The 57,671-nt window shown below is 33.3% G+C and carries 54 protein-coding genes (1 of these 54 running past the window's edge); 30 read left to right on the forward strand and 24 right to left on the reverse strand.

The features are described from left to right. The 16 genes from ACUSJC_RS09145 to ACUSJC_RS09220 form a co-directional block, all read left to right on the forward strand. Positions 1-1,183: hypothetical protein (locus ACUSJC_RS09145; protein WP_449269268.1), on the forward strand; the 1,183-nt coding region annotated here is incomplete at its 5' end. Between the two features lies 1 nt (position 1,184). Further along, a complete protein-coding gene (locus tag ACUSJC_RS09150; protein WP_449269269.1) occupies positions 1,185-1,760 on the forward strand; it encodes a DUF6705 family protein in 576 nt (191 codons plus the stop codon). A gap of 290 nt (positions 1,761-2,050) precedes the next feature. Continuing rightward, positions 2,051-2,851, forward strand: a complete 801-nt coding sequence (locus ACUSJC_RS09155) for an SDR family oxidoreductase (RefSeq protein WP_449269270.1) — start codon at positions 2,051-2,053, stop codon at positions 2,849-2,851. A 62-nt stretch (positions 2,852-2,913) separates the two neighbouring features. Continuing rightward, positions 2,914-3,825, forward strand: a complete 912-nt coding sequence (locus tag ACUSJC_RS09160; RefSeq protein ID WP_449269271.1) for a helix-turn-helix domain-containing protein — start codon at positions 2,914-2,916, stop codon at positions 3,823-3,825. Between the two features lie 16 nt (positions 3,826-3,841). Beyond that, a complete protein-coding gene (locus ACUSJC_RS09165; RefSeq protein ID WP_449269272.1) occupies positions 3,842-4,945 on the forward strand; it encodes an MBL fold metallo-hydrolase in 1,104 nt (367 codons plus the stop codon). A gap of 101 nt (positions 4,946-5,046) precedes the next feature. Further along, positions 5,047-5,892 carry a helix-turn-helix domain-containing protein gene (locus ACUSJC_RS09170; protein ID WP_449269273.1) on the forward strand — a complete coding sequence of 282 codons (846 nt, stop codon included), beginning with the start codon at positions 5,047-5,049 and terminating at the stop codon, positions 5,890-5,892. A 60-nt stretch (positions 5,893-5,952) separates the two neighbouring features. Then, on the forward strand, positions 5,953-6,927 hold the full coding sequence (locus tag ACUSJC_RS09175) for a DMT family transporter (RefSeq protein ID WP_449269274.1): 975 nt from the start codon (positions 5,953-5,955) through the stop codon (positions 6,925-6,927). 105 nt (positions 6,928-7,032) lie between these two features. After that, a complete protein-coding gene (locus tag ACUSJC_RS09180; RefSeq protein WP_449269275.1) occupies positions 7,033-7,647 on the forward strand; it encodes a TetR/AcrR family transcriptional regulator in 615 nt (204 codons plus the stop codon). Between the two features lie 36 nt (positions 7,648-7,683). After that, entirely contained in the window at positions 7,684-9,006 is a 1,323-nt protein-coding gene (locus ACUSJC_RS09185) for a TolC family protein (protein WP_449269276.1), read from the forward strand. A 15-nt stretch (positions 9,007-9,021) separates the two neighbouring features. Further along, positions 9,022-10,101 carry an HlyD family secretion protein gene (locus ACUSJC_RS09190; RefSeq protein WP_449269277.1) on the forward strand — a complete coding sequence of 360 codons (1,080 nt, stop codon included), beginning with the start codon at positions 9,022-9,024 and terminating at the stop codon, positions 10,099-10,101. Between the two features lie 3 nt (positions 10,102-10,104). Beyond that, positions 10,105-11,697 (forward strand): DHA2 family efflux MFS transporter permease subunit, encoded by a 1,593-nt coding sequence (locus ACUSJC_RS09195; protein ID WP_449269278.1) that lies wholly within the window; start codon positions 10,105-10,107, stop codon positions 11,695-11,697. A gap of 115 nt (positions 11,698-11,812) precedes the next feature. Beyond that, entirely contained in the window at positions 11,813-12,577 is a 765-nt protein-coding gene (locus tag ACUSJC_RS09200; RefSeq protein WP_449269279.1) for a prolipoprotein diacylglyceryl transferase, read from the forward strand. Next, positions 12,549-13,934, forward strand: a complete 1,386-nt coding sequence (locus tag ACUSJC_RS09205; protein ID WP_449269280.1) for a radical SAM protein — start codon at positions 12,549-12,551, stop codon at positions 13,932-13,934. The genes ACUSJC_RS09200 and ACUSJC_RS09205 overlap by 29 nt, the downstream gene beginning before the upstream one ends. A gap of 6 nt (positions 13,935-13,940) precedes the next feature. Beyond that, positions 13,941-14,123 carry a hypothetical protein gene (locus tag ACUSJC_RS09210; RefSeq protein WP_449269281.1) on the forward strand — a complete coding sequence of 61 codons (183 nt, stop codon included), beginning with the start codon at positions 13,941-13,943 and terminating at the stop codon, positions 14,121-14,123. 57 nt (positions 14,124-14,180) lie between these two features. Then, positions 14,181-16,475 (forward strand): multicopper oxidase domain-containing protein, encoded by a 2,295-nt coding sequence (locus ACUSJC_RS09215; protein ID WP_449269282.1) that lies wholly within the window; start codon positions 14,181-14,183, stop codon positions 16,473-16,475. Positions 16,476-16,478: 3 nt separating this feature from the next. Further along, entirely contained in the window at positions 16,479-17,249 is a 771-nt protein-coding gene (locus tag ACUSJC_RS09220; protein WP_449269283.1) for an alpha/beta fold hydrolase, read from the forward strand. Here the strand turns inward: ACUSJC_RS09220 and yaaA are convergent. The 3 genes from yaaA to ACUSJC_RS09235 form a co-directional block, all read right to left on the reverse strand. Further along, positions 17,232-17,990, reverse strand: coding sequence for a peroxide stress protein YaaA (gene yaaA, locus ACUSJC_RS09225; protein WP_449269284.1), 759 nt, complete (start codon positions 17,988-17,990; stop codon positions 17,232-17,234). The genes ACUSJC_RS09220 and yaaA overlap by 18 nt on opposite strands. A gap of 119 nt (positions 17,991-18,109) precedes the next feature. Further along, entirely contained in the window at positions 18,110-18,604 is a 495-nt protein-coding gene (locus tag ACUSJC_RS09230) for a hydrolase (protein WP_449269285.1), read from the reverse strand. A gap of 32 nt (positions 18,605-18,636) precedes the next feature. Further along, positions 18,637-19,413, reverse strand: coding sequence for an MBL fold metallo-hydrolase (locus ACUSJC_RS09235; RefSeq protein WP_449269286.1), 777 nt, complete (start codon positions 19,411-19,413; stop codon positions 18,637-18,639). Between the two features lie 108 nt (positions 19,414-19,521). Between ACUSJC_RS09235 and ACUSJC_RS09240 the strand changes: the two genes are divergently transcribed. After that, positions 19,522-20,979, forward strand: coding sequence for a TonB-dependent receptor (locus ACUSJC_RS09240; protein WP_449269368.1), 1,458 nt, complete (start codon positions 19,522-19,524; stop codon positions 20,977-20,979). Positions 20,980-21,047: 68 nt separating this feature from the next. Here ACUSJC_RS09240 and ACUSJC_RS09245 read toward each other — a convergent pair whose 3' ends face one another. Further along, on the reverse strand, positions 21,048-22,190 hold the full coding sequence (locus ACUSJC_RS09245; RefSeq protein ID WP_449269287.1) for an ABC transporter ATP-binding protein: 1,143 nt from the start codon (positions 22,188-22,190) through the stop codon (positions 21,048-21,050). A gap of 3 nt (positions 22,191-22,193) precedes the next feature. Continuing rightward, positions 22,194-22,754, reverse strand: a complete 561-nt coding sequence (locus ACUSJC_RS09250) for a GNAT family N-acetyltransferase (protein WP_449269288.1) — start codon at positions 22,752-22,754, stop codon at positions 22,194-22,196. A gap of 139 nt (positions 22,755-22,893) precedes the next feature. Between ACUSJC_RS09250 and ACUSJC_RS09255 the strand changes: the two genes are divergently transcribed. After that, complete coding sequence (locus ACUSJC_RS09255; protein ID WP_449269289.1) at positions 22,894-23,271, forward strand: glycine zipper family protein; 378 nt, start codon at positions 22,894-22,896, stop codon at positions 23,269-23,271. A 60-nt stretch (positions 23,272-23,331) separates the two neighbouring features. On the opposite strand, the gene ACUSJC_RS09260 is transcribed toward ACUSJC_RS09255, so the two are convergent. The 4 genes from ACUSJC_RS09260 to clpB form a co-directional block, all read right to left on the reverse strand. Continuing rightward, the gene (locus ACUSJC_RS09260) at positions 23,332-23,847 is read right to left on the reverse strand and encodes a DUF4199 domain-containing protein (RefSeq protein ID WP_449269290.1); all 516 of its coding nucleotides are present in this window, start codon (positions 23,845-23,847) and stop codon (positions 23,332-23,334) included. A 90-nt stretch (positions 23,848-23,937) separates the two neighbouring features. Beyond that, complete coding sequence (locus ACUSJC_RS09265; protein WP_449269291.1) at positions 23,938-25,293, reverse strand: hypothetical protein; 1,356 nt, start codon at positions 25,291-25,293, stop codon at positions 23,938-23,940. A gap of 11 nt (positions 25,294-25,304) precedes the next feature. Beyond that, positions 25,305-25,793, reverse strand: a complete 489-nt coding sequence (locus ACUSJC_RS09270; RefSeq protein ID WP_449269292.1) for a T9SS type A sorting domain-containing protein — start codon at positions 25,791-25,793, stop codon at positions 25,305-25,307. Between the two features lie 259 nt (positions 25,794-26,052). Continuing rightward, the gene (clpB, locus tag ACUSJC_RS09275) at positions 26,053-28,662 is read right to left on the reverse strand and encodes an ATP-dependent chaperone ClpB (protein ID WP_449269293.1); all 2,610 of its coding nucleotides are present in this window, start codon (positions 28,660-28,662) and stop codon (positions 26,053-26,055) included. A gap of 157 nt (positions 28,663-28,819) precedes the next feature. Between clpB and ytxJ the strand changes: the two genes are divergently transcribed. Next, positions 28,820-29,206 carry a bacillithiol system redox-active protein YtxJ gene (gene ytxJ / locus ACUSJC_RS09280; RefSeq protein WP_449269294.1) on the forward strand — a complete coding sequence of 129 codons (387 nt, stop codon included), beginning with the start codon at positions 28,820-28,822 and terminating at the stop codon, positions 29,204-29,206. A 48-nt stretch (positions 29,207-29,254) separates the two neighbouring features. Here the strand turns inward: ytxJ and ACUSJC_RS09285 are convergent, their stop codons facing one another. The 7 genes from ACUSJC_RS09285 to glyA form a co-directional block, all read right to left on the reverse strand. Beyond that, positions 29,255-30,979 carry an N-acetylmuramoyl-L-alanine amidase gene (locus ACUSJC_RS09285; protein ID WP_449269295.1) on the reverse strand — a complete coding sequence of 575 codons (1,725 nt, stop codon included), beginning with the start codon at positions 30,977-30,979 and terminating at the stop codon, positions 29,255-29,257. A 6-nt stretch (positions 30,980-30,985) separates the two neighbouring features. Continuing rightward, positions 30,986-31,774, reverse strand: coding sequence for a hypothetical protein (locus tag ACUSJC_RS09290; RefSeq protein WP_449269296.1), 789 nt, complete (start codon positions 31,772-31,774; stop codon positions 30,986-30,988). Between the two features lie 213 nt (positions 31,775-31,987). After that, entirely contained in the window at positions 31,988-33,055 is a 1,068-nt protein-coding gene (locus ACUSJC_RS09295; RefSeq protein WP_449269297.1) for an agmatine deiminase family protein, read from the reverse strand. An 84-nt stretch (positions 33,056-33,139) separates the two neighbouring features. Continuing rightward, positions 33,140-34,018 (reverse strand): carbon-nitrogen hydrolase, encoded by an 879-nt coding sequence (locus ACUSJC_RS09300; RefSeq protein ID WP_449269298.1) that lies wholly within the window; start codon positions 34,016-34,018, stop codon positions 33,140-33,142. A 63-nt stretch (positions 34,019-34,081) separates the two neighbouring features. Further along, on the reverse strand, positions 34,082-35,269 hold the full coding sequence (locus tag ACUSJC_RS09305; protein WP_449269299.1) for a hypothetical protein: 1,188 nt from the start codon (positions 35,267-35,269) through the stop codon (positions 34,082-34,084). A 289-nt stretch (positions 35,270-35,558) separates the two neighbouring features. Next, entirely contained in the window at positions 35,559-38,702 is a 3,144-nt protein-coding gene (locus ACUSJC_RS09310; RefSeq protein ID WP_449269300.1) for a T9SS type A sorting domain-containing protein, read from the reverse strand. 392 nt (positions 38,703-39,094) lie between these two features. Next, positions 39,095-40,369 (reverse strand): serine hydroxymethyltransferase, encoded by a 1,275-nt coding sequence (gene glyA / locus ACUSJC_RS09315; RefSeq protein ID WP_449269301.1) that lies wholly within the window; start codon positions 40,367-40,369, stop codon positions 39,095-39,097. A 111-nt stretch (positions 40,370-40,480) separates the two neighbouring features. Between glyA and fahA the strand changes: the two genes are divergently transcribed. The 3 genes from fahA (at position 40,481) to ACUSJC_RS09330 (ending at position 45,764) form a co-directional block, all read left to right on the forward strand. Next, positions 40,481-41,767, forward strand: a complete 1,287-nt coding sequence (fahA, locus tag ACUSJC_RS09320) for a fumarylacetoacetase (RefSeq protein ID WP_449269302.1) — start codon at positions 40,481-40,483, stop codon at positions 41,765-41,767. A gap of 210 nt (positions 41,768-41,977) precedes the next feature. Further along, a complete protein-coding gene (uvrA, locus tag ACUSJC_RS09325) occupies positions 41,978-44,812 on the forward strand; it encodes an excinuclease ABC subunit UvrA (RefSeq protein WP_449269303.1) in 2,835 nt (944 codons plus the stop codon). 226 nt (positions 44,813-45,038) lie between these two features. Further along, positions 45,039-45,764, forward strand: coding sequence for an LOG family protein (locus ACUSJC_RS09330; RefSeq protein WP_449269304.1), 726 nt, complete (start codon positions 45,039-45,041; stop codon positions 45,762-45,764). A gap of 49 nt (positions 45,765-45,813) precedes the next feature. Here ACUSJC_RS09330 and ACUSJC_RS09335 read toward each other — a convergent pair whose 3' ends face one another. From ACUSJC_RS09335 to ACUSJC_RS09350, 4 genes are all read right to left on the reverse strand, one after another. After that, positions 45,814-46,227, reverse strand: a complete 414-nt coding sequence (locus ACUSJC_RS09335) for a lipocalin family protein (RefSeq protein WP_449269305.1) — start codon at positions 46,225-46,227, stop codon at positions 45,814-45,816. Between the two features lie 94 nt (positions 46,228-46,321). Beyond that, positions 46,322-46,588 carry a heavy-metal-associated domain-containing protein gene (locus ACUSJC_RS09340; RefSeq protein ID WP_449269306.1) on the reverse strand — a complete coding sequence of 89 codons (267 nt, stop codon included), beginning with the start codon at positions 46,586-46,588 and terminating at the stop codon, positions 46,322-46,324. Positions 46,589-46,650: 62 nt separating this feature from the next. After that, a complete protein-coding gene (locus tag ACUSJC_RS09345) occupies positions 46,651-47,064 on the reverse strand; it encodes a DUF6691 family protein (RefSeq protein ID WP_449269307.1) in 414 nt (137 codons plus the stop codon). A gap of 2 nt (positions 47,065-47,066) precedes the next feature. Then, on the reverse strand, positions 47,067-47,627 hold the full coding sequence (locus tag ACUSJC_RS09350) for a YeeE/YedE family protein (RefSeq protein ID WP_449269308.1): 561 nt from the start codon (positions 47,625-47,627) through the stop codon (positions 47,067-47,069). 116 nt (positions 47,628-47,743) lie between these two features. Between ACUSJC_RS09350 and ACUSJC_RS09355 the strand changes: the two genes are divergently transcribed. From ACUSJC_RS09355 to ACUSJC_RS09370, 4 genes are all read left to right on the forward strand, one after another. Continuing rightward, positions 47,744-48,208, forward strand: coding sequence for a DUF4199 domain-containing protein (locus ACUSJC_RS09355; RefSeq protein ID WP_449269309.1), 465 nt, complete (start codon positions 47,744-47,746; stop codon positions 48,206-48,208). 5 nt (positions 48,209-48,213) lie between these two features. Beyond that, entirely contained in the window at positions 48,214-48,672 is a 459-nt protein-coding gene (locus ACUSJC_RS09360) for a 2-dehydro-3-deoxyphosphooctonate aldolase (protein ID WP_449269310.1), read from the forward strand. Positions 48,673-48,761: 89 nt separating this feature from the next. Further along, entirely contained in the window at positions 48,762-49,580 is an 819-nt protein-coding gene (gene kdsA / locus ACUSJC_RS09365; protein ID WP_449269311.1) for a 3-deoxy-8-phosphooctulonate synthase, read from the forward strand. Positions 49,581-49,605: 25 nt separating this feature from the next. After that, entirely contained in the window at positions 49,606-50,454 is an 849-nt protein-coding gene (locus tag ACUSJC_RS09370; RefSeq protein WP_449269312.1) for a hypothetical protein, read from the forward strand. 55 nt (positions 50,455-50,509) lie between these two features. Here the strand turns inward: ACUSJC_RS09370 and ACUSJC_RS09375 are convergent, their stop codons facing one another. Then, complete coding sequence (locus tag ACUSJC_RS09375) at positions 50,510-50,866, reverse strand: DUF1801 domain-containing protein (RefSeq protein WP_449269313.1); 357 nt, start codon at positions 50,864-50,866, stop codon at positions 50,510-50,512. A 72-nt stretch (positions 50,867-50,938) separates the two neighbouring features. Here ACUSJC_RS09375 and ACUSJC_RS09380 point away from each other — a divergent pair, with 72 nt between their 5' ends. From ACUSJC_RS09380 to creD, 4 genes are read left to right on the forward strand one after another with little or no spacing between them, the layout of a single operon-like run. Continuing rightward, positions 50,939-51,562 (forward strand): hypothetical protein, encoded by a 624-nt coding sequence (locus ACUSJC_RS09380; RefSeq protein ID WP_449269314.1) that lies wholly within the window; start codon positions 50,939-50,941, stop codon positions 51,560-51,562. Between the two features lie 28 nt (positions 51,563-51,590). After that, a complete protein-coding gene (locus ACUSJC_RS09385) occupies positions 51,591-51,890 on the forward strand; it encodes a winged helix-turn-helix domain-containing protein (RefSeq protein ID WP_449269315.1) in 300 nt (99 codons plus the stop codon). A 38-nt stretch (positions 51,891-51,928) separates the two neighbouring features. Beyond that, positions 51,929-52,384 (forward strand): hypothetical protein, encoded by a 456-nt coding sequence (locus ACUSJC_RS09390; protein ID WP_449269316.1) that lies wholly within the window; start codon positions 51,929-51,931, stop codon positions 52,382-52,384. Between the two features lie 13 nt (positions 52,385-52,397). Continuing rightward, the gene (creD, locus tag ACUSJC_RS09395; protein WP_449269317.1) at positions 52,398-53,756 is read left to right on the forward strand and encodes a cell envelope integrity protein CreD; all 1,359 of its coding nucleotides are present in this window, start codon (positions 52,398-52,400) and stop codon (positions 53,754-53,756) included. 355 nt (positions 53,757-54,111) lie between these two features. On the opposite strand, the gene ACUSJC_RS09400 is transcribed toward creD, so the two are convergent. From ACUSJC_RS09400 to ACUSJC_RS09410, 3 genes are all read right to left on the reverse strand, one after another. Next, positions 54,112-56,283, reverse strand: coding sequence for a peptidase domain-containing ABC transporter (locus ACUSJC_RS09400; RefSeq protein ID WP_449269318.1), 2,172 nt, complete (start codon positions 56,281-56,283; stop codon positions 54,112-54,114). Continuing rightward, complete coding sequence (locus tag ACUSJC_RS09405; protein WP_449269319.1) at positions 56,276-57,526, reverse strand: radical SAM protein; 1,251 nt, start codon at positions 57,524-57,526, stop codon at positions 56,276-56,278. Before ACUSJC_RS09405 ends, ACUSJC_RS09400 begins: the two co-directional genes overlap by 8 nt. A gap of 73 nt (positions 57,527-57,599) precedes the next feature. Then, positions 57,600-57,671, reverse strand: partial view of a hypothetical protein gene (locus tag ACUSJC_RS09410; RefSeq protein WP_449269320.1) — the final stretch only. The gene runs 129 nt beyond the window's last position; the window shows 72 of its 201 coding nt (coding positions 130-201); its start codon lies off the right edge, out of view — the gene reads right to left on this strand; it ends in the stop codon at positions 57,600-57,602.

A 57,671-nucleotide genomic window follows, 5' to 3' on the forward strand; every position in this document is an offset into this window, starting at 1 on the left:
TCCGGCTATTGATTTTTTTGAAAATCTGGTGATTCAAACCGACACTTTGGGTACAACTAAGGCTTATGTCGTAAAATATTCGTTACACGGAGTTACGGATTATTTTGCCGAACACGATTCCTATATTGTTGATGGAGGAAAAGAGTTGACGCCTATCATGTACAATGCTAATGATGCCCAAGCCAAGATACAGTATATGGGAGACGACGACTGTACCATTTATATACTGATGTGTCCCTACGGACATCCGCATCCCGCATCGTTAATCTGTATCGGAGAGGGACAAGATGTGTATTGGACCTATGACAGCAGCAATTGCGGCAGCGGTAGTGGTAATACCGGAGATAGCGGCAGCGGTGGTGACAGCGGAACCGGCAATTCAGGATCAGATAGCGGCGGAAACACCGGCGGAACACCGGGCGATGAGGATTATGATGACGGCTTGGTAGACCCGAAAACCTGTAAAGGTTGTGGTGGCGTGGTGACGGTACCTGTTCCGGAGTTGGAAGAACTAGACAAGGATTGTGCCTTAATTTTAAAATTACAAAAAGATACCAATTTTAAATCAAGAATGTCTAGTCTTATAGAACCTGCAAGAGCTTGGAGTAGGGAAAAAGTTAATGTTGTAAATGAGAATACCAATCCAACAAGCACGAACAACTATACCTATGTTAATTCTGAAGGTACACCTCAAAGTCCAACAGCAGAATTTACACTTTTAACGAACTCTGCGGGTTATATCCATTCTCATTATCGTAAATTAGGCTCAGTTTTTAGTGCTGGAGATTTACAATATCTTTACCAGCTTTTAAAAAATAATCCTACTTATTTTGATGATATTTTTTTAGGTTTGGTTACGGCTTCAAATACGGCATATTTATTGCGAATAGAGAACAGAGCTGATTTTATTGCTTTCGGAGATAAGTATCTTGCTGATGATAAGAAAATTAATAATTTTCAAAAAAATAAAATGTATGAAAAATATCATATCCATCAGGAAGCATCCAGGGAAACCAATGAGGATGGTTTTTTAAAAATGATGAGCGATTTAAATATCGGAATCTCATTAGCCAGTTCTAATTTTGATGCGGCTGATACACCGTCTCCCGACTTGTTCAACAACTGGACTAAGTTAAAATGGGATAAAAATTCAAACCAAAAAACAACCTCTAAATGTAATTAACATGAAAAATATAATTTTAACTTTTTGTTTTGTGATGTGTTTTAATACCACTTTTTGTCAAACCAACATAGTTGATGTATCCAATGGCTATACTGTAATGGATGCTCCTAGAGGAACATATATTAAAGACATATTTGATACCTTTACTCCTTTTTTAGGAACTTGGAAATATCAAAACGGGAATGAAATTTTAATTATAAAACTTGAGAAAGTTACGAAATACTTCGATGCCGAATATGGTAGTTATGAAGATTACATAAAAGGGAACTATAGTTATTCTACCGATGGCGGTGCCACTTATGTGACCAATACCATTGTTGCAAATGCTACAGAAACCAATCCCAATATTAATTCGTTTTATACATCCAGTCCCATGACTCCACAAATGCTTTACATGAGTTTTAAAGACAATTTATATCAAAAATCAGGTGATGCGACCTTTACATTATTAAATAGTTTTCCTTCACCACAGCTAACAATGGAATTAGAGGGCAGAACCAGAGGGTATTTACCGGGTGAAACTATTCCGCCTCCGGGTTTTTCCATTCCTAATCATGTTACTTTAACAAAACAATAAAAACTACCTGTAATACTGTATCAATAGCGGCTTTTGTTTCAACATAAAAGCCATTTTGTTTTTACAATCAGTATTGATTAAAAAGTAAAGTTGAGTTGTTTTTATTCAATTACTGAACTTCATATAAAAACCTTTTAAAAATAAAAGGAGTTTACGCAATAGTGTACAACACTAAACCAATACAAAATATAACTTCCCCACATTTTGGATACAACAAACTACTATTTGGAAACATCCCTCTTTTCTTTTATACCCAATTTTGTCTGGTCTAATTTTAATAGTAAAGAACAATGGCAAAAACAATTTTTATTACAGGTGCTTCCAGCGGATTGGGAAAAGCTACGGCTAAACTATTTCAAAGCAAAGGTTGGCATGTAATGGCTACAATGCGAAATCCTGAAAAAGAAACCGAACTTACTACATTAGAAAACGTTACCGTTTTACCACTTGATGTAAATGATCCGGAGCAAATACAAGCTACAGTTAAACAAGCAATCGAAAAATCAAATATTGATGTGGTCTTTAATAATGCCGGTTATGGTTTAATGGGTGCTTTAGAAGGACTAAGCGACGAAAAAATTATTCGTCAGATCAATACCAATTTGCTAGGAGTTTTACGTGTAACGCAAGCTTTTATTCCTTATTTCAGAGAAAAAAGAAACGGTTTATTTATCAGTACTACTTCTATAGGCGGGTTTATGGGCTTTCCTTTACATTCCATCTATCATGCTACCAAATTTGCTTTAGAAGGTTGGTCTGAAAGTATGTCTTTTGAATTGAGTCCATTGGGTATTCGAATTAAAACTGTGGCTCCGGGAGGAATTTCAACTGATTTTGCAGGCAGATCAATGGATTTTAATGCACAATCTGAATACTCCGACATTGAACATAAATTGTTCGGAGCTGTTGAAAGTATGATGAAAAACGCCTCAACTGCCGAACAAATTGCAGAAGTAGTTTACGAAGCTGCAACAGATGACAAAGATCAAATACGCTATTTGGCTGGTGCCGATGCTCATTTTCTTTATGAAAGACGATTAGAAATCGGCAAAGAAGCATTCATCCAAGAAATTAAACAGCAATTCGGGTAACAATGAATCCAGCGACTATCTTTCTATAGTTGCTTTTTGTAAATTTGTAAAGAGAGAACATCATGTATATCATCAATTCCATATCTGAATTTCATAAGCTTTTAGCTCTGCCTGATCCGTTGCATCCTTTGGTCAGCGTAATTTCCGTTTCAGATTTAAAGCCGGCGGAAAGTGAAATCTGGGAACAATTTTTTGCTAATTTTTACTGCATTTCGCTCAAAAAGAATGTAGCTGCAAAAATGAAATACGGACAAGAATATTATGATTTTGAAAAAGGTACGATGAATTTTATTGCGCCTAAGCAAGTACAATCGCTTAGTATTGCTGATATTCAACAAATAAATGTGGAATGCGGAGAAGGTTATATGCTGATGTTTCATCCTGATTTTTTGCATAAACACCCTTTGCAGGTTTCAATTAAAAACTATGGTTTCTTTTCCTATTCCGTCAATGAGGCTTTACATCTTTCAGATCCGGAGGAAAAAAATATCATTGAGATCTTTCAAAAAATAGAACGGGAATATCAACATATCGACCGACATACTCAGGATATTATTCTTTCGCAAATTGATTTGTTACTCAATTACAGCAATCGCTTTTATGAAAGACAGTTCATTACCCGAAAAGCAGTAAACCATAATCTGATCACTAAAATGGAGAAACTGTTGAATGATTATTTTAGTAATGAAGAAACTTTGCATAACGGATTGCCTACAGTCGAATATTTTGCAGGGCAACTGAACTTGTCAGCGCATTATTTAAGTGATGTGTTGCGCAACTTAACCGGACAAAGTGCTCAGGCTCATATTCACAACAAAGTTATTGAAAAGAGTAAAGAATTGCTCACGACTTCTCAGCTTTCCGTTAGTGAAATTGCGTACCAATTGGGATTTGAATACCCACAATCATTCAACAAACTATTCAAGAAAAAAACTGAAATGTCACCTTTAGAATTCCGTGCAACATTTAATTAAAACTATCAAGCGAATAATGACAATTTTGATCTCTGTAATTTTGCTTTTGACAATTGCTGTATTTCTTTTTATGAATCACCCGCAATTTGGAAAGGCTCCCACTGGAAAACGGCTGGAACTTTTACAACAGTCTCCTAACTATAAAGACGGTAAATTCCAAAACATTCATCATACACCAACAGTAACTGAAGGTTATTCAATGACAGGTGTTTTATATGATTTCATTTTTAAATCATTTCCAAGAACTAAACCTGTAGATGTCATTCCTTCTGTAAAAACAGATTTAAAAAATTTACCGATTACTGAAAATGTGTTGGTTTGGTTTGGACATTCCTCTTATTTTATACAACTTAACGGAAAACGATTCCTGATCGATCCGGTTTTTAGTGGTAATGCCTCTCCTATTCCTAATTCCAATACTTCCTTTAAGGGAAGCGATATCTATTCAACTGAAGACATGCCTGAAATTGATTATTTACTCATCACACACGATCATTATGACCATTTGGATTATCCTACAATTCTAAAGCTAAAACCTAAAATTAAAAACATTATTTGCGGATTAGGTGTAGGACAACATTTTGACTATTGGAAATTTGATGCTTCAAAGATCTTCGAAAAAGACTGGAATGAAAGTATTATGATTGATGACCATTTTTCATTACATACGGCTTCTGCACGTCATTTTTCCGGTAGAGGTTTTACCCGAAATAATACGCTTTGGCTGTCTTTTATATTACAAACAGATAATTTCAAAATGTATCTTGGCGGAGATAGCGGTTATGACTCTCATTTTGCAGAAATCGGAGAAAAATTTAACGGTTTCGATTTGGCTCTCTTAGACAACGGGCAATATAATCTTGCTTGGCAAGCTATTCACATGCTACCTCAAGAAGGTTTAAAAGCAGCAAAAGAGCTAAAGACCAAACGATTGTTTCCTATTCATTCGTCTAAATTTAAACTAGCCAATCATACTTGGGACGAACCACTTAAAACCATTTCAGCATTACACGAAAAAGATAGTAGTTCCATTGCATTAATTACACCTAAAATCGGAGAACTTGTAAAACTGAATGACACAACACAGACCTTTGAAAAGTGGTGGGAAGGTTTGAATTAAAACCCACTTTTCTCAAAACAATAAACCATTAATTATTCTGTTTCTGATTCTTTTAAAAATAGTTTTTAAATTTGTTAACTAGCTTTTATTGAGAATAAGATATGAATAAACTGCCTGTTCAGGAATTACTTCATGGAGAATATCTTCATATTGCCAGACTGCATAAAGATTTGAATGATCTATCTGCTGTTCCGCACCGACATGATCATTATGAATTTATTCTTCCGTTAAAAGGATCAGGCAAGCATTTAATTGATTATAAACCTTTTGATATTCAACCTAACCGACTCTATTTTATCCAAAAAGGACAAGTTCATATCATTGAAAATTTTGAACGAGAAGGTTGGTTGATATTTTTTGGTGAAGAGCTATACAGCACGTTTTTAAAAATTCACAAACAAGAAAGCGAAAATGGTTTGTTAGATAGCTATTCTCCTTTTCCATACATTGATTTAGACGAAAATCAATTGCAGAAATTCATTCATCTTATTGAACAAATCAACGAAGAACTTAAGGCTGAAAAACAAGATCTCAACATCATTTTTCATTATGTGTCGCTTTTTATTCTTCAAGCCAATAAAATACAAGTCAACCAACATCCTAAAGAACAATTAGATTTAGCCAATCGTAAAATATTTCAAGAGCTCAAACAACTTTTGGAAGTGAAATACAAAAGCGAGCATCTTGCCTCCTATTATGCTGAAAAATTAAATGTTGACAGTAAAAAACTAAATGCCATTTGCCGTAAAACGACCGGAAGTACGCTCTTTGAACTCATTCAAGAACGATTAATTACCGAAAGTAAAATTGAATTGCAAACCTCAACCGGATCCATCAAAGAGATCAGTTATGAACTAGGATTTAACGATCCGGCTTTCTTCGGTCGTTTTTTCAAAAGACACACTGGTATTACGCCTGCCGAGTTTCGTAAAAAACGGTTGATTTAAACCAGAATTCTCCCTAAATGTACCAGAATATGAACTAAAGACGTGCTTACCTTTGTAAGTATGATAACCTATATTCAATCACTTAAAGGAATTATTTGGGGAATAATTGCATCATTCTTTCTATCCTCAACATTTTTAATCAACAGCTTAATTGCAGAATCAGGCGGACATTGGGCATGGACAGCAAATCTCCGTACCTTTTTCCTCATTCCGATTTTAGCTTTAGTTCTTTTAATCAATAAAAAGCTTCGTCCCTTGTTACAAGCTATTGCTTCAAAACCTATGATTTTTATAAAATGGGGATTAACCGGTTTTGGTATTTTATACACCAGTGTTGCTTTAGCTTCACTTTACGCACCTGGATGGATGATTGCAGCCACTTTTCAAATTAATATTTTAGCCGGAATATTTCTCGCCCCTTTCATCTACAAAGACCATAGACGCAAAATTCCTAGACAAGCAGTACTCCTTTCCGTTTTAATTTTGGTAGGAGTTCTTGTTATGCAATTTGAAAAAACAGCTTCTTCAGGAACTTCTTCAGGAATCGTAATCAGTTTTGTATTGGTTGTAATTGGAGCAATCGTATGGCCTTTAGGTAATCGTAAATTGATGGTTGTTCTTGAAGAACATAATTTACAGCTCAATGCCGTACAACGCGTATTAGGTATGAGTATCGGATCTATACCTTTATTAATTGTACTAGCAATTATCGGTTACACACAGTCAGGATTACCGCCGATTTCTCAATGTCAAGCATCATTATACTCAGCCTTATTTTCGGGTTTTTTGGGAGGAGCAGCTTTTTATCATGCTACCCAAATGGTTCATAAAAATCCCATAGCCATTGCTGCTATCGAAGCAACTCAAGCTTTGGAAATCATCTTTACATTATTGGGTGAAATGATCTTATTAGGAACTTCTTTCCCAGGAACTTACGGACAAATAGGAATGCTTATTGTATTCACCGGATTAATTCTTCACTTTTGGAATGTATTATATCAATCCAAAAAGCGTACTGAAATAGTTGTTTCTTGAAATTAAATAGCAAGATTCTATTTTGTTAAATTTTTGTTAATATCATTTTTAAACAAACGTTTAATTTAAACAAGTGTTTAACTTTGCATAGAAATTAAACATGAAATGGAATTAAATGCTAAACAAATAGAAATCATTGCTATAGCCGAAACTTTATTCGCAGAAAAAGGCTTCGACGGAACTTCTATTCGTGATATTGCTAAAGCAGCTGATATCAATATTGCAATGATCTCGTACTATTTTGGTTCCAAAGAAAAACTTTTGGAAGCCGTTGTATTTCATAGAATTAACGCAATGCGTCTTATGTTAGCGAATCTTTTTGAAGAAAATATTTCTCCCATAGAAAAAATGGAAAAACTGATTCGCTTTTACATTCATCGCATCTATGACAACAGAAGTATCTATCAAATTTTACACGTTGAAATTATTTCTCAAAAACGAGATATTGATTACGATCTTTTTATAGATATCAAAAAGCAAAATTTAGATGTAATTGAAAAAATCATCAAAGAAGGTCAGGAACTAAAAGTATTTCGTCCGAATATAAAAGTATTGATGATCCCTCCTCTCATTATTGGTACACTAACTCAATTCTACACTAATAAGCCTTTTTACCAAAAGGTATTAGATTTAAAAACGGATGAAGAATTTGAACAATACATCTACTCCGCTTTTACAGACGATTTAATTAAAGCCGTTCACGCACTTATTTTAAACTAACATAAACTCAAAAACCTCAACAGAAATCGAAACACTATGAAAAGTAAAATTTCGCTTATTTTAGTTCTCTTTCAATTGGTTTCTCTTACAGGACAAGCTCAGGAAACAAAAAAGCTGACCTTAAAAGAAACTGTTGAAATGGCAACAAGTCAAAGTAAGCAAGCTGTACTAGCCGAGGCTAAAGTAACCACTTCTGAATATGAAGTAAAAAAGGCTAAAAACAACCGCTATCCCAGCGCCACCCTTTCAGGGCAATATTTCCGATTGACTGAACCAAATATCAGTTCTCCTTTATTAGGGAACTCCAATTCTGGTTCTTCTGACTCCGGTTCTTCGGGAAGTACCGGAAAAATAAACCAATTGCTTTTGGGTATGGCTAATGTAAGCATCCCTGTTTTTAACGGATTTAAAATTAGTCAAAACATAAAAGCTTCTGAAAATTTACATCAATCGGAAAGTTTAGAAGCTGAATACACTAAACAACAAGTGGCTTTATATGCTACTAATTTGTATTTAGCGATCTATAAAACGGAACAAATGTTGGATTTATTACAAGATAACTTGAAAAGCGCTCACCAACGTGTAGTGGATTTTCAGGCTATGGAAGACAACGGTTTATTGGCACACAATGATATGCTAAAAGCTCAATTGCAGGAATCTAACGTACAATTGATGATTGATCAGAACCAAAAGAATTTGGATGTATTAAACTTCAAATTGAAAAATCTTTTGGGTATTGCTGAAAATTCAACTATTGAAATCGATCCGAACGGAATTGATTCATTCCAAGCGATTGCAGCAAGCGATGCACAACGTACCGATTTACAAGCGGCTGAATTCAAACAAAAAGCGGCTGAAAACGGAATCAAAATAGCACAAGGAAATTACTATCCGTCAATTAATTTAGTTGGTGGTTATATTGCTGTAGATATTAAAAATGCATTTACCATGACTAATGCTATGAACTTTGGTGTGGGTGTTTCTTATGACTTATCTTCTATCTTTAAAAACAATGCAGAAGTTAAGGTAGCCAAAAGCAAATCGGAAGAAGCTAAACAATCAGTTGCTCTTTTAACTGACCAAATCAAAGAAGAAGTTCACGAAGCTCAGGAAAATTATACTTTGGCTCAAAAACAATACAATGTGTACAATTTAGCGGCTGAGCAAGCTACTGAAAACTATAGAATTGTAAAAGACAAATACGACAACGGTTTATCTAATACCAACGATTTATTAGAAGCTGATGTAGAACAACTTCAGGCTAATATCAATAAAGCGGTTTCAAAAGCAGATATTCTTCAAAAATACTACGAATTGGCTTTTGCTAAAGGAAACTTAACACAATCTGTTCAACAATAATTTCTGACCCAAAAAATGGAAACAAAGAAAACAAATAAAAAATTTACAATCATTCTAATCGTTTTAGTAACCTTAGGAGTGGTTTATGGTGGATACAAATACTTCCACTCTTTGGCACACGAAACAACTGATGATGCCCAAATAGAACAAAACATGTCGCCAATTATTCCTAGAGTAAGCGGTTATGTTCAAAAAATTTATGTAAAAGACAATCAATACGTTAAAAAAGGAGATACTTTATTCGTAATTGACAATAGTGATTATTTAGTACGTTTTGAAGAAGCACAAGCCGGACTTTTAGCTGCCGAAAACAACTTAGAAGTTTCTAAAGCTGATGTTGGAAGTGCTTCTGCCGGTGTATCTGTTTCGGCTGCTAATGCACAATCGTATACTAACAGCATTGAAAATGCTAAAGTAAAAGTATGGAGAGCTACTAACGATTTTCAACGTTATGAAAACCTATACAAAAACAAATCTATCACAAAACAACAATATGAAGAAGCATTAGCTGCTAAACAAGTAGCTGAAAACGAATTGAAAGTATTACAAGATCAAAAATCCGCTTCAGATTACCAAAAAAGAGTAGCTGTTTCTCGTTCAAATGTGTCAAGCAAACAAACAGAAGTAGCAGCTGCAAACATTAAAAGAGCGCAAGCACAATTAGATGCTGCCAAATTAAACTTAGGCTATACTATAGTTACTGCTGCTATTGACGGACAAGTATCTACGATAGATTTACAACCAGGACAAATGGTTCAAGCAGGACAATCTTTATTCTATATCATTAGTTCTGAAGAAGTTTGGGTTGTAGCTAATTTCAAAGAAACTCAATTGAACAAAATGCGCTTAGGACAAGAAGTTGAAATTAAAGTTGATGCTTATCCTGACTATACTTTTGTGGGTGAAGTAACCTCTTTCTCACCTGCTACTGGTTCACGTTTCTCCCTTTTGCCCCCAGACAATGCTACAGGAAACTTCGTAAAAACCGTTCAAAGATTACCGGTTAAGATCAGTTTAAAAAACACTAACGACAAAGAAAAAGTAAGTTTACTTCGTGCAGGAATGAACGCAGATGTAGACGTACACTTAAAATAATTTATGAGTGCATCAGGAACCATACAAAATGACGATTTAGTACTATATGGTATTGATAGGGTAATTATTACTATTACTGCCGTACTGTGTGCTCTATTGGAAATTGTAGATACTACCATTGTTAACGTAGCCTTAAATGACATGCGTGGAAGTTTAGGGGCTACTTTAACCGATGTGGCTTGGGTAATTACGGCTTATGCTATTGCAAACGTAATTGTAATTCCAATGACCAGTTGGTTATCACAACAATTTGGTAGACGAAATTATTTTGCCGCTTCTATTATCATCTTCACCTTTTCTTCCTTTTTATGTGGAAATGCATCGGGAATTTGGGAATTAGTTCTCTTCCGATTCATTCAAGGATTAGGTGGTGGAGCACTTTTGGTAACTTCTCAAACGATTATTACTGAAAGTTATCCCATTGAAAAAAGAGGTATGGCGCAAGCTATTTACGGTATGGGTGTAATTGTAGGACCAACATTAGGTCCGCCGCTAGGAGGTTATTTAGTAGATAATTATTCTTGGCCTTATATCTTTTACATCAATGTACCGATTGGAATTATTGCAACCTTATTGACTTTAACTTATGTTAGAAGTCCAAAATATGGAGATAAATTAAAAAGCAATCAAGTAGACTGGTGGGGAATCATTACACTGGCTATGTTTATTGGCTCGTTGCAATTTGTATTGGAACACGGACAACAGGATGACTGGTTTAATGATATTACTATTATTATTGTTAGTATCATGAGCTTTGTCGGTTTGTTTTTCTTTATTTGGAGAGAACTCGTCTATGAACATCCGATAGTGAATTTGCGGGTTTTGAAAGATAACAACCTGAGAGTGGGAACTATTTTAAGTTTTGTCCTTGGTTTCGGATTGTATGGATCAACTTTCATTATTCCTATTTATACCCAATCCATTTTAGGTTGGACTGCAACAGATGCCGGTCTATTATTGATACCAAGTTCATTGATGACAGCTTTTATGATGCCAATTATTGGTAAGTTAATTCAAAAAGGTGTACCTCAACCTTATTTGGTAGCAGGAGGATTTTTAATGTTCTTTATTTTTACGTTTTGGATGCATAACATTATGACTCCTGATACGGGTGAAGAACACATGTTTTGGCCGCTTATTGTTCGTGGATTTGGTTTAGGATTATTATTCGTTCCTATTACTACGCTCTCGCTTTCCACTTTATCAGGAAAATCGATTGGTGAAGGAGCGGCTTTTACGGGAATGATGCGACAATTAGGAGGTTCGTTCGGTATTGCTATCATTACGACTTTTATTTCCAGATTGTCACAAGATCATCGTGTAAATCTGATTAAAAATATTGACGGCGCAAACTCTTTGGTACAACAACGTATTCATGGTTTACAACAAAGTTTTATTGCTAAAGGTTTTAGTCCCAATGAAGCTTTGAATAAAGCCTATCAATTAATTGATTTGTCAGTAACCAAACAAAGTACGGTTTTATCCTATATGGATGTTTTTATGTATTTAGGATTGCTGTTTTTAATTTGTATTCCTTTCATCTTACTGATTAAAAAAGGTAAAGGAAATGTGAATATTAGTGATGCAATGCACTAAAATTATTTAATTTGTTAAGTTTAAAAGCTCTTTTGAAAAAAAGGGCTTTTTTAGTTTTTAACTGACTGACATTCCTTTTTCATTATATTTACATCTTAAAATTTAAATATTCAAAATGACAATACCTTTTGAACCCAATTTTTTTGGTCATCCAATTAATGTTCACTTGGTATTAGAATATTTAGCTTTTTTCATAGGTTTTAGATATTATCTATATTTAAAAAAACGAAAATCAGATGCTATTACCGGACAAAATAGATTATCTATTCTTCTCGGTGCTATTATAGGAGCATTCATTGGTTCTAGACTTTTTGCTTTTTTTGAAAATCCTTTTATTAATAGTATTACTTCCAGCCAATTTATTCAATTTCTAAATGCCAAAACCATTATGGGAGGATTATTCGGTGGTCTTATTGGTGTTGAACTGGCGAAAAAAATAATTGGTGAAAAAGAATCTTCCGGAGATTTGTTTACGCTTCCTTTAATTTTAGGAATATTCATCGGTCGAATTGGTTGCTTTTTAAGCGGTATTAATGAATTTACATACGGAAAACCTACTTCATTTTTTCTAGGAATGAATTTAGGAGATGGTATAAAAAGACATCCTATCGCACTCTATGAATTATTGTTCTTAGGAATCTTATTTTGGTTTTTGAAATATCTTTGGAAAAACAAAAATCTTGAAAACGGAACTATTTTTAAATTCTTTATGATTGCCTACTTTTCATGGCGATTTACTATTGAGCTTCTAAAACCAAACGTTTTCTTCATCTTAGGATTAAGTAGCATTCAATGGCTTTGTATTATTTGTTTACTCTATTATAGTCGCACCATCAAAAAATATTCTATTTATGCCTACAAGAAAATATACATATTATGATTTTACATTAAGCTTATGTCCAGAATGCCTGAAACGAATTGATGCTAAAATTGTGTTTGAAGACCAAAAAGTGTATATGCTAAAACGCTGCCCAGATCATGGCGCTTCAAAAGTTTTAATTGCAGATGATATCGCTTACTACAAAAACATTAGAAATTATAACAAACCTTCTGAAACTCCATATTTATTCAATACTAAAACGCATTATGGTTGTCCGTATGATTGCGGTTTGTGTCCCGATCATGAACAACATTCTTGCTTAACTGTAGTAGAAATTACCGATCGTTGTAATTTAACTTGTCCTACTTGTTATGCAGGTTCCTCTCCTACTTATGGTAGACATCGTACTTTAGAAGAAGTGAAATTGATGTTAGATACCATTGTAAAAAACGAAAAAGAGCCTGATGTTGTGCAAATTAGCGGTGGCGAACCAACTTTACATCCTCAATTTTTTGAAATTTTAGATTACGCCAAAACATTACCTATCAAACATTTAATGCTTAATACTAATGGTATTGCTATTGCTAAAGATTTTGAGTTTGCCAAAAGACTAAAAACCTATACTCCCGATTTTGAAATTTACTTGCAGTTTGATTCTTTCGAAGATACCGTTTTAAAATCCATGCGAGGCGCCGAATTAAGCAAAATAAGAACTCAAGCTTTGCAACATTTAAATACGCTTAATTTGTCTACAACTTTGGTAGTGACTTTACAAAAAGGATTAAATGATAACGAAATTGGCAAAACAGTCGAATTTGCTCTTCAACAACAATGCGTAAGAGGCATAACTTTTCAACCCACACAAATCGCCGGAAGATTAGATAATTTCAATTCGCAAACCGATCGCATTACTTTAACTGAAGTGAGACGAAAAATATTGGAACAGACTGAAATATTTGAATCGGATGATTTAATTCCCGTTCCTTGTAATCCCGATGCCTTAGTCATGGGATATGCCTTAAAATTAAATGGGAATGTTTTACCTTTAACCCGTTATATCAATCCAACGGATTTATTAGATAATAGCAAAAATACTATTGTTTACGAACAAGATGAAGCTTTACAACAAAAAATGTTTGAAATTTTCAGCACAGGAACTTCAACGGATAAAGCTTCTGAAAAACTACATTCTTTATTATGCTGTTTGCCTTTTGTTGAAGCTCCTGAGTTAGGATACGATAATTTGTTCCGAATAATCATCATGCAATTTATCGATGCCCATAATTTTGATGTAAGAGCCATAAAAAAATCATGCGTACACATTGTCAACAAAGACAATAAAATCATACCTTTTGAAACCATGAATCTCTTTTACCGAGACGAGAAAAGAAAAATTTTAGATAATCTCATTAAATAAAACACAATGGACAATTTACTTCCTTTAATCATAGTTATTTATTTAGTTTGTCATAGTCCTGCTATACTCATGATTATTATTGGTTTAATCATCAAAAAGAAGAAACCTAATGCAGCCAAAACTCTTTTCATAATTGCAGGAATTTATTTTTTAATTGGTGCCGGAGTTTGTGGTGCTCTATTAAGTTAAAATTGAAAAAAAGGGCTTTTTTTTGTAACTTTGGGTTATTCTGCAAATTAAATTTCCATGAAAGCTCTACTCTCCTTTATTCTTCTATTTTTTTCCGTTGTTTTTAATGCTCAAGTAGGAACAAATGGACAAAGTAAGGAAGAAAATGGAAGACCTATAAAAGAATATCAGCTTACTATTAGCAAAGAGAAAGTTACTTTGGCTGGTGTCTCAAGCAAAGGAATGACAATTAACGGATCGGTTCCTGGACCTACTTTGGAATTCAATGAAGGGGACTTAGCGGTAATTCATGTGACCAATACCATGGATGTCGAAACTTCTATTCATTGGCACGGAATCATTTTACCAAATTTTCAAGATGGCATTCCTTATATAACTACTCCTCCTATTGCTCCCGGAAGTACTTTTACCTACCGAATTCCAATCAATCAATCTGGAACATATTGGTATCATTCACACACTATGTTACAAGAACAAAAAGGGGTTTATGGTTCCATTTTAATTCATCCCAAAGAAAAAACATTGGAATATGATGCTGATTTAGTCGTTGTTTTATCAGACTGGACCAATCAAAAAGCGGAAGCCATTCTTAAAAACCTAAAAAGGGGAAGCGAATGGTATCAAATTAAAAAAGGAACAGCTGTTCCTCTAGGAAAAGCCATTGCTGAAGGCGGCTTTAAAGCGCAAATGAAAATGTGGCGAGACCGAATGAATGGAGCTGATATAGCCGATATTTACTATCCTACTTTTTTAGCAAATGGACAAAAAATTGCTGAGTATCCAAATTTTAAAGAAGGACAAAAAATTAGAGTTCGGTTCATCAATGCTGCTGCTTCTACTTACTTTTGGGTTGATTTTGGTGGCGGAAACCCAATGTTAGTTTCTGCTGATGGTGTCGATGTGAAACCTGTATCTAAAGATCGTTTTCTATTTGCAATAGCCGAAACCTATGATTTTATCGTTACTGTTCCCAAAGGAAAATTAGAAATTACAGCCACGGCACAAGATGGATCAGGACATACAAGTATTCATTTAGGTTCGGGCGAACTTTTTCCTGCAAAGGTTATCGCAAAACCTGATAAAGTAGAAATCATGAAATCCATGGCTAAGATGGATATGAAAATGGGCGCTCCCGCTTTAAAAAATAATGCAAAAAAATATGAACCTGAAGAATTATCTAAAAAGTATGGAATGAAAATGGATATGAATCCAAAAAAAATGACATCAGATAGCACAAATATGGATCATCAAAAAATGGATATGTCAATGCATCACATGGCTGAGCATCACAACTCAAAAGCTATGAATAAAATGAAGAAAGACAGTGTTCCATTTAATTATGAAGAGCGCAAAAAATACTTCAACTACAATTTTTTAGAAGCTCAAACTAATACTGATTTTGATAAAAAACTTCCAGTTACCAAATTATTGCTCAATTTAACCGGAAACATGAATCGCTATGTTTGGAGTTTCAATGGTATTCCATTATCTGAAGCCGATAAAATTAAAATCAAAAAAGGCGAAATTACCCAAATCACTTTCAACAACTTAACTATGATGCATCACCCAATGCATTTACACGGACATTATTTTAGGGTGATTAATTCAAATGGTGAAAAATCTCCTTTAAAACACACGGTTAATGTTGCCCCAATGCAAAAAGTAACCATTGAATTTTTAGGCGAAGAATATGGCGATTGGTTTTTTCATTGTCACATTTTATACCACATGATGGGCGGTATGACTCGTATTTTTAGCTATAATACTCCAAGAGACGAAAGAATGAAAAACTATCCAGAAGAAAAAATTATTAAAGAAACCAATCCTTATTATTTTTGGGGATTAGCCGATATAGGTTCACATTTCACTAAAATTAACACAACTTATAGCAACATAAGAAACGAATGGAACGTTCTTGCAGAATATGGTTACGAAAAAGATTTTGAAGCTACTTTAAGTTACAATCGATACATCAACGATTGGGTGCGATTATATGCCGGAGTGAATACCGAAAATAAAATAAAACACGATTTAAACGACATGAATACCGTTGGTAAAATTGGGGTTAAATATTTTACACCTTATATGTTTAATCTAGATATTAATATGGATTCTCAATTGCGAACACAAATTAAAATCGATAAAGAATTCATGCTTTTCAAACGTTTTTTTATTCTTGGTGAATATGAATACACTGCCGATTTTGGTTGGGGAAACCAAATAAATTCTAATTTTGAAGGTGAAACCAAATATAAAATAGGATTCGAATATATGTTTGCTCAATATTTTTCATTCATGGGAAACTATCACAACCTTTATGGTTGGGGAGCTGGAATTACAACTCGTTTTTAACAAATGAAAATTAAAAATATCGTTACTGAAATCGCTTTTCAAAAAATAAACCACTACCCTAACCAGCCCACTATTATTTTTTTACATGATTCACTAGGCTGTATGGAACTATGGCGTGATTTTCCTCAACAATTAGCTGAGAAAACAAAATGCAACGTTATTTTATACGACAGACAAGGTTATGGTAAATCTTGTGCGTTTTCTTATGAAAAACGAGACGTAAATTATCTAGAACAAGAAGCTGATATTTTGGCTGAATTACTAGATTTCTGGAAAATCGAAAATGCTATTTTATTCGGATTTAGTGACGGAGGTTCTATCGCACTGATTTTTGCAGCAAAATATCCCGAAAAAACAATTGGCATAATCACCGAAGGCGCTCATATTTTTGTTGAAGAAATTACGCTCAATGGCATTCGTAAAGCGGTTCTTCAATATGAAACAACCAAACTAAAACAGAAATTAGAACGCTATCACGGTGATAAAGTTGATGATTTGTTTAACGCTTGGACTAAAACCTGGACTTCCGAGGAATATCAAGATTGGAATATAGAACATTGGGTGCAACAAATCGAATGTAAGTCGCTAATTATCCAAGGTGAAAACGACGAATTCGGTTCTTTGGATCAAGTCGAAAAAATTGTTTCGCAAACCAAAGGTCATTCCCAAGCTTTACTCATTCCTAATGCCGGTCACACAGCGCATAGAGAAAATCCGGAAATTGTATTGGAAGAATCGACTCAGTTTATTAGAACACTAACGCGTAAAAACTAACTTGTTTCCTTGGCTTAAATTGGCATCAAAAGCATAGCCTTCGTAATTGAAGTTTTTCAATTCGTCCAATGTTTCCACATTATTATCAATAATATAACGAACCATCAAACCTCTGGCTTTTTTAGCAAAAAAACTAATCATTTTCAGTTTTCCGTCTTTGTAATCTTTGAATTCAGGAGTAATCACCGGGACTTTTAACGACTTTACATCAACTGCACTGAAGTATTCGTTACTGGCTAAATTGATAAACAATTCTTCTTTCTCTAATTCTTTGTTCAATGCATCGGTAATCGTCTTTTTCCAAAATTCATACAGATTTTTTTTGGTTCCCACTTGCAAGGAAGTTCCCATTTCCAGACGATATTCCTGAATCAAATCTAAAGGTTTCAACAAACCGTATAAACCCGAAAGAATTCTCAATTTTTCTTGTAAAACTGCTAATTTTTCTTCCGGAATAGTGTACGCATCTAAACCAACATACACATCGCCATTAAAAGCGTAAACCGCCGGACGAGCATTTTCGGGTGTAAAAGGTAACTGCCAATCTTGATTGCGTTGCCAATTCAAATCGGCTAGTTTTTCTGAAATACTCATTAATTCCATCAAATCTTTAGGCTTCTTCTTTTTCAAAGTCTTTTGGATCGTTTCTGATTTGCTCAAAAACGCAGCTTCCGTAAAACGCTGTGTTGGCAAAGCCGAAGTATAGTCTAATGATTTTGCAGGCGAAATAATGATTTTCATAGTTAACGTTTTTTGTTTTTATGTTGAACCAAATTTACCAAAATCAAACACTTTCCACTTAGAAAACTAATGGAAAGTATCGATTGAACTATCAGTAAATTTTATGCTAAACAGGAAAATTATTTAGTTTGTCTTTCGTAAATAACAGTTTCAACGGTTTCAAAATCGGTTGGTTTATCTTCATTGAAAAAATATTTTACCAAGATTTGTCCCCAAAGTTCACCATTTGAATATTCAGCAATAATCCATCTGTGGTTTAAAACTTTCGCTTTGTTAATGATGAAATTTTTACCGTCAATAGGCTCATAAGGAATCAAAGGGTTTCCTTTAGGATTGGTATTTAAAGAAACTAAATCTTCATTTACCTTAGCCATTACTTGTTGGTAATCTAAGTTCTTATTGTAGAAATAATCCTGAGCATCTTGATCTTTTTCGATATCAAAATAATCATTGTATTGAGCAGTCGCTATAGAATCGCGTGCTATTTTTAAATGTTGTTTTGCTTTTTGCACTTCCAATTGTTGGAATTCTAAAATTTTAGTCGAATTCACATATTGAAAAACGTTAATTAAAAACGAAAACACAAAAAGGTATAAAAAGATGTTTTTTTTCATCGGTATAAAGTTCAATGTTAATTATTCTATTTTTAGTCCAAATCAATCACAAGATTATCATAAGCTACAAACACATTTTTGGGCAGTTTAGCTTGTATTTCCTCATGGAAACCAAAAATGTGACTGATATGTGTTAGATAGGCTTTTTCGGGCTGCACCAAAGATATAAAATCTAAAACTTCTTCTAAATTAAAATGTGTATTATGAGGTTCTTCACGCAAACAATTTATTACCAGATTTTTACAGCCTTTAATTTTATTAAGTTCGCTGATATCAATTCGTTTTACATCTGTTAAATAAACCGAATTCAATAGTTTATAACCAAAAACTTGTAACGAACCGTGCCAAGCGTTGATGGGTTCAATTGTAATATTCTTGATACTAAATGCTTCATCTTGCCTAACTTCTACTTGAGTTACGGAAGGCGCTCCGGGATATTTATTTTCGTTACTAAAAATATAATCAAAGCGTCTGGCTAAATTATCCAGAACACGTCTGTGTGCATACACCGGAATATCACCCTGTTTAAAATAAAACGGACGAATATCATCTAAACCTGCGGTATGATCGGCATGTTCGTGCGTAAAAAGTAACGCATCTACATGCTTACATTGGCTTTGTAACATTTGTTGACGAAAATCGGGACCGCAATCGATTACGATAGAAAATTCATCGGAATAAATCCAAGCCGAAACTCTTAAGCGCTTATCTCTAGTGTCTTGACTAAGACATACCGGATGATCACTCCCAATCACAGGTATACCCTGAGATGTTCCCGTTCCTAAAAAGTATAATCTTGCTGTATTCATACCTTACAAAAATAAAAATAATTAGGCTATATTTTACAAATTGATTAACTTTGCACCAACAAATTAAACTACAATCTTTCCTAAAAAACATCATTGCAGATGAGAAGCATGGTTACCGACATTAAACTACGTGGAGATAAGCAAATTGAACAAATTCCCTCCATCAAAGACAAAGCCTTACGAATTAACTTAAATGATAGTATTTATGGTACTTTCGCAGAAATCGGAGCAGGTCAAGAAACTGTGCGACATTTCTTTAGAGCCGGAGCCTCCTCAGGAACTATTGCAAAAGCCATGTCTGCTTATGATAAAGATTTTAGTGATGCAATTTATGGTGTAGAAGATGATGGACGTTATGTAACAGAAAGTAGATTGAAAAAGATGTTGGCGCACGAAACCCGCATCATGGAAGAGCGTTTAAAGAGAGACAAACATCCGAACAAAATTTTCTTCAGTTACGCCAATACGGTTGCCACAATAGATTTTGCAAAACAATTTAAAGGACACGGTTGGGTCGGAATTAAATTTCAAGTAGAACCGGATGAAGATTACAACGAAATTATTCTTCACATTCGCTTTAAAGAAAACGACGCTCGTTTACAACAAGAAACTTTAGGAATTTTAGGTGTTAATTTAATCTACGGTGCATTCTACAAGCACAATGACCCTAAAAAATTACTTCGCTACTTATACGATCACTTAGATAAAGACCAATTAGAAATCGATACTATCAACTTTTCAGGACCTCGTTTTGCCAATGTTGACAACCGATTAATGAGTTTACAATTGGTTAAAAACGGAATGACCGATGCCGTTATGTTTGGTCCTGACGGAAACAACATTTTACCGGCTGCTGTTTTATATAAAAAAAACATCTTAGCCTTAAGAGGAAGTTTCAGACCTGTTACTAAAGTAAACATGAATATGTACAAGAAGTCATACGAAATGTTTATTCATGAAAACAAAGTTGACGAAGAAAATACATTTGTAGTTTTTGAAATTACACTTTCTAACTTAAAAGCGGAAGGTGAAATTGACGAAAGAGATTTCTTAGATAGAGCTGAATTGCTTTGTTCATTAGGACAAACGGTTATGATTTCAAACTTCCAAGAGTATTATAAAGTAGTTGAATATTTTTCTAACTATACAAAAGCTCGTATGGGATTGACTATGGGAGTAAGTAACTTAGTGGAGATTTTTGACGAAAAATATTACCGTCATTTATCAGGAGGAATCTTAGAAGCTTTCGGTAAGTTATTCTACCGCGACTTAAAAGTATATTTATACCCAATGAAAGATGAAGAAGGTGTAATCATTAACTCTGATAACCTGAAAGTTCATCCAAGAATGAAAGAATTGTACAAATTCTTTAAATTCAATGGAAAAGTGGTTGATATTACCGATTTTGAAGAAGAGAATTTGGAAATTTTCTCAAGAGAAATTCTAAAAATGATTTCTAATGGACAATCAGGTTGGGAATCAATGGTTCCAGATGGTATTGCTGATATCATTAAAACGCATCATTTATTTGGTTACCATGATACCAAAGAATTAGCTGAAAAATAATTTAAAAAGTATATAATAGAAAAACTGTCTTAAACTAAAACTTTGAGACAGTTTTTTTTGTTTTTTGATTACCCTACAAAAAAACGTCGGGTTGAATTCGAAATATTTCTCATATACCCCAATGGCACATTATTATTTATAACTACGTGCAAAAAATTATTGATGGAAACTGATTCCGGAAAAGTTGCTATAAATGTTCCTCCGTTTTGTTCTAACGTCATCAACTCTATCTGAGCGAGTATCGTATTTAACTCGCTTTGCGGCAATGAACTCTCGAATTCAACAACTAAATGCTTAGAACTTTCATTTTCTGAATTCAAATTTCTTTGCTTTCCTGCCTTTAAAAATATTACTTGGTTTGATGTTTTCTCAACTTCATAAAGCTGTTGCGAACTCAATACTATGGCTATAGGTCGAAAAGCGGAATTAGCAATATTTCTGAAATCATCCAGAATTGTTTGTTGTGCCAAAATATCAAGGTTAGCCAAAGGTTCGTCAATCAATAATATTTTTGGCTTTTGTAACAGCATTCTGGCTAATTCAAATCTCATTTTATACCCTGAAGAAAGGTCATTCCACGAATAGTCTCTGAATTTTCTTAATCCTAATCGGGTTATAACTAAATCTACAATGAGATTGTTTTCTTCTGGCTTATAACCAAAACAGCTCGCTGTAAATTCAAGATTTTCATACATTGAACCTCTCCAAGTATTTGTTCTTTGCGGTATATAAACTAATTGTGTTCTTAAATCATATAAATCAGAATAATCAAACATATACTCAATTCTTCCTGATGTTGGCTGTAATTCTCCGCACAAACTTCGTAAAAGTGACGTTTTTCCGTTCCCATTCTCTCCTACTAATCCTATGATTTCTCCTGTTTTTATATCCATATTAATTGGTCCTAAGCGAAATGAAAAACTGTAGTTTTTTACTAAATTTTCTACTTTTATAATGGTTTGATGTTCATGACATGTTTTTTTATCAAGCTCATTATGAAGTTCACTTAATAAATGTTGAAGTTTATCTTTTTTAGCTTTATCATCATCCGAATTATCATCTAACCAATTTAAAAAGTCTATAGTTTTTTTATAAAAATCTATATTTTCTGTATCAAGCGTAAAATCAATAATGCGTTTTATTGTTTGATTAAAATCGTTGAATTTAAGAAGCTCAACAACTTCATTGAATTGTTTTTGAAATTCAGTCATATTCTATTTGATAAATTCTCTTTTTAAAATGCCATATTTTACAGTATCACAAAATTCATTGTTATAAAAGAAATCTTCTACAAAGTGAGCTTCTTTTCGGAAACCACTTTTAATTAAAACTTTTTCAGATGCTATATGTCTGGAATCAATTACAGCTTCAATTGAATGAAAATTAAGGTTTTCAAAAGCAAAATGTAAAAGCCTTTTTACTGCTTCCGTTATATAACCTTTTCCCCAATATTCAGGCATTATCATATAGCCTAATTCTGTTCTGAAATTTTCAGGTTGTGTTCTGTAAAATCCAATAATTCCAATACATTTGTCGCTTCCTTTTTCAGTAACTGCCCAATTGATATCGACATTTTCATCAATTTTGTCGTTGATGACTTTTATGTAATCCAATGCTTCTTGCAAAGTTGTAGTCAATGGACGCGGAATATATTTCATGATTTCAGTATTTCCTCTTAGTTTTAGTACTTCTGGAGCATCCTCTTTATTTAGTTTTCGGAAACTTAGTCTCTCAGACTCTAAATTAGGGAACGGATTAAAATTGAGCTGTAGCATTAAAATAGAATAATTTTATGGTTATTTACAAATTTAGAAAAGTTAGAGATTAAAATTTTATAAAAATGTACTAAAATGATATAAAGAGCTCTTGTATTAACTGATTTAAATTTGTCTTATCAATATTAAATCAAATGTTATGAAAAATTTAGGGATATTATTAGTTTCTGTATTATCGTTTGTTTCTTGTAAAAATACAGATAAGTCATCTGATGAACTAGCTAAAGAAGCTGCAATTGATTCAATTAAAATGGAAATGGAGAAACAAAGAATAATTGATTCGGTACAAAAAGCAGAGCAAGAAAAAGTAGTTTATGTGAATCAAAATACGACAACCACAACAGAAAGAAAAGGATGGAGTGGTACTGCAAAAGGAGCCGTTATCGGAGCTGGAGTAGGCGCTGCTACCGGAGCTATTGTAAGTAAGAAAAAAGGAGAAGGTGCTATTATCGGAGGTTTGGCAGGTGCAGGTATTGGTGCAGGTACGGGAGCGATAATAGATAGTAAGAAAAAGTAAAGAAAGTTTAAAAGAAGGCTCGACAAATTGTCAAGTCTTTTTTTGTTTTTATAATCGGCTTTATTTATTTTTTCTCATAATAAAAGCTGCAAGCAATGTAAAAAGTAACCCTAAGGGTAAAATCTCAGTATATGTGATCATAATAACCATTACCGGATTTTTATACAATTCGCCAAACTGTTTAATTTCTTCTTTCTTTTTGGCTAATTCTGTTGCATCAGTAATTGTTTTTTGAGCCTCTTCCAGTTGAAACTGTCCATATTTTTCAATAAAATCAGGAAAAAAATTATAATATTCTATAAACCATACTAGAACATAGATCGTAGAAATAATTAATGTTATTAATACCCCTAAAGTCAATGCTTTACTAAAAGCAATAATACCGTCATTTTCTTTTCGATATTGATAAACTCCAATGAAGATAAAGACAAAAGCCAAAATCATTCCTCCAAAGCCTAATATATAGTTTGGCTCAAAAGCAGCCGGATCTTTCATTAAAGAAACTGTACCATAAACCATAAAAGCAGAAACTATACTTCCTCCTATTAATCCGTTTTTTAAAATGATTGTTTTCATCGTTACTTTTTGTCGGTTTGCAAGCCAAATATAAAAAAAACGTCCAACTATTTTAAGGTCAGACGTTTTTAAATTCAATTCTATTTAGTTTTATTGTCCATCTGCATCCAAGTCAGATGATCTTTGTTGTTCTAGTTCTTTTACTGCATTTAAGTTTCTTACATAACTTTCAGACTGCTCTTTACCAGCTCCATATAATTCTGGGTGAATATATGTTCCTTTTACTTCTTTTTCTTTTTCTTTTTCCGGAACAATTCTGTTTTCGTTTGCAAATTTATCTGAACGAACTGCTGTAATTTGCCAGCTAACTTCTACATTAGGAGTACTTGTTTGAATAACAAATTTATTACCACTAATTTTCTCCTTAATAATTGCCTGTGCAAAAGTTCCGATAGTTGTTAATTGATATCTGAAATCTTTATTAGCAGCTTCAAAATAGTTCGGTAAAATTACAGTAACATATCCCCTTGCATCAGTTGTAGCATTTCCGGAATAAATATTCATCATTTCTGGAGATTCCACAAAACTGTGAATTAAATATTTATTTTGTGGGTCTAATGGATGGTCAATTTTAAATGTTCCTCCTCCTTTTGCAATAGTTCCAGTTACGTTTAAGTTACCTGTAATAGTAACATCACCTGTAAAATCTGAATTTCCATCAACTGTCAATTGGTTTACTGTATTTGTATTATAATCATTACTTAATCGCAATCTTCTCATATTAGAAAATCCATCTCTATTAAATCTTGCAATAGTATCTGCGGTTGAACAACCACCAATTAAGTATAAGTTATTTAAACTACCATTATGTTGAAACTTAATTCCACATTCAGCTGAATAGTTAGTATCTTCAGCAAAATGCAATTCACCTGAATTTACATTATTAAATGCACCGAAGTTTCCAATAGCCATTTTAGGAGTTCCGCTATTTGTTACGTAGAAATTTAAATCAGAATTAGTAACGTTTGGTCCCACAACAACACTTCCTGTATTTGTATTGTTAATGTTATTTCCATTAGAAGTCCATTCTGCACCGGCAATTCCTGCAGCGTTTTTAGCAAATAAAGCATACGGAACGCTTAGCAATTGACTAGCACCAGTAATAGTGTATGATGTACCTCCTGCCGGATCAATTTCTGATTTAATATAATACGAACCTGTAGACCAATCAATAGCCGTAAAATCTCCTGATACAACTGATCCGCTACCAACTTCGATACTAATAAGACCATTTGCGTTTGTGGTAGGAGTTTGTGTTTCTACATAAACAGCTGTTCCGCTAGAAGACCCCTGTAAAATACTTATTTGCATTCCTACTGTAGTAGAAGTTAAAAGTGCATCACTAGCATCTCTGATTACTGCCTGATAACTCATTTTTTCAGGAGCCTGAGCAAAAGCATTTAACGATAGTACTAAAAAAGTAAATAAAATGTATATTTTTTTCATGATAATTTCTTTTAATGTTTAATGATTTTGTAGTTTTTAACCTCTTTATTTTGGTTTAATATCTGTAGGAAATAAATTGATGAAGGCAAATCAAGTACTGAAATTTCAGTTACTTCAGAAGATATTTTATCTGTTTTTATTAACCTCCCGTTAACATCCATGAGTTTAAAATTTAAATCCAGAGCTTCTTTATTAATTAGTTTTAACATCAAAACATCTGTACTCGGATTAGGATAAATAGTGACATCTGTTATAAGTTCTGAAAAATTTTCAATAGCTAATACTTCAGATATTTCATAAGGTTGTTGTACACCTTCAATCACATATCCATTAGAACCATTGTTGGTTTTATAATCAATTTGACCTACGGAATAAGAAATTGATCCTGTTGTTCCTGTTAAATCTCCACCTGAAGATGTAGGAGATTGTTGAGCTAAACAATTGGAAATACCGAGGTAAAATACAATTGTCAGAAAATGTAAAAATTTACTTGTCTTCATATTTGTTGGTTTAATTAATAATCTAACCTTTTTAATTAAAATATATCCAAAAACAACTCAGTAGTAAATTTCAATAGATCTTGGGGCAAAAATCTACAGCAAATAAATTACTCTTAGCAAAAGTAGTAAAAGAGCAATCATTTATCATGGGTAAAAGTACCTGTTTTTCCTTAAAAAAACAAGAGCATCCAATATTCTTAAAGAATATTGGATGCTCAAAAATCCAACCAACCAAATAAATCCCACTAAAAAGGAATATTTATATTTCTTGTTCTTCTAATTTATGATTTCTAAAGACCAATTGTCCGTCAAAACTATCCAGTAAAATAACACTATCCGTAGTTACTTTTCCGGAAAGTATTTCTTTAGAAAGTTCGTTTAACACTTCTCTTTGAATCACTCTTTTTACCGGACGCGCACCAAATTCAGCATCATAACCTTTGTTGGCTAAATATTGAACCGCTTCCGGTGTAGCATCAAGTGTAATGTGTTGCTGTGCTAGCATCTTAGTCAATCCTTTCAACTGTAAGCCAACAATCTGTTTGATGTTGTCTTGCGTTAAAGGCGTAAACATGATGATTTCGTCGATACGGTTTAAAAATTCAGGACGAACTGTTTGTTTCAACAAGCCCAAAACTTCAACTTTAGCACTTTCAGATGCTGCTTCCACACTTCCCTTCAAGTTTTCAAATTTCTCTTGAATAATATGGCTTCCCATGTTTGAAGTCATAATAATAATCGTGTTTTTGAAATCAGCCAAACGCCCTTTGTTGTCTGTCAAACGCCCTTCGTCTAAAACTTGTAACAAGATATTGAATGTATCCGGATGCGCTTTTTCGATTTCGTCCAAAAGAACTACAGAATACGGTTTTCTACGAACAGCTTCTGTCAATTGACCACCTTCATCATACCCCACATATCCCGGAGGCGCACCTACTAATCGGCTTACGCTATGACGTTCTTGATATTCGCTCATGTCAATACGAGTAATCGCATTTTCGTCATCAAATAAATATTCTGCCAATGCTTTAGCCAATTCGGTTTTACCCACACCGGTTGTTCCTAAGAATAAGAAAGAACCAATAGGTTTTTTAGCATCTTGCAATCCGGCTCTGCTTCGTCTTACAGCATCACTAATCGCTTGAATCGCTTCTTCTTGTCCAACAACGCGTCGGTGTAATTCATCTTCTAAATGAAGTAATTTTTCACGCTCGCTTTGCAGCATTTTGGTTACCGGAATCCCTGTCCATTTGGCTACAACTTCCGCAATATCATCGCTCGTAACTTCTTCTTTAATTAGCGTATGTCCGTCTTGGCTATCTTGCAATTCTTTTTGGTACGCCGCTAATTGTTCTTCTGTTTCTTTGATTTTAGCATAACGAATTTCAGCTACTTTACCATAATCGCCTTCGCGTTCCGCTCTTTCTGCTTCTAATTTATAATCTTCAATTTGCTGTTTCGCATTTTGAATATTGTCAACCACTTGTTTTTCCGATTGCCATCTGGCGAAAATTTCATTGCGTTCTTCTTTTAAATTGGCCAATTCCAATCCTAAAGATTTCAATTTCAATTCGTCATTCTCCCGTTTAATCGCTTCTATTTCGATCTCTAACTGCATTATTTTTCGATCCAAAACATCTAATTCTTCCGGTTTTGAATTGATTTCCATACGCAATTTTGAAGCCGCTTCGTCCATTAAGTCAATGGCTTTATCCGGAAGAAAGCGATTGGTAATATAACGTTGCGAAAGTTCTACCGCAGCAATAATAGCATCGTCTTTGATACGAACTTTGTGATGGGTTTCATATTTTTCTTTAATACCACGCAAAATAGAAATAGCACTTTCCGTATCAGGTTCGTCCACCATTACTTTTTGAAAACGACGCTCTAAAGCTTTGTCTTTTTCGAAATATTTTTGGTATTCATCCAATGTGGTTGCCCCAATAGCTCTAAGTTCACCTCTTGCTAAAGCCGGTTTTAAGATATTAGCTGCATCCATAGCGCCTTCGCCACCTCCGGCACCAACCAACGTGTGAATTTCGTCAATAAACAAAACCACTTCGCCGTTACCTGAAGTCACTTCTTTTACCACCGATTTTAAACGTTCTTCAAACTCACCTTTGTATTTTGCACCGGCAATAAGCGCTCCCATGTCTAGAGAATAAATGATTTTATCTTTCAAATTCTCAGGAACGTCTCCAGCTACAATACGATGAGCTAAACCTTCCGCAATTGCGGTTTTACCCACACCCGGTTCTCCAATTAACATCGGGTTGTTTTTGGTTCTACGGGTTAAAATTTGCAATACTCTACGAATTTCTTCATCACGACCAATAACGGGATCTAACTTTCCGGTTTCGGCTAAATCGTTGAGGTTTTTAGCATATTTGTTTAATGAATTATAAGTGTCTTCCGCAGAAGCAGAAGTTACTCTTTCTCCTTTTCTCAATTCAGCAATGGCTGATTCTAACCCTTTTTCCGTTACTCCTTGATCTTTTAAAATTTGAGCAACTTTACTTCTCGATTTGAAAATTGCTAATAACAAATGTTCGATAGAAACATATTCATCGTTCATTTTTTTAGCAATAGTATTGGCTTCATTTAAAGCCGTTCCAGCCTCGCGTGATAACATAAGATCACCACCCGAAACTTTTGGAAAACTCTCTAATGTACTGTCCAGAACTTTTTTGAAAAGCTCTATATTAACATTTAATTTCTTTAAAAGAAATGGCGTAACATTTTCATCAACTTCCAGAATTCCTTTAACAATGTGTTCGTTTTCTATTTGTTGATGTCCGAAGCTTTGTGCAATTTGTTGTGCTTGCTGTATTGCTTCTTGTGACTTGATGGTTAAATTTTTTAAATTCATAATTAATAATATCCTTTGTGCGTTGTTTAAGCTATTTTAATAACTTTGTTGGTATACTAACAATTTGTATTCCAATACTAATTTAGTGAAAAAATGGCGCTTTTTGAGCGATTTTTAAGATAAAAACAAGACAAAATGTCTTAACATAATAAAAAATATGGGATTTTTTGACAATTTTTTTGACAAAAAGACAGATGAAGGAGAACAACCTGGAGTGTTTTGGAGTTATTTAGAAGAGGTTTCTTTAGACGAAATAGAAAAAGAATCGTATAAAAAACCAGTTATTTTGTTTAAACACAGTACAAGATGCAGCATTAGCCGATTTGTTTGGAATCGTTTCCAACAAGATTATGATATTCCGAATGAAAAAGCGGCTTTATACTTTTTAGATTTATTAGCGTATCGTTCAGTTTCTAATGAGGTTGCTGAGAAATTTGGTGTCATTCATCAATCGCCACAAGTTATAGTGATTAAAGACGGAAAGGCTATTTATGATGCTTCTCATGATGAAATCGATGTTGAAAAATTAAAATTTCAATTATAAATGTATAAAAAAAGTCCCTGACTTAATGGTCAAGGACTTTTCAAATAATTATTGTTTGATAATCTGTTTAATAAATTCTTTATTTTCAAAGGATATCCTTATCCAATAATTAGCTGATTGAAGATTTGAAATATCAATCATACGTTCCTCGTTTAGTTTTCCTTGTTTAACAATTCTTCCATTAGTATCCATGATGCTATATTCCATAGGAAGACTGTTTTCTACATCCATCTGAATATTGACAATTCCATTTGTAGGATTAGGATATAAGGTTATTGAGGTCACTTCTACCCCTGTTGCATTTTTAGAATCAGCAATTTTAGCCGAAGAACAGTTGGTTGCAGTAACTGATCGCGTACCGTTTGAATTATTAGTAGAACCTATGCTATTTTTTGCTTTTACATAATAGGTGTAAGTAGAACCGGCATTGATCAAATACGTATTAAGAAAAGAGGTTCCGGTAACATCTGATGCATATAAATTTCCGTTTCTGTAAATGTCATAAGATGTTGCATTGGCTGAAGATGTCCATGATAAATTAATAGCACTACTGCCTCCGCTACATGTAGCAGTTGCTGTTAATGTAAAGGCTCCCGGAGAACAAGCCACAGCTGTCACCGATTGTGTTCCGTTTGAATTGTTAATCGTTCCTAAGCTGTTTTTTGCTTTCACATAATACGTATAAGTAGAACCGGCACTAATCAAATACGTATTAAGGAAAGAGGTTCCGGTAATATCTGAAGCATATAAACTTCCGTTTCTGTAAATGTCATAAGAAGTGGCGTTTGTAGAAGATGTCCACGATAAATTAATAGCACTTGCTGTTCCGTCACATACTGATGTCGCTGTCAAGGTAAAAGAACCCGGAGTTGAGCAATTAGGAGCTGTAGCAGAAAGTGTTCCGTTTGAATTATTGGTTGAACCACTACTATTTTTGGCTTTCACATAGTAAGTATAGCTTGTTCCTGCTGTAACACTTGTATTTATAAAAGAAGTTCCTGTGACATTGGTATACAAACTTCCATTTCTGTAAATATCATAAGATGTTGCATTTGCTGCCGCTGTCCAAGACAAACTAATACGAGTTGAAGTTCCACTGCATTGAGGCGTTGCTGTTAATGAAAAAGAACCCGGTGCTGAAGATGAAGTACATGTCAAATTAAGATTAGTTTGTAGTGAACTAAAATAAGATGCTGCAAATGTATCTCTCCATGTTGAACTGGTTAATTTGGTGGCATCAGAAGAATCTACAAAACCTATTTCATTAAGACAACCTGTTGCTGAAGAATAACGTAAAACACCTAAATGATACGATAAATAACTATTATCTTCCACACAACGTCTATTGCTCCATTGTCCATTTGAAGCCATATCTGTCTGAATCTTATTTGCAAAATTGATGTCCGGTGTTGTATTTGTATCATCTTGTGTACAATAGAACGTTTCTGTTCCGCTTCCGCCTCCGGCATTACAATGGATGCTTAACAAACGATCTGCATTCCAATTATTAGACATTTGCGCTCGCTGGGTAACAGATATCCAACTATTCAAATTTGTAGTTCGTGTCATGTACACTGTCCAATTACAACTGCCTTGAATAAGATTTCGAGTTCTGAGTCCAACCTCTAGAGCTGTTTCTATCTCAGTTGCCGTTCTTCCGTCCGGATTATCACTTGTCGTTGCACCATAACCGTGTCCGGGATCTAATACTATAATCTGAGCCTGAATACTTAGGCTAAACAGAATAACGAATATAAAATATAGTTTTTTCATGAGAGATTACATTTTAAGATTAGCAATATAAACAGCACCCGATTTATCTTCAGTAAAAATAATAGTCTGATTATCAATAAAACTAGGAAACATTTCAAATAAAACCTCTGTGCTTGTTAATTTCTTAGAAGTTCCTTTTTCAATATCAAACCAGTACAATTCTGAATTAGAGACATTATGTCCGTCTTCACTTTCGTCTAAAAATCCAATGATGTATTTTCCGTCTTTTGACCAAGAAGTTGCTAATCCTGTTCCTATTCTCTTTCCTTCTCCTTTTCCTATAATGTCATAAATATAAATATCGGCTCCTTTATGAACAGCGACTTTAGATCCGTCAGGTGAAAGTAATGCATTATAATATTGTCCTTCTTCTGAAGTTACTACCCAAGACTTTTTGGCAACCAAATCTCTGGCTTCAATTTTTAGTGTTGTCAAATTGGTATAAACGACAATATGATTTGTTTCATCTTTCGACTTTCCGTGATATGAACTAATTGTGTTCACTTCTAATTCCGGTACAGCTACTGTCTTTCTTGAGGAAATACTATAACTAAAGGCTTTGGCATTTGTAAAATAATCTTTTTCTTCTTTTTGTCTAAAATAAACTGTGTCACTGTTTTGATCCCAAGAGTAGCCATAACCACTTCCCTCTTTATCTGTTATCTGAATAACCTTGTTTGTATTCAGATCCAGTATGTAAACTCCTTTTAAATGATGTCCTGATAACAGTACATGTTGTCCGTCGGGAGAAGCTAGTGGATTAGTATAAAATCCTTCTACTTCAATTTGTCTCATTTTTTCCAGCTTTTGGGAAAAACCGGTAAAATTCAAGAGAACCAGTAAAAATAATAGTAAAACTTTTTTCATAATGTTTATTTTATAGGTTTGTTATTACAAAAATAAAATAATTTATGAATTATCAAATAAATAATACATTATGTGAAGTTTAAAAAAAGAAAACGCCTAAATAAAATTTAGGCGCTTCTTAAAAAATAAATGAATGTCTTTTTATATGATTTCAGGCTCTTGTTGACTTAAACAGTGGAAACTTCCCAATCCCCAAATAATATCTGTAGAATCAATGCCAACCACTTTTCGGGTTTTGAAACAATCTTGTAAAATGTCTAAAGCTTTTACGTCGTTTGCATCATCTCTAAACGTAGGAACAATTACTTTTTCGTTTGAAATGTAAAAATTAGCGTAAGACGCCGGTAAAATTTGATCTTCGTAAATAACCGGTTTAGGCATAGGAAGTTCAACTATATTCAATTGTTTTCCGTTTTCTAAACGCATTTTCTTTAGTAGATCTAGATTTTCTTGAAGAATGGCATGATTTTCATCGGCTTTATTTTCTTCAATAACGGTTACCACAGTATCCTCATTTACAAAGCGCGTGATGTCATCGATATGACCGTCTGTATCGTCACCGATAATTCCATCATTTACCCATAAAATATGGTCAACACCATAGTAATCTACTAAATATTGTTCGATTTGAGATTGATTCAAATGCGGATTTCTGTTTTCGTTCAACAAACAAGCTCTTGAAGTTAATAACGTTCCTTTTCCGTTGAATTCTACGCTTCCGCCTTCCATGACAATTCCCGGATGAAATACTTGTAAGCCTAACTTTTCGCCAATGCGTGTTGGAATAACATCGTCTAAATCAAATGGTGGATATTTTCCTCCCCATGCGTTATATCCCCAATCTACAATTGCTTTTTCTTTTGAATGGTGGTTCAATAAGAAAGCCGGACCGTGATCGCGGCACCAAGCATCATTAGTGGGATGAAAGTAAAACGTAATTTGATTCAACAGTTCAGTTAAATTGGCTACTTTTTGAGCATAGGTACACGATTGTATTTGTTGTAAAGCAAAGTTTTTCAGCGCTTCATTGGCAACGTTAATACATACTTTTTGATGATCTGCTACTTGTAAAATAAATTCGCAATACGAATTGTAAATGGTATGTAGTTTCCCCGGCCAAGATTCTTCTTTATGTGGCCATGAAAGCCAAAGTGCTCGTTGTGGAGCAAATTCAGCCGGAAAATAAAATCCTAATTCTTTTGGAGTCATAATCTTGAAAAGTGTGACAATTATTGGTAAAAAAAGAAAGCGAAATCCCTAAAAGAGATTTCGCTTTATATGAATCATTAGCGATTACTCTTCAGCGTCAATAAAACGTTTGGTAATCGGTTGGTAACTATCAATTCTTCTGTCTCGTAAAAACGGCCAGTGCATACGGAAATAATCGGATTCTTTTAAATCTAAATCTACAACGGTAGTCTCTTCATTTTCGTGAGAAGCCAAATACAATAAACGACCTTGGCCATTAGTAGCAAAACTTCCTCCCCAAAACTTCATAGCGCCATCTTGCTCAAAACCTACTCGGTTTACGCTTACCACCGGAACACCATTAGCTACTGCGTGCGAACGTTGAATGGTTTGCCAAGCGTTGTATTGATCTCTATTGGTTTCTTCATCTTGAGATGTTGCCCAACCAATAGCGGTTGGATAAAATAAAATTTCAGCGCCCATTAAAGCTGTGATTCTGGATGCTTCAGGATACCATTGGTCCCAACAAATTAAAACTCCGATTTTAGCAAATTTGGTTTGGAAAACTTTGTATCCTAAATCGCCCGGAGTAAAATAGAATTTTTCATAAAATGCCGGATCATCCGGAATATGCATTTTACGGTATTTTCCCAGATATGTTCCATCAGCATCAATAACCGCTGTAGTATTGTGATATAAACCTTCTGCTCTTTTTTCAAATAATGAAGCAATAATTACTACGCCTAATTCTTTGGCCAACTCACTCATGGTTTCTGTTGTAGGTCCGGGAATAGCTTCGGCTAATTGAAAGTTGTCATAGTCTTCTACATCACAAAAATAAAGTGAGGTAAAAAGTTCTTGTAAACATACTATTTGAGCTCCTTTAGCTGCTGCGTTTCTAATTTCTTTTTTTGCTTTTTCAACATTGGTTGCCACGTCTTTTGAACAAGTCATTTGAACCAACCCTACTTTTACATTTTTCATTAGTTTCTTTTTTGCAAAATTACTGAATTTGGAAAAATATCTAAAATTTATTTCCTATTGTACTTAACGTCTGAACTTATTGTTGGTAATAATGGTTTTTAGCTTGGCTTTCATATCTTCTCCTGTGTCATACACCATTTGCTCATTGGTAGGGAACTGAACTGCTCTTCTATCAAAATAAGTGTAGTAACTTTCTTCACAAGCACGTTTGTCTCCATTATAATTCGCATAAATGTATTCGAAAATGAATTCGCTACTTAATGGAAAAGAGTCGATAAGCTGTTTGCTTCGATTGTCAACATAATCTACAATTCCGGTGATCTGACATGCTTTGTATTGGGTAAACTCATAAATACTAATGGAAATAGATTTCATATTGTCTACTTTAATAGCATTGCCTAAGCTGTCTTTTACGACATTTCCGTTACTGTCTAAAAGTGTTTTTGTTCCGTCTTTAATTTGTTTTTCTTTGATGAATTGTTTTTCACGAACTTGTTCCGGTGAAATATTGATTTGTCTGAAATTTAGTATCATTCCAAAATCATAAACAACATTTTTTTGTTTGTTATTATGATAAACTGTCCATTTGTCGTTAAGTCCGTATGTTCCAAAATTCAATAAGTCTTCTTGTAATTTAGCCGGAATCACCATGTTGGTTTCATTTTTTGTGGAAACATATACAAAATCAGTTCCTTTGTATTGTGCTTCATCCATCAAGGCTCTGACATCTCTGAAATTAGGATTCAATTGATCTAAATACGTTAAATCATCATACGCTTCTCTATAATCCAGTTTATTATTGGTAACCATCAATTTACGAGCATTATCGTATAGATAACCTGAAAGCGCTTCTTTACTTTGGATCATTTCGCTATTATAACTTTTCATCGGAAAAATAGCATCTCTTCCTTTATTTAAAAGAGGCAATGGCAATAAAGGTTTTATTCGCTCTTGACGGTTGTGTAATTGCATGTATAAACTATAAATTTTCTCGTAGTTAAAAGCTTTGTTTTCAGCTTTTAATAAGGCAATTTGTTCCTCATCTCTTTGTTTAGCTTTAGCAAAAGCTTCCTCTAGCAAATAAACATAATCTTGCTTACTTTTTGCTGTTTTATTATTATTTAAGTTTTTCACCGCTACATCGATAGCCGCATCATAATTACCGCTATTTAAATACGATTCTGTTTTTTTAACACCACTACAAGCTAACAATGTTAAGTAGCATAATAAGACTAGAGTAATTTTTTTCATAAATAAACTATTTTGACAAAGATATATTTTTTGAAATTAATTCTTTATACTAAGTTTTGAATGTATTGTAAAGTTATACAACATCAACATTCAAAGACCATGTATATACTGTAAAGAATAATTTTTTCAAATAGCATTTCAATAACTGTGCTATTTTTTTACAACTCTTAAAAAAAGTTAACAAACCATTGATTGTCAGTTCCTTTTTTTAATTATATATAATGAATATAAAAAAATGCCTCTAAAACTATATTTCAGAGGCATTTTAAAAAGCAAATTTATTTTAATATTACTTAATTACTTTTTTCGTTACAATATTATCATTTTCTAATTGTATTTGAACTAAGTATATTCCTTGAGCAAACTGAAAATCTCCTTTAAATTCTTTATAGGTATTCTCTATTCTAAATTGGGTAATCTGTTTTCCTGTAATGTCAAATACAACAATATCTTTAATATTTTGGTTCGACTTAACTTCTATAGAATTATTTTTAATAAAAGTAAAAGTGTTAAAATTGCTTTCTGCTATCTCATTACTCAATGCTGAATTATCAGTATAACGCAATACGAAACGGTCATTAAACACTCCTTCTGAACTACTAAAAGAGTAAGGTGAGTTTTTCAAGTTATGTATAACATTAATCGTTTTGTCTTCCAAGAATATGTCTTGTCTCTCATCAAAAACACCAACAGCATTGTTGATTGCTATTTTATAAATTCCGTTTGCAGGAGTTGTTATTCCTAATGGAACTTCATCTGTATTGTTAAAAGGTGCTGGTCTTCCTTGAATAATCAAAGGAGTATTCGTATTCTCAAATGAATAAATTGAAAGATCACTAGGCTCTGCTAGCAGTGTATCAAATAAACGATCTTTTGACAAAGTTGCTCCTTCTAAATAACCGATTGCCGTAGTAGCATCAGTTGAATTAGTTTCATCAATTAAACTTAACCAAACTACCGATTTCTCTACACTTTCTTGTTGAGTCGAGCGGTAAAACTGGCTATTATCATAGGCTGTTTTTCCTGATTTATATCGGAATAAGTTTCTAAAAATTACTGTTCCTGAATTTGACAATCCTTGTACAAAGAAACCTTGTCCTGAAGCTATATAACCATCAAAACCTGCAGGGATTGAAGCCGTTCCATTGAATAGCAAATAATCACCAGAACTATAGTTATAAGCAAAATCTTGATAAAAAGGATTCGAATTACTACTTTTAATAGGAGAGCCATGAGTCCATAACCTAACTGTTCCTTCAATATCTTTATTCGCTTCCAAAAATGCTTTAGCATCTATAGGGGAAGGATAAGGATTTCCTAATAAGTTCCAATTGTTTATATCCGGATTACTACTTGTTACACCAGAAATAGTCACATCATAAGCTCCATTATGAGGCACTCCTGAAAAATTCACCGTAAAATTATTAGCATTTGATACTCTTGATATATATCCTTTTGCTGTATTCATGTTACCTGATGCTGATACCCAATTTCCATAAGTTCCATTTGAATTGACAACATTAGGACTCCATTGATACATAAATGTAGAATAAGAAGAAAGATTAGTTAAATTGAAATTCTCAACAGGTGAAGACCAATATACATAATCATGAGCATGTAAATTCTTAACATTTCTCTTATACGTAATATTTCCGACATTATTTATACTCTCATTGATTTGAACCAAACTTCCACTATCATATATTGTAAAACTCCCAGCTGACAAACCTGAAGCAGCCGGTGTAACTTTTAATGAATTCTGAAGAATCATTGTATCTCCGGAATCAATAACTACATTTACTCCATTATTAACTGTACAATCACAACCTTGAATTTCTGTTCCTGTCAAATGGATTGAAGAATCATAATCAGCCGTGAAAATAAGATTACTTGTTGAAGTAGGAACATGATCCCATGAAGTACCATTCCATACTGCCGGAGTTCCTCCTGGCTTAAGAATTGCAGAAGTTGCTACTATTGCCCCGTAATCATTATAAATTTCTACTTTATATGTAGCAAAATCAGAGGATTGTATAGGCCCCGGAATAGTATATGTATTATTAGTAGCTCCCGGAATATCATAGTTATTTTTCTTCCATTGGTAATAAACTGGTGCTGATCCAATTCCATCTGTACTTGCTGCAACAGAAAATGTAACACTATTATTATATGGTAATGAACAGATATTAACTGAATTAGGAGCGGTAATAATAGTAGGTGCTTTGATATCAAATGAAGCCGTATTGTAAGCTATAAAAGCAATATCTGCACCACCTCCGGCTACCATATCAAATGATTGTACTGAAGAAAAATTTGAAGCATCAATTCCGAAATCAGAAAATCTAAGACCTATCATTCTGATGTCTCTTGTCCCGGCACTAATAGAACTCACTCCATTAGGTGTGGCTGTCCCAATATCTACATTATTCGGAAATTTAAATAAGTCCATTCTGTAACGACCTATAGCACTAAAACTTGACATTGTGATCCTTACAGGATGCCCCACTATGTTTCCATACTCGTCTGAAAAATGGTAAATATCTGTTCCGCTAGGATCTGCTATTTGTGTAAGTAGGACATCTGGAATATTATCTGTAAAAAATGCATTTCCTGCACCTGCCTGAACATCACTACTATCAAAACTTATTGCAGATTGAGTATTAAAATTAGTAACTCCTGTACCTAAATCTAAACCGTTTATACCATCCACTAAAACATCATAGCACGTCAATCCTTGTATTTCAACTGAGTTAGGATCTGCAGCTGCACTTTGAGCTGTACCATCTATTAAATCAGCCATTGTCAATAGTAAAGAACTATGGGTTTTTCCAGAAACTCCTTTTGTTGAAAATGCTCTGTAATACTGAGAATTGAATGTTACACTATTAGTTACTAATTTCTCATCATCTACACCAGTCGAATAAACCGTTCCATTGTATTGAAAAGCCAAAAGATTATGTCTGGTATTGGGTTGGTTAGCAGCAGCAGAACTTGCACTAGCAGAAGACCAAAATCCATTATAGTCTGTATAGATCCTATCTACTTTAACATTACTTGAGTTATTTTTTACTACGGGATTAATATACTGAATCAATTGAGAGCTAGTAACCGCTACTCCTGAAACTGTTACTGTAACAGCTCCATTTACCGTTCCGTTAATAACTAGTACAATTTCAGTTGCCGATTTAGAAGTTACAGTGTAAGTGGATGATCCGGAAGTACTTCCTCCAATTGAAGAAACAACCGTGCTTGAATTATTTGTAAATCCTGATCCTGTTATAGTCACCGTTGTACCGGCTGTAACTTTTGTTGGGTTTATGTTAGTAATAATAGGCGTTGCACTGGCTACTAACGAAAATAAAAGTAAAAAAAGAATAGGTAAGCTATTGAATATTTTACAAAAAAAGATACTTAATGCATTATTTTCTTTCATTTTTTAGTGGTTTTTAGCATTTATATATTAAAAAATTCAACAAAATTGAACTTTTTAAAATCCAGTGCAAGATTAATATATTTTCATTTCATAGTCATAAAATAAATTATTGTTTATATCGTATTATTTTGCATTTTATCGATTTTAACATAAATAAAATAAGTAAAAAGCTACTTTTATTTAAAAATATTAACATTAGTAAAAAAACACAGTTCATTTTCACCTTTTTACAGTTTTTTTATTTAGATGGTCAGGACAACTAAAGATTAAAAATTTGAATGATCTTATCATAAAAAAAGCAGTAGTGAATTTTTTCACTACTGCTTTTCTAGCTCTATCTATTAATTATTTCTCCTTCCTTTATTTAGAAGAAACTTTAATCAGTGTAAAAGTTAAAAAACGAACATTGCTCTCTCTCCCATCAAATCATTAACTTCTTCTGCTACTTGTTCTAAAACAGCTTCATCAGTATAATTCATCAATACTTTGTCTATTAAAGCAACAATTGTTTCCATATCATCTTCCACTAAACCTCTGGTTGTGATGGCAGGAGTTCCCACTCTAATCCCTGAAGTTACAAATGGAGACTTATCATCGAAAGGAACCATATTTTTATTTACTGTAATTTCAGCTTTTACCAAAGCATTTTCCGCTTCTTTACCTGTGATATTTTTATTGCGTAAATCAATTAACATCATGTGGTTATCTGTTCCTCCGGAAATGATATTGTATCCTCTTTTTACAAAAGCTTCTGCCATAGCCTTTGCATTTTTTTGTACTTGTAAAGCATAACGGAAAAACTCGTCTGTTAAAGCTTCGCCGAAAGCTACTGCTTTAGCCGCAATAATATGCATTAAAGGACCTCCTTGATTCCCTGGAAAAACAGCCATATCTAACAAATTAGACATCATTTTTACTTCTCCTTTCGCCGTTGTATATCCCCAAGGATTTTCAAAATCTTTGCCCATCATAATCATTCCTCCGCGTGGTCCACGTAATGTTTTATGTGTAGTTGTTGTTATAATATGACAATGAGGAATTGGATCACTTAATAACCCTTTAGCAATTAATCCTGCAGGATGTGAAATGTCTGCCATTAAAATAGCTCCAACACTATCCGCAATTGTTCTGAAACGTTCAAAATTCATATCACGAGAATAAGCCGAAGCTCCTGCAATAATTAATTTAGGTTGTTCTTTAGTAGCAATTTCTTGGATTTTATCATAATTCAACATACCTGTTTCCTGATCTACACCATAAAAAACCGGTTGGTATAATTTACCCGAAAAGTTTACAGGTGAACCATGTGTTAAATGTCCACCATGGGACAAATCGAAACCTAAAATTTTATCGCCCGGTTGTAAACATGCTGCAAAAACAGCTGTATTTGCTTGCGATCCTGAGTGAGGCTGTACATTTACATATTCAGCTCCAAACAAAGCTTTTGCTCTATCAATAGCAATTTGTTCAACAATATCCACTACTTCACATCCACCATAATAACGTCTTCCCGGATATCCTTCAGCATATTTATTAGTTAAACAAGAACCTGCTGCTTCCATTACTTGGTCACTCACAAAGTTTTCAGAAGCAATTAACTCAATTCCGTGAATTTGTCTATCTTGTTCGTCAAGAATCAGATCAAAAATTTGTTCGTCGCGTTGCATTTTTTTAGTAATTCGTTAAAATTTACGCAAAATTACGAAAAAGGTTTGGTAAATACATCGTAAACTTTATATTTGATTCTCGATTTATCAACAACAAACTAACAGTATACCATGCCAAATATAGCAAATGACCCTAAAAGAAAATCTTGGATCGAAGTTCTAAAAGGTAGCGACTTTCCAATTCAAAATATCCCTTTTGGTGTTTTTATTACCAAAAATGATGATATTACAATAGGAACACGCATTGGTAATACAGCAATTGATATGGGGGCACTTCAACGTCTGAATTATTTTGAAGGCATTGATCTAACTGACGATATGTTTATGCAAGATACCTTGAATGATTTTATTTCTGATGGTAAAAAAACATGGCGTCTAGTTCGCAACCGTTTAGCTGAATTATTTGATGCAACCAATCCTAAACTAAGAGACAACCAAGAACATAGAGAAATCATATTATTTGATGTTTCTGAAATTGAAATGCTTTTACCGGTACAAATTGGAGATTATACCGATTTTTACAGCAGCAAAGAACACGCTACTAACGTAGGTAAAATGTTCCGAGATCCGGAAAATGCTTTATTACCGAACTGGCTTCACATTCCGGTAGGATATCACGGTAGAAGTTCTACAATTATACCTAGCGGTGTTCCGGTAAAAAGACCTAATGGACAAACATTACCTCCGGGAGAAACACAACCTGTTTTTGGCCCTTCAAAATTTGTAGATTTTGAATTAGAAACTGCTTTTATCACTACGGATGCTAATTTAATGGGCGAACCCATTCCTGTGAATGAAGCTGAAGAGTACATTTTCGGAATGGTTTTGTTTAATGACTGGAGTGCACGCGATATGCAAAAATGGGAATATGTTCCTCTTGGACCATTTTTAGCCAAAAACTTTGCTTCATCAATGTCTCCATGGATCGTAACTATGGACGCTTTAGAACCTTTTAGAGTTAAAGGTCCCGAACAAAACCCTACTCCACTTCCTTACTTACAACAAGAAGGGAACCATGCTTTTGATATCAATCTAGAGGTTTTAATTCAACCTGAAAATTCAGAAGAAACTACTGTGAGCCAATCGAATTTTAAATACATGTACTGGTCAATGGCTCAACAATTAGCTCATCACACAGTTAATGGATGCCGAATAAATTCAGGAGATTTAATGGGAAGCGGAACTATTTCCGGGCCTGAAGAAAATAGCTTTGGTTCTATGTTAGAATTAACTTGGGGCGGAAAAAATCCATTAAAAATGAAAGATGGAACCGAGCGAAAATCAATTAATGATAATGATACGGTAATTTTAAGAGGGTATTGCGAAAACGAAAACGTACGAATCGGTTTTGGTGAATGTTCTTCTAAACTTTTACCCGCAATAGATTTGAATTTCTAATTTTTTTAAAAAGTATAAAAGGCTGTTTTTTTGAAAAACAGCCTTTTTTATTTCTTCACTTCGTCACTATTTCCGTTTTGTATTTAAATAATTAGAATCATTATCGTAAAAGAAGAAGAAATACATTCATTTAATTATTAACAATATTCACTACTAATACGTTGGCTTTTCTTCTTATAAACTTGTATCTTTGCGTTTTGCCAAAAAAACATGAACAACACAGACGAAACTATCGAAATTATTGGCGCTCGTGCTCATAATTTAAAAAATATTGACGTAATCATTCCCCGAGAAAAACTAGTAGTTATTACCGGTCTTTCGGGTTCGGGAAAATCTTCTTTAGCTTTTGACACTATTTATGCCGAAGGTCAACGTCGGTACATTGAAACCTTCTCGGCTTATGCCCGACAATTCTTAGGTGGATTGGAACGTCCTGATGTGGATAAGATTGATGGTTTATCGCCGGTTATCGCTATCGAACAAAAAACGACTAGCAAAAGTCCGCGTTCAACTGTTGGAACGATTACAGAAATTTACGATTTTTTACGCTTGTTGTATGCACGCGCCGGAGATGCTTTTAGTTACAACACCGGCGAAAAAATGGTTTCGTATTCTGATGAACAAATCAAGGAACTGATTACCGAAACTTTTAATGGCAAAAAAATTAATATTCTATCGCCTGTTATTCGTTCGAGAAAAGGACATTATCGCGAACTGTTTGAGCAAATTGCCAAACAAGGTTTTGTAAAAGTTCGTATTGATGGCGAAATTCGAGATTTAGAATTCGGCATGAAAGTGGATCGTTATAAAACTCATGATATTGAAATCGTAATTGATCGTATTGCTGTGAAAACAGACGAAGACACCGATAAACGCTTAACCGAAAGCATCAAAACAGCCATGTATCACGGCGAAAATATTTTGATGGTTTTAGAACAAGAAAGCGGCGAAGTACGTTATTTCAGTCGAAATTTAATGTGTCCATCATCCGGAATTTCTTATCCTAATCCGGAACCCAATAACTTTTCATTCAACTCCCCAAAAGGGGCTTGCGAATGTTGCAACGGTTTAGGAACGATTAACGAAATTAACTTGAATAAGATTGTTCCCAACCCAAAATTATCGATTAAAAGCGGTGGTTTTGCACCTTTGGGTGACTTTAAAAATTCCTGGATTTTCAAACAATTGGAAATCATAGCGCAAAAGTTTGATTTTAAACTATCAGATCCTATTGAAAGCATTCCGCAAGAAGCCATGAACATGATTTTATATGGTGGAAATGAGAAATTTTCAGTAGTTTCTAAAGTCATGGGCATTACCAAAGATTATAAAATTGATTTTGAAGGGATTTCAAACTTCATTAAAAACCAATACGAACAATCGGAAACGCAAAGCATCAAACGTTGGGCAAAAGAATTCATGGATGAAATTGATTGTCCGGAATGTCACGGTATGCGTTTGAGAAAAGAAGCTTTGTACTTTAAAATTCATGACAAAAATATAGGCGAATTGGTTCAAATGGATATCGTTGAACTTTCGGAATGGTTTAAAGATTTACCGAAAAACTTAACCGAAAAGCAACAAGCCATTGCTACTGAAATTTTAAAAGAAATTACTACTCGTTTGCAATTTTTACTGGATGTAGGCTTGAATTATTTATCGTTAAACCGAAGTTCAAAATCGCTTTCGGGTGGCGAAGCACAACGTATTCGTTTGGCTACGCAAATTGGTTCGCAACTAGTTGGTGTATTGTATATTTTAGACGAACCCAGTATTGGTTTACACCAAAGAGACAACGAACGATTGATTAAATCCTTAGAAAGTCTGCGCGACATCGGGAATTCGGTTATTGTGGTGGAACACGACAAAGATATGATTGAACGTGCTGACCATGTAATTGACATTGGACCGAAAGCCGGACGCTATGGCGGAAAAATCATCAGTCAAGGAACACCGAAAGAATTATTAAACGAAAACACCATTACGGCTCAATTTATGAGCGGTAAAATGAAAATAGAAATTCCTGAAAAGCGCAGGGAAGGCAACGGAAAAACACTGAAACTTTATGGTGCAACCGGAAATAATCTTAAAAATGTTACGGTTGAGTTTCCATTAGGAAAATTAATTTGTGTCACCGGAGTTTCAGGAAGCGGAAAATCGACCTTGATTAACGAAACGCTCTACCCTATTTTAAATGCTCACTTTTTTAATGCCGTTAAAAAACCGCAACCTTTTGAAAAAATTGAAGGTTTAGAACACATTGATAAAGTAATTGATATTGACCAAAGTCCGATTGGAAGAACCCCGCGAAGCAATCCTGCGACGTATACGGATGTTTTTTCGGAAATAAGAAGTTTGTTTACGCAAACACCGGAAGCCCAAATCAGAGGTTATAAACCGGGACGTTTTAGCTTTAACGTAAAAGGCGGACGTTGCGAAACCTGTGAAGGATCGGGAGTGCGAACCATTGAAATGAGCTTTTTGCCGGATGTTTATGTAGAATGTGAAACGTGTCAAGGAAAACGTTTTAACCGCGAAACTTTAGAAATTCGCTACAAAGGAAAATCCATTTCGGATGTCTTAGCCATGACGATTGATGAAGCGGTTGAGTTCTTTGAAAACATCCCGAAAATTTACCGAAAAGTAAAAACCATTCAGGATGTAGGTTTGGGTTATATCACGCTTGGACAACAAAGTACCACACTATCGGGTGGTGAAGCGCAACGGGTAAAACTAGCTACTGAACTTTCTAAAAAAGATACCGGAAATACGTTTTATATTTTAGATGAACCTACTACTGGTTTACATTTTGAAGACATTCGTGTGTTGATGAATGTGATTCAGAAATTAGTTGACAAAGGCAATACGGTTTTAATTATTGAACACAACTTAGATGTGGTAAAAATAGCCGATTATATCATAGATATTGGTTATGAAGGCGGTAAAGGCGGTGGTCAGGTTGTAGGATTAGGAACGCCGGAAGAAATCATTAAAAACAAGGAAAGCTACACGGCTAAGTTTTTGAAAAAAGAAATGGAAGCCTAATTCTAATCCATTGGGGTTTTGTTGAATACACTTTAAAATGAAGTATAGCCGTGGGTGAAGCAGCATCTTTATGCTTGCATAAAATATAGCGAAAGACACGACTATTATTGTTTTGAAAAAATAGACTGGTGCTTCTTAAAATAGAAATAATAGCGAAGTTTCCTCTCAATTCAAGAAAAAAAAGTATCTTAGCGGGCTTGTTTAATTTTAAAAAGACGTAAAGATTATGGCATTAGAGCAATACGAAAACGACGATCACAGAATACAGGAAAAATTTAAACAAAAAACTTGGAACGAAATTCGTACGAACGATTCATGGGCGATTTTTAAAATCATGTCTGAATTTGTAAACGGTTATGAATCGATGGGAAGAATTGGTCCGTGTGTTTCTATCTTTGGATCGGCGAGAACCAAACCTGAAGACAAATATTATCTTTTAGCAGAGAAAATTGCCTATAAAATTAGTAAAGCGGGTTATGGTGTGATTACCGGCGGTGGTCCCGGAATTATGGAAGCCGGAAATAAAGGGGCACATTATGGCGGCGGAACTTCGGTAGGTTTAAATATTGAATTGCCGTTTGAGCAACATTTCAACCCATATATTGACCGTGACAAGAACTTGCAGTTTGATTATTTCTTTGTGCGCAAAGTAATGTTTGTAAAATATTCGCAAGGTTTTGTGGTGATGCCAGGTGGCTTTGGAACTTTAGACGAATTGTTTGAAGCAATTACGTTGATTCAAACGAAAAAGATTGCTAAATTTCCGATTATTTTGGTTGGAACCGAATTTTGGTCAGGTTTAATGGACTGGGTTAAGATGGTTTTATTAGAAAAATTCCACAATGTTAGCCCAGATGATTTGAATTTATTCAAAATTGTAGATAACGAAGACGAAGTGTTAGAAGCTTTAGACAACTTCTACAAGAAATATAATTTGTCTCCGAATTTCTAGATATAAAAAAACGCTCCGATATCGGAGCGTTTTTTTATGCTTGTATTTATTACATTCTTGTAAAAACAGAAATATAATCCATTCCTTCCTGACCAGTACTGTATTTAACTTTTAATGTAGAACCATCAAGTGTTATAATTTCAGCTGTTTCTGTTTCTCCATCAATAGTTAATGTCAATGTATTACCCTCTTTAGCCCATGTTCCAGAAGTAGCCTCATCCTCACAACTAGAGTTAAAATAATGATCTGTTGCTGTTCCACCACTCACAAATTCAATGTAATCTCCTTGAGAAGCACAATCATTCTCATAATTTGAGAAAGCTTCTTGTCCAGATGCACCAATTCCCCATTGAGAATATGCCCATTTCCCTTCAATACTTGCAGAACTTGAATCGTCGTCTTTGTTACAAGATGTTAAACCTAAAACTAATGTAGACACGAATAAGAATAAAACTTTTTTCATTTTGTTAAATATTTTTTAAAATTATTTCGCAAATAAAAGACTAATCTTACTAATAAAAAAATAAATTTTATAAAATTTTTAACATTTTTTTTTGCTAGGTCAATTTTCCTACCACACAGCTTATAAAAGATTTGGTTTTAGTTCCTAAAGAATTATCTTCCTCTGTTTCGGGATAACCTATTTTCTTTAATATTTCCTTTACTTCGTTTACTTTAGTTTCTTGCTGATAATCAAATGTTACTGTACTTTCGTCTACCTTAACATTAACATTTTCAATTCCTTCTACTGCCGATAAATTTTTAGTTACCGTACTGGCACAACCGCCACATTTTAAATTTTGAATATAAATTGTTGTTGTCATTTTTAACTTTTTTTCAAAATTACAATTCTGTATAAATTACAAAAGCAACAAAAGTTACATCTTTAATGTGGTAATTTGTCTTTTAATATACCATATAAAAAAGTTCCTAATAAAGCTCCAACCAAAACAATGGCAATACTGAAAGCTCCTGTCCCCAATAAAATAAAAATAGGTCCGGGACAGCAGCCTACTAATCCCCAACCTAATCCAAAAGACATACCTCCTATTATATAACGAGTAAATCCTTTTTCCTTATCAAAAAATTGAATCGGAAAACCTTTATAATCCTTCATTTTATTCTTCTTCATCAACTGAACACCAATAATTCCGGTACAAACTGCAACACCCATAATACCATACATATGAAACGATTGGAACATAAACATTTCATAAATTCTGTACCAAGAAATGGCTTCTGACTTTGTCAAAACTATTCCAAATATTATTCCGACTAAAAAGAAACGTAAAAATTTCATATTTAAAAAATTAAAGGTAAAATAAAATGAACCATCAGTAAACCACCAATAAAGAAGCCTATAACTGCTATCAATGAAGGTTTTTGTAAATTGCTTAAACCACTAATGGCATGCCCTGAAGTACAGCCTCCGGCATATCGCGTTCCAAATCCAATGAGAATTCCGCCTATTAATAAAATACTTATACCTTTTACCGTTAATACTGAGTCCCAACTAAAAATAGCATCGGGTACAAATTTTCCATTGGGAGCATCAATATGCATTTGTTCCAAACTTGTTATTGCTTTCGGATTCAACTGCTCAATCAATTGTGGATCACTTAAAAAATGAGACGCTATAAACCCGCCTAAGATAGCACCTAAAACTACTGCCAAATTCCATTTTTGTTCACGCCAATCCATTTTGAAAAACTCACTGAATTTATCTGCTCCAATCATGGTACACATAGTACGTAAATTAGAAGACATCCCAAATGTTTTTCCAAAATAAACCAAAATCAGCATAACTGATCCAATTAAAAAACCAGAAATTGACCAATGCCAAGTTCCCAATAGATATTCCATTTCATCAAAAAATTAGTTGTGCAAATATAACGCAATACTATAAAAATCTACTAAACTAATAGACTTTTATTATCTAAACATCTTTTATTACCTTTGGCTAAATTTTAAACTGTACGATGAAAAAATTTGAGATTGAGATTAAATGGTCAGTAATTTTTGCTGTTGTTTATTTAATCTGGATGTTTTTAGAGCGTGCTTTGGGTTTTCACAGCACAAAAGCAACAGCTGAACCTCTTTTCAACTTATTATTTATTCCTGTTTCTATTGTTATTTTCATTTTTGCGCTCCGAGATAAAAAGGCTAAATATTATCAAGGTAAAATGGATTGGAAACAAGGATTTGGTAGTGGAATTGTCCTTAGCTTCTTAACGGCTTTAACAACAAGTATTGTAATCTATATTACTTTTAATTTAGTGTCACCCAATTTCTTCGAAAGCGCTATTAGTATGAGTAAAAACAAAGAATTAGCTGAATTCAACTATAATATTCAAGCTTTTGTGAAGAACAACATTTTCGACAAACTGTCGTTTGGTGTTGTATATGCTGCTGTTATTAGCTACTTTAGTCAAACCAAATCATAATGTATATGAGATTTTTAGCTTTACTTTTTCTATTTGTTTTGAGTAGTTGTGTAAGTACAAAATCAACGCTTAAGAATGTTGACGACACGGCAATAAAGCCTCCTGTTAAAAATGGTGCTTTTGTATTAACTGAATACGCCAATGATGCTAAATATGGTTATGATTCCGATTATCCTATTAATATAGGTTTAATATTAGACCGACAAGAAGAAATCTATGTTCGATACTTTTTTAAAGCACTTCAAGGTCCTAAAGGTGAAACCATTACCTATGAAAAAATAGACACTTGTTGTCCTTTTCCTACCAAGCACAACGCTATGGGTGCCGGAACTTTATCGATTTACGAAGTACATTTTGAAGGAAGTTCAACCACTAAAAAGCTGTATTTCAATAGCTATGAAAAAGGCAAGATTGTTTGCCCTAAAGGTTTTTCAATCAAACCATTGAACAATTCTGATAATTAAAAATATTTCATATTTCGTAACATTTGTAACCATTTAAACAATCGTTTAAATGGTTTTATTTTTTATCTTTGTAACTTAATTGAAACAAAATGAATTTAAACAACATACCTCAAATAAAAAATACCGATAAAGGAAACTTCTTTTTACTAGCCGGACCATGTGCTATTGAAGGTGAAGAAATGGCATTACGAATCGCTGAAAAGATTGTTAGCATTACTGATAAATTGGAAATTCCTTATGTATTTAAAGGATCTTTCAAAAAAGCGAATCGTTCTCGCGTTGATAGTTTTACAGGAATTGGTGATGAAAAAGCTTTAAAGATCTTAGAAAAAGTATCGAAAGAATTTGGTGTTCCTACAATCACAGATATTCATACCAATGAAGATGCTGTAATGGCTGCACAATATGTAGATGTTTTACAAATTCCGGCATTTTTAGTTCGTCAAACGGATTTAGTTGTAGCTGCTGCCGAAACCGGAAAAACAGTAAACCTGAAAAAAGGACAATTCATGAGTCCGGAGAGTATGAAACACGCCGTTCAAAAAGTATTAGACAGCAACAATGAAAATGTAATGGTAACTGATAGAGGAACAATGTTTGGCTACCAAGATATGATCGTAGATTTCCGAGGAATTCCAACTATGAAACAATTTGCAACAACTGTTTTAGATGTAACCCATTCTTTGCAACAGCCTAATCAAATGAGTGGTGTAACCGGCGGTCGTCCGGAAATGATTGAAACCATTGCTAAAGCCGGAATTGCTACTGGTGTAGATGGAATCTTTATTGAAACTCATTTTGATCCTGCCAATGCAAAAAGTGACGGTGCTAACATGCTACATTTAGACCTTTTAGAAGGTTTAATGACCAAATTAGTTGCTATTAAACAAACCATAAATCAATTTTAAAACCTAAATCCATAGTAATTTCAAAATGAAACAATCATTTTTAATGGTTGTACTATCTTTTTGTGTTTTTTCTCAGTACACCTTTTCACAAGAAACCGTTGAAAATCCAGAAAAATACACAGCTCATAACAAAGGGAAATTTTATATTTTTTGGGGTGGAAACCGCGAAAGTTATTCTAAATCTGATATCCGATTCAAAGGAGATAATTATGATTTTACCCTTTATGATGTAGAAGCGCACGACAAACCTAAAGGATGGCATGTCGATTATATCAATCCTACGAAAATGACTATTCCGCAGACTAATTTAAGAGTGGGATATTTTATTACAGATCACTACAACATTTCATTAGGCGTTGACCACATGAAATATGTAATGTCTCAGGACAAACGTGTGAACTATTCGGGGTACTATCCCAATGCAGGAACTTACGATGAAAATCCTACAGCTGATCAGTTAACACTTGATGAAAACTTTTTAACCTTTGAACACACTGACGGTTTAAATTATATCAATACTGAGTTTTCAAGAGTAGACGATATTACCAAGTTGTTCAGTAAAACATTGAATACCGATAAGTTTCAAATCAATATAACCGAAGGTGTTGGCGGTGGTTTTTTATATCCTAAAACCAACTCTAAATTATTAGGTAATGATCGTAATGATGCTTTTCACGTAGCCGGATTTGGACTTTCTGCTAAAGCAGGTTTAAACTTTACTTTCTTCAAACATTTCTTTATACAAACCGAATTAAAAGGCGGTTATATCAATATGCAAGACATCAGAACCACTCAAAGCTCTGCAGATCACGCGGAACAAGAATTTTGGTTCTTGCAAAGAATTATTGTTATTGGAGGAATTTTTAGAATTTAGTTTGTATACAAATCAAAAATTATAAGTAATAGCCGATTAAGTTTTAATCGGCTATTTATTTTAATACAGTTAATTGCGAAGCTTCTTTCAGAACTCCCTGTAAAACCCCATTATCGATTTCTTCCAAAGCAAAATAGCGAAGTGACTTCACGGTATTCCGCTTCTCTCCTATCAATATTTCCTGATAGTTTTTCAATTCATAACCGCGTGCAAAACCAACATCTAAAAATTTCTTTTTATGGTTAGGTGCCAAATAACAAAGCGGTTTCTTTTGATAATAAAAATAAGGAATTCCCCATTTGAAGAGCAATTGAACATCCGGTAATGTTCTTTCTACAATAGAAATAACGTGTAAAAGCATTTCCCTATAGAGCTCCGGTTGTCTTACTATATATTCATCAGTTAATTTCATTTTGTAAAAATACTTTAAAAAATTTGTTCATGTCGTAAAAACATATTTACTTTGTATTTCAAAGTTCTTTATATGGAAGCAAGTAAATATTTAAAAGACATTCAAGACATCAAAGACATTATGAACAAATCTACTTTGTGCTTATCACTTAGCGGATTATCAGGTGTCTTGGCCGGTATTTATGCTTTAATAGGCGCATGGTTTGCCTATAAAACGATCTATTTTGATCATTACATCGGAAATCCTTATAAAGGCTTAGTCATTTCAGAAGCTGCTGTTTACCGATTACTAACCATTGCTTTAGTGGTATTGATCGCCTCTATAGCAACCGGTGTTTTTTTCAGTATGAGAAAAGCCAAAATGCAAAACGAAACTATTTGGAACGCAGCATCTCAACGCTTATTGATCAATTTTTCTATCCCGTTAGTCAGCGGAGGCATTTTTATTCTATTTTTAATGGAAAAAGAGATTTTGAATCTCATTGCTCCACTGACCCTTATTTTCTACGGATTGGCTTGTGTAAATGCCAGTAAGTATACTTTAAGAGATGTTCGTTATTTAGGAATTACTTTGATCATATTAGGATTATTATCCACTTGGTTTTTAAATTATGGACTATTGTTTTGGGCTTTAGGATTTGGAGTTTGCCACATTATATATGGCAGCATGATGTATTTTAAATACGATAGAAAATAAAACAATCATTTTATAGTTAACCTTCACTTTGAAAAATATCATTCAAAATATCAATAAAGCTTTCGATCATCGCATCCGATTAGGAATTATGTCGGTATTAATGGTCAATGAAAGTGCTGATTTTACTACGCTAAAAGAGATTTTAGGCGTAACTGATGGTAATTTGGCCAGCCATGCCAAAGCTTTAGAAAGTGAAAATTATATTACTGTCGAGAAACAATTCATAGGTCGAAAACCCAACACCAAGTATATTGCAACTAAAGAAGGAAAAAAAGCATTCCAAGAGCACATTGAAGCCCTTGAAAAATTGATTTCCGGACAAAACTAAAAAAATTTATCCTTTAACTTTGAAATACAAAGTACTTTATGAAAGATGTAATAGTAGAAAAACTGTACCAAATTGCCAGAGTTCCTTATTTGTTTCTGTTCAAAAAACCGGAACCCTGGGATATTTCTATAGATTCTCTTTTAATTATGAATACCGGAACATTAGGCAATGATCTGGGGCTATTTTTTAAAAACAATCAGTTTGAAATACAAGAAAATCTGGAGGAGCATGATGTTTTTCATGTACTAACCCAAATAGGCACAACTGTTAAAGAAGAGATCGATCTGCAATTTTATCTTTTAGGCAACGGAAAAAGGAGTCTGTTTACAGGAATTGTTGTTTTAACCGGCATTTTCTTCTACCCTACTTCATATAAAAGTTTTGTGAATTGTTATAAAAGAGGAAAAAAAGCATATCTGTTTTATGATCTGGAATTCAGCAAACTGTTGTCTTATCCTACTGCTGAAATACAAAACATTTTTAATATCAAATAAATACTATATACTCATGGAAAATCAAAATCAATTCGAAAATCAACAAAAAGGCAAAACTTCCTTTTTTCAAACGACCACTGCTAAAATGCTGATGGTTGGCTTTTTAACTTTAGTATTGCTCATTCCTTTGAACTTAGTTCAAAACGTAATCCGGGAACGTTCTGAACGTAAAACCGAAGTTTTTAAAAATGAAACTATAACTTGGGGTGAAAAAGTTCATTTTATGGGACCAATCCTTAAGATTCCCATTAAAACGATTACAGAAACTGAAGTGTATAATGAGCAAACTAAAACGACTTCTATTCAAAAACAAGAAGAAATTGTAGATGCTTTTTTCTTTCCTGAAACCTTGCAACATCAAGCTCAGGTTCAAAAAGTGGATAAACTGAAGCGCGGTATTTTTAAACCTATGGTTTTTAAAGCTTCACTTGATGTGAAAGGAAATTTTAATGCTTTGGATTTCTCAAAATTCAATTGTAAACCGGAAGATATTCTTTGGGATAAAGCTTCGATTGTAATTAAAACTACGGACTTAAAAAGTGTGAAAAGTGATTTAACGATTCAGTTGAACGAACAAAAGTTAGCTTTGGAAACCAATATGGATGAAGACAACTATTTTGATGTGCTGGAAAGTACTGCTTTTACTTATGATCTGCAACAATCCCATTCTTTTCAGTTCAACATTCAATACAACGGAAGCAATGCTGTTGAATTTATTCCCATTGGTAAAACAACAACTACTTCAATAGATTCTAATTGGAATTCGCCTTCGTTCATTGGCTCATTTGCTTCAAATGATACGACTAAAGAAATCACCGATAAAAATTTTCACGCCGATTGGAAGATCATTCATGTTAATCGTCCGTTTGCGCAACAATATTTGGATTTTATCCCTAATCTTCAGAAATATTCTTATGGTGTTAAACTAATTGAAACAGTGGATGAATATCAACAAAATGAACGTTCGTCTAAATATGGATTTTTAGTGATTGGATTAACCTTTTTGGTATTTTTCCTCATTCAAACCATCAGTAAAATCAACATTCACATCTTTCAATACACTATGATCGGTTTGGCTTTGATTATGTTTTATACGCTTTTGCTTTCCATAACAGAACATTCCAGTTTTTCATTGGCTTATGTCATAGCAGCTTCGTCAGTGATCGTTATGCTGTTGCTCTATGCTGTTTCGGTATTAAAAAACAGAAAATATGCAGCTTTTATCAGTCTGGCTCTTACAGCATTGTATAGTTTTATCTATGTGATCATTCAGTTAGAAGATTATGCGCTATTAGTAGGCAGTATTGGTTTATTTATCATTTTGGGAACTATCATGTATGTATCCCGAAAAATTGATTGGAACAATAATTAGTTCTTCCCGTTATAATTACGTAACAAAATAGTCCTGTTTTTTTTAGTTGTCTCAAAAGTATTCTCATTATTAAGCTGAATTTCAGTAGTCATAATGAATTGAATCTTAAGGTTAAAACCAACAGATTCTTAGCTTTTGGGGCAACTTTTTATATTTAGAAGGAATCAATAATACAATCGGAAATCCAGACTTTTACACAATGCATATTTTTGTTGGTAAGTTTTTCTACTTTTTTAAGAAAATAGAACAGAAAGAGCATAAAGTATGGAAAGTATGGAAACCATACATATTAAACATCCTATGATTGTCAATCTTTGAGGGATTTCTCCTAAAATATTAGTTTCTTTATTTTTCATTATTGTCCTAGTTCTAACTGATTTTTGATCAAACTATAATATTTGCCTTTCAAATGAACTAATTCTATATGTGTTCCCTTTTCTATGAGAACACCATTATCCAAAACTAGTATTTGATCCGCATCTTTTACTGTTGACAATCTATGAGCAACAACAACCATTGTTTTATCTTTAAAAAAATGATTAATATTGTTTACGATTTGTTTTTCATTTTCTGAATCCAGTGAATTTGTTGCTTCATCAAAGAACATATAATCCGGATTTTTATAAATGGCTCTAGCTATTAAAATACGTTGTCTTTGTCCCTGACTTAATCCTACTCCTTCCGAACCAATTATTGTATATTCTTTTAACGGTAAAGAATCTACAAATTGTTTAATATTAGCTAGTTCTAAAGCGTTATTTATTTTTTTTTCATCCGGTTCATTTTCAAGTGATACATTATATTTGATAGTTTCTGAAAAAATGACACTATCTTGCAGTATAACACCACACTTATTTCTCCATAGTTTATTATCTATATCTTTAATAGAATGATCTCCTATTTTAATGTTTCCTTGTTGAGGATCATAAAACTTTAATAACAATTTCAAAAGCGATGTTTTACCACTTCCGCTAACCCCTACTATAGCAGTTGTCTTGTTTTTAGGAATGAGAATATTTATATTTTGAAGTATAAAATTTTTATTGTCATAGCTAAAACTAACGTTATTAAACTTTATGTCTTCAATATGATCAAAACTTTTAATTAGTGATACGTTTTCTTCTTCTTTCTTATTATGAATTTCGTTTAATCTTTCAAAACTAACTTTTACAAGTTTAAACTGTAAAATGAAATTTAGTAAATTACTAATTGGTCCGTTTATTGCTCCTAATATAAACATAACTGAAAGCATTGTTCCTATCGTCATTTTGCCATTCATTACAGCTACCGCTGCAAAGAAAATAACAAGAATGGTTTGAAAAAAATTCATAAATCTATAAGCCTCATACTTTTGATCTATCTTCAATTTTTCAAGTTTATTTATATAGAGTTTTTTCTGAATAGTTTGCCACTCAGCTTTCTTTTCATCCTCTAAATTGTTTAATTTTATTTCTTGAATAGAATTAATAATTTCATAGATTTTGTTCTGCTCTTTTGAAAGTAGAGAAAAGTTCTTGTAATCATTAATTTTTAGTTTTTCCAGAAAGTTAAGTATCCAGATTACTTCAATAATGGTACAGAAAAAAACCACTAAAAAAATATTCAAGTTAAAATAAAACAGAATAAAGGAATAGATGAACATACTAAAAAGCGAAAAGACTGTCTGAATCAATTCTTTCGACAAAAATTGTTCTATCCTTTTATGATCATTAATTCTTTGAATTAAATCTCCCACATTCTTTGAATTAAAATATCTCAAAGATAGTTTCATTAATTTTTTCAAAAAATCAGATATGATAGATAAGCTTATTCTACTGCTAATATGTACAAATAACCAAGAGCGGTAAAACTCTAGCATTATCTTACTTATGAAAAGAATAATCTGTGCAAAAAGGATTGTATAAATAAAATTTACATCCTTAAAAAACACTCCTTTGTCAACAATTCTCTGTGTAAAAAAAGGAAAAATCAATTCTATAATTACAGACAACAATAATGTTGCTGAAATTAACAGAAATTGTAATTTATGTTCAAATAAATATTTGCTAACATATCCAAGATTCAAGATGCTTTTTTGTGCTTCTTTTTTATAAGATAAAATTTTTGATGAAGGATCTAATACAACTATAATTCCTTCCTTTTCATTTTGATTCCATCCTTTCAAAAATTCTTGAATTGTATAAGTTGTCTTCCCAAAAGCGGGATCTGCTACATAAACTTTATTTTTTTCTATTTTATAAACTACAATGAAATGATTCTGATTCCAAAAAAAGATTGCAGGAAATACAACATTTTTAATAGCTGTATCCAAATCAATTCTGACCACGAGAGATTCAAACCCCATTTCTTTGGCTGTTGCATCTAAGTCAGAAATAGAGATACCTTGTCTAAACAAATTTGTATTGCTTACTACTTCTTCATCTAATTCAAAATTTTCATTAAAATATTTTCCAATCATTCTTAAACAGGCAAGTCCGCAGTCTTGACTATCTAATTGTTTGACAAATGGAAATGATTTTTTACGCATATTCTTTTTTTCGAAAACTTTCTAACAATTCAACATAATTTGGCTCTGGAATAAAAGGTAAAGTATCCTCTATTATCTGATTAGCTTCTTCATAGGTTAACTTTTCAATTCCTGTCTCCTTTCTCAAACTCTCAGGCATTTCATCTACTGTTTTATTTTGTATATAAGTTATTAATTTTAATAGATCGTCACAATATACAGAAGGATTATTAAATCCATTCTTTGAACTATACCGGTGAGCTATAAATCCTCCTCCACAAATAGCATTTACAGGACATGCTAAACATTTTTTAGGTAGATAGTTCCCACTATTATAATAGACCTTTGCTAAGTCATTATTAAAAGCTTCATTAAAATTATTATCAAAAATATTCAAGCTGTTTTTTGTAAAACTTTCACCACATATTTTTAATACATCAACGGCTTCAATTCCTCCGTTTGTTTCTATTACAAGAACATTATTTGTGGAGCTTCCTAATAAATCTACGTTATAAGCTCCTCCTAATATACTTCTAATGATCACTTCAAAGAATCTTATGGAAAAATAATCTTTTTCCTGAATCCAATTATCGAAAACATTAATTAGCCAACTTGCTGATTTATCAATATTATTTTTATCAAAATGATCATAATTTTGATCTAATAGTAAAAAATCTGCTCCTAATATTCCTAATTGTTTAAAGTGCTCGTAAGCTTCTACCGGATCAGATTCTATATTCAGTACAGTAAGAATTCCAAATGGATGATTTTTTAATTTAGAACGACAAATATCGATTCCTTTTACAACTCTATCATAAGTTCCTTCACCTTTATGATCCAATCTATTTAAATCATTAAATTCTTTATTTCCATCAAGACTAATACCTACTATAATCGAATATTTTAGAAAAATATCACACCATTCTTCATCCACCAAAATACCATTTGTTTGAATAGATAATTGTATCTTCAAATGATCATTTTCTAATTTTTTAAACTGTTCTATAATTTTTACAAATTTTTTCTTACCTACTAATAAAGGCTCTCCACCATGAAGGTAAATATTAAAAACTTTTACGTCATGTTCTTCACAATGTTCTTTTATACGAACACATAACTGGTCGATAGTTTTTTCGGAGATAGCTTTAGGCTGTGTTAAGTAAGATGTATCTCCCATATTGTACATATAACAGTATGTACAATTTATATTACATCTACTTGCTATTTTTAAAACTATAGAGTGTATAAATATGTTATTCCCCATATTACAAGATTGATTTATTATGGTTAAAACGTAGTTGCTTAAATTAAGCAACTACGTAAATTTAAAAATAGCATTAAGGTAAGCTTGGCTCAATTACTACAATTGATCTACCAAATACTTCGCCCCATGACTCTCCCCAAGTACT

The sequence above is a fragment of the Flavobacterium sp. U410 genome (assembly GCF_053570605.1).

What these genes read in the sequence shown, in the direction of transcription:
- ACUSJC_RS09150 (WP_449269269.1), top strand. Translation starts at nt 1,185, where the DNA reads ATGAAAAATATAATTTTAACTTTTTGTTTTGTGATGTGTTTTAATACC.
- ACUSJC_RS09155 (WP_449269270.1), top strand. Translation starts at nt 2,051, where the DNA reads ATGGCAAAAACAATTTTTATTACAGGTGCTTCCAGCGGATTGGGAAAA.
- ACUSJC_RS09160 (WP_449269271.1), top strand. Translation starts at nt 2,914, where the DNA reads ATGTATATCATCAATTCCATATCTGAATTTCATAAGCTTTTAGCTCTG.
- ACUSJC_RS09165 (WP_449269272.1), top strand. Translation starts at nt 3,842, where the DNA reads ATGACAATTTTGATCTCTGTAATTTTGCTTTTGACAATTGCTGTATTT.
- ACUSJC_RS09170 (WP_449269273.1), top strand. Translation starts at nt 5,047, where the DNA reads ATGAATAAACTGCCTGTTCAGGAATTACTTCATGGAGAATATCTTCAT.
- ACUSJC_RS09175 (WP_449269274.1), top strand. Translation starts at nt 5,953, where the DNA reads ATGATAACCTATATTCAATCACTTAAAGGAATTATTTGGGGAATAATT.
- ACUSJC_RS09180 (WP_449269275.1), top strand. Translation starts at nt 7,033, where the DNA reads ATGGAATTAAATGCTAAACAAATAGAAATCATTGCTATAGCCGAAACT.
- ACUSJC_RS09185 (WP_449269276.1), top strand. Translation starts at nt 7,684, where the DNA reads ATGAAAAGTAAAATTTCGCTTATTTTAGTTCTCTTTCAATTGGTTTCT.
- ACUSJC_RS09190 (WP_449269277.1), top strand. Translation starts at nt 9,022, where the DNA reads ATGGAAACAAAGAAAACAAATAAAAAATTTACAATCATTCTAATCGTT.
- ACUSJC_RS09195 (WP_449269278.1), top strand. Translation starts at nt 10,105, where the DNA reads ATGAGTGCATCAGGAACCATACAAAATGACGATTTAGTACTATATGGT.
- ACUSJC_RS09200 (WP_449269279.1), top strand. Translation starts at nt 11,813, where the DNA reads ATGACAATACCTTTTGAACCCAATTTTTTTGGTCATCCAATTAATGTT.
- ACUSJC_RS09205 (WP_449269280.1), top strand. Translation starts at nt 12,549, where the DNA reads ATGCCTACAAGAAAATATACATATTATGATTTTACATTAAGCTTATGT.
- ACUSJC_RS09210 (WP_449269281.1), top strand. Translation starts at nt 13,941, where the DNA reads ATGGACAATTTACTTCCTTTAATCATAGTTATTTATTTAGTTTGTCAT.
- ACUSJC_RS09215 (WP_449269282.1), top strand. Translation starts at nt 14,181, where the DNA reads ATGAAAGCTCTACTCTCCTTTATTCTTCTATTTTTTTCCGTTGTTTTT.
- ACUSJC_RS09220 (WP_449269283.1), top strand. Translation starts at nt 16,479, where the DNA reads ATGAAAATTAAAAATATCGTTACTGAAATCGCTTTTCAAAAAATAAAC.
- yaaA (WP_449269284.1), bottom strand. Translation starts at nt 17,990, where the DNA reads ATGAAAATCATTATTTCGCCTGCAAAATCATTAGACTATACTTCGGCT.
- ACUSJC_RS09230 (WP_449269285.1), bottom strand. Translation starts at nt 18,604, where the DNA reads ATGAAAAAAAACATCTTTTTATACCTTTTTGTGTTTTCGTTTTTAATT.
- ACUSJC_RS09235 (WP_449269286.1), bottom strand. Translation starts at nt 19,413, where the DNA reads ATGAATACAGCAAGATTATACTTTTTAGGAACGGGAACATCTCAGGGT.
- ACUSJC_RS09240 (WP_449269368.1), top strand. Translation starts at nt 19,522, where the DNA reads ATGGTTACCGACATTAAACTACGTGGAGATAAGCAAATTGAACAAATT.
- ACUSJC_RS09245 (WP_449269287.1), bottom strand. Translation starts at nt 22,190, where the DNA reads ATGACTGAATTTCAAAAACAATTCAATGAAGTTGTTGAGCTTCTTAAA.
- ACUSJC_RS09250 (WP_449269288.1), bottom strand. Translation starts at nt 22,754, where the DNA reads ATGCTACAGCTCAATTTTAATCCGTTCCCTAATTTAGAGTCTGAGAGA.
- ACUSJC_RS09255 (WP_449269289.1), top strand. Translation starts at nt 22,894, where the DNA reads ATGAAAAATTTAGGGATATTATTAGTTTCTGTATTATCGTTTGTTTCT.
- ACUSJC_RS09260 (WP_449269290.1), bottom strand. Translation starts at nt 23,847, where the DNA reads ATGAAAACAATCATTTTAAAAAACGGATTAATAGGAGGAAGTATAGTT.
- ACUSJC_RS09265 (WP_449269291.1), bottom strand. Translation starts at nt 25,293, where the DNA reads ATGAAAAAAATATACATTTTATTTACTTTTTTAGTACTATCGTTAAAT.
- ACUSJC_RS09270 (WP_449269292.1), bottom strand. Translation starts at nt 25,793, where the DNA reads ATGAAGACAAGTAAATTTTTACATTTTCTGACAATTGTATTTTACCTC.
- clpB (WP_449269293.1), bottom strand. Translation starts at nt 28,662, where the DNA reads ATGAATTTAAAAAATTTAACCATCAAGTCACAAGAAGCAATACAGCAA.
- ytxJ (WP_449269294.1), top strand. Translation starts at nt 28,820, where the DNA reads ATGGGATTTTTTGACAATTTTTTTGACAAAAAGACAGATGAAGGAGAA.
- ACUSJC_RS09285 (WP_449269295.1), bottom strand. Translation starts at nt 30,979, where the DNA reads ATGAAAAAACTATATTTTATATTCGTTATTCTGTTTAGCCTAAGTATT.
- ACUSJC_RS09290 (WP_449269296.1), bottom strand. Translation starts at nt 31,774, where the DNA reads ATGAGACAAATTGAAGTAGAAGGATTTTATACTAATCCACTAGCTTCT.
- ACUSJC_RS09295 (WP_449269297.1), bottom strand. Translation starts at nt 33,055, where the DNA reads ATGACTCCAAAAGAATTAGGATTTTATTTTCCGGCTGAATTTGCTCCA.
- ACUSJC_RS09300 (WP_449269298.1), bottom strand. Translation starts at nt 34,018, where the DNA reads ATGAAAAATGTAAAAGTAGGGTTGGTTCAAATGACTTGTTCAAAAGAC.
- ACUSJC_RS09305 (WP_449269299.1), bottom strand. Translation starts at nt 35,269, where the DNA reads ATGAAAAAAATTACTCTAGTCTTATTATGCTACTTAACATTGTTAGCT.
- ACUSJC_RS09310 (WP_449269300.1), bottom strand. Translation starts at nt 38,702, where the DNA reads ATGAAAGAAAATAATGCATTAAGTATCTTTTTTTGTAAAATATTCAAT.
- glyA (WP_449269301.1), bottom strand. Translation starts at nt 40,369, where the DNA reads ATGCAACGCGACGAACAAATTTTTGATCTGATTCTTGACGAACAAGAT.
- fahA (WP_449269302.1), top strand. Translation starts at nt 40,481, where the DNA reads ATGCCAAATATAGCAAATGACCCTAAAAGAAAATCTTGGATCGAAGTT.
- uvrA (WP_449269303.1), top strand. Translation starts at nt 41,978, where the DNA reads ATGAACAACACAGACGAAACTATCGAAATTATTGGCGCTCGTGCTCAT.
- ACUSJC_RS09330 (WP_449269304.1), top strand. Translation starts at nt 45,039, where the DNA reads ATGGCATTAGAGCAATACGAAAACGACGATCACAGAATACAGGAAAAA.
- ACUSJC_RS09335 (WP_449269305.1), bottom strand. Translation starts at nt 46,227, where the DNA reads ATGAAAAAAGTTTTATTCTTATTCGTGTCTACATTAGTTTTAGGTTTA.
- ACUSJC_RS09340 (WP_449269306.1), bottom strand. Translation starts at nt 46,588, where the DNA reads ATGACAACAACAATTTATATTCAAAATTTAAAATGTGGCGGTTGTGCC.
- ACUSJC_RS09345 (WP_449269307.1), bottom strand. Translation starts at nt 47,064, where the DNA reads ATGAAATTTTTACGTTTCTTTTTAGTCGGAATAATATTTGGAATAGTT.
- ACUSJC_RS09350 (WP_449269308.1), bottom strand. Translation starts at nt 47,627, where the DNA reads ATGGAATATCTATTGGGAACTTGGCATTGGTCAATTTCTGGTTTTTTA.
- ACUSJC_RS09355 (WP_449269309.1), top strand. Translation starts at nt 47,744, where the DNA reads ATGAAAAAATTTGAGATTGAGATTAAATGGTCAGTAATTTTTGCTGTT.
- ACUSJC_RS09360 (WP_449269310.1), top strand. Translation starts at nt 48,214, where the DNA reads ATGAGATTTTTAGCTTTACTTTTTCTATTTGTTTTGAGTAGTTGTGTA.
- kdsA (WP_449269311.1), top strand. Translation starts at nt 48,762, where the DNA reads ATGAATTTAAACAACATACCTCAAATAAAAAATACCGATAAAGGAAAC.
- ACUSJC_RS09370 (WP_449269312.1), top strand. Translation starts at nt 49,606, where the DNA reads ATGAAACAATCATTTTTAATGGTTGTACTATCTTTTTGTGTTTTTTCT.
- ACUSJC_RS09375 (WP_449269313.1), bottom strand. Translation starts at nt 50,866, where the DNA reads ATGAAATTAACTGATGAATATATAGTAAGACAACCGGAGCTCTATAGG.
- ACUSJC_RS09380 (WP_449269314.1), top strand. Translation starts at nt 50,939, where the DNA reads ATGGAAGCAAGTAAATATTTAAAAGACATTCAAGACATCAAAGACATT.
- ACUSJC_RS09390 (WP_449269316.1), top strand. Translation starts at nt 51,929, where the DNA reads ATGAAAGATGTAATAGTAGAAAAACTGTACCAAATTGCCAGAGTTCCT.
- creD (WP_449269317.1), top strand. Translation starts at nt 52,398, where the DNA reads ATGGAAAATCAAAATCAATTCGAAAATCAACAAAAAGGCAAAACTTCC.
- ACUSJC_RS09400 (WP_449269318.1), bottom strand. Translation starts at nt 56,283, where the DNA reads ATGCGTAAAAAATCATTTCCATTTGTCAAACAATTAGATAGTCAAGAC.
- ACUSJC_RS09405 (WP_449269319.1), bottom strand. Translation starts at nt 57,526, where the DNA reads ATGGGGAATAACATATTTATACACTCTATAGTTTTAAAAATAGCAAGT.